The 55,743-nt window shown below is 73.0% G+C and carries 53 protein-coding genes and 4 tRNA genes (2 of these 57 cut by a window edge); 36 read left to right on the top strand and 21 right to left on the bottom strand.

Translation table 11 applies throughout. From position 1 onward, the window contains the following. On the top strand, positions 1–485 hold the 3' end of the coding sequence (locus ATL31_RS08435) for a fatty acyl-CoA synthetase (protein WP_101395373.1). Its footprint begins 1,039 nt before the window's first position; only the last 485 of its 1,524 coding nucleotides appear in the window; the start codon falls outside the window, past its left edge; the stop codon is at positions 483–485. Between the two features lie 21 nt (positions 486–506). Here ATL31_RS08435 and ATL31_RS08430 read toward each other — a convergent pair whose 3' ends face one another. Then, on the bottom strand, positions 507–2,378 hold the full coding sequence (locus ATL31_RS08430; RefSeq protein ID WP_101395372.1) for an acyl-CoA dehydrogenase: 1,872 nt from the start codon (positions 2,376–2,378) through the stop codon (positions 507–509). Between the two features lie 237 nt (positions 2,379–2,615). Between ATL31_RS08430 and ATL31_RS08425 the strand changes: the two genes are divergently transcribed. Beyond that, positions 2,616–3,164 (top strand): hypothetical protein, encoded by a 549-nt coding sequence (locus ATL31_RS08425; RefSeq protein WP_101395371.1) that lies wholly within the window; start codon positions 2,616–2,618, stop codon positions 3,162–3,164. A gap of 42 nt (positions 3,165–3,206) precedes the next feature. On the opposite strand, the gene ATL31_RS08420 is transcribed toward ATL31_RS08425, so the two are convergent. Together ATL31_RS08420 and ATL31_RS08415 are read right to left on the bottom strand one after the other, a co-directional pair. Then, complete coding sequence (locus tag ATL31_RS08420; protein ID WP_158239816.1) at positions 3,207–4,496, bottom strand: D-alanyl-D-alanine carboxypeptidase; 1,290 nt, start codon at positions 4,494–4,496, stop codon at positions 3,207–3,209. A 606-nt stretch (positions 4,497–5,102) separates the two neighbouring features. Next, a tRNA-Gly gene (locus ATL31_RS08415) sits at positions 5,103–5,173 on the bottom strand. A 117-nt stretch (positions 5,174–5,290) separates the two neighbouring features. Here ATL31_RS08415 and dcd point away from each other — a divergent pair. Next, positions 5,291–5,866, top strand: a complete 576-nt coding sequence (gene dcd / locus ATL31_RS08410) for a dCTP deaminase (RefSeq protein ID WP_101395369.1) — start codon at positions 5,291–5,293, stop codon at positions 5,864–5,866. A 185-nt stretch (positions 5,867–6,051) separates the two neighbouring features. Beyond that, positions 6,052–6,804: an alpha/beta hydrolase gene (locus tag ATL31_RS08405; RefSeq protein WP_101395368.1), complete on the top strand. Its 753-nt coding sequence runs from the start codon at positions 6,052–6,054 to the stop codon at positions 6,802–6,804. Here the strand turns inward: ATL31_RS08405 and ATL31_RS08400 are convergent. Further along, the gene (locus ATL31_RS08400) at positions 6,767–8,224 is read right to left on the bottom strand and encodes an MFS transporter (RefSeq protein ID WP_101395367.1); all 1,458 of its coding nucleotides are present in this window, start codon (positions 8,222–8,224) and stop codon (positions 6,767–6,769) included. The genes ATL31_RS08405 and ATL31_RS08400 overlap by 38 nt on opposite strands. A 15-nt stretch (positions 8,225–8,239) precedes the next feature. Further along, the gene (locus ATL31_RS08395) at positions 8,240–9,577 is read right to left on the bottom strand and encodes an MFS transporter (RefSeq protein WP_158239815.1); all 1,338 of its coding nucleotides are present in this window, start codon (positions 9,575–9,577) and stop codon (positions 8,240–8,242) included. A 148-nt stretch (positions 9,578–9,725) separates the two neighbouring features. On the opposite strand from ATL31_RS08395, the gene ATL31_RS08390 reads away from it, so the two are divergent. The 4 genes from ATL31_RS08390 to ATL31_RS08375 are packed head-to-tail and all read left to right on the top strand — an operon-like array spanning position 9,726 to position 13,249. After that, positions 9,726–10,871: an ABC transporter ATP-binding protein gene (locus ATL31_RS08390; protein WP_101395365.1), complete on the top strand. Its 1,146-nt coding sequence runs from the start codon at positions 9,726–9,728 to the stop codon at positions 10,869–10,871. Between the two features lies 1 nt (position 10,872). Further along, positions 10,873–11,520, top strand: coding sequence for an ABC transporter permease (locus ATL31_RS08385; RefSeq protein ID WP_101395364.1), 648 nt, complete (start codon positions 10,873–10,875; stop codon positions 11,518–11,520). Next, on the top strand, positions 11,517–12,287 hold the full coding sequence (locus ATL31_RS08380) for an ABC transporter permease (RefSeq protein WP_101395363.1): 771 nt from the start codon (positions 11,517–11,519) through the stop codon (positions 12,285–12,287). Before ATL31_RS08385 ends, ATL31_RS08380 begins: the two co-directional genes overlap by 4 nt. Positions 12,288–12,325: 38 nt before the next feature. Next, positions 12,326–13,249 (top strand): ABC transporter substrate-binding protein, encoded by a 924-nt coding sequence (locus tag ATL31_RS08375; RefSeq protein WP_101395362.1) that lies wholly within the window; start codon positions 12,326–12,328, stop codon positions 13,247–13,249. A gap of 96 nt (positions 13,250–13,345) precedes the next feature. Here the strand turns inward: ATL31_RS08375 and ATL31_RS08370 are convergent, their stop codons facing one another. Further along, the gene (locus tag ATL31_RS08370) at positions 13,346–16,660 is read right to left on the bottom strand and encodes a (Fe-S)-binding protein (RefSeq protein WP_101395361.1); all 3,315 of its coding nucleotides are present in this window, start codon (positions 16,658–16,660) and stop codon (positions 13,346–13,348) included. A gap of 192 nt (positions 16,661–16,852) precedes the next feature. Here ATL31_RS08370 and cysK point away from each other — a divergent pair, with 192 nt between their 5' ends. Both cysK and cysE read left to right on the top strand, forming a co-directional pair. Continuing rightward, positions 16,853–17,782, top strand: a complete 930-nt coding sequence (gene cysK / locus ATL31_RS08365) for a cysteine synthase A (RefSeq protein WP_101395360.1) — start codon at positions 16,853–16,855, stop codon at positions 17,780–17,782. A 2-nt stretch (positions 17,783–17,784) separates the two neighbouring features. Beyond that, complete coding sequence (gene cysE / locus ATL31_RS08360) at positions 17,785–18,381, top strand: serine O-acetyltransferase (RefSeq protein WP_101395359.1); 597 nt, start codon at positions 17,785–17,787, stop codon at positions 18,379–18,381. On the opposite strand, the gene ATL31_RS08355 is transcribed toward cysE, so the two are convergent. The 5 genes from ATL31_RS08355 to ATL31_RS08335 form a co-directional block, all read right to left on the bottom strand. Next, the gene (locus ATL31_RS08355) at positions 18,374–20,866 is read right to left on the bottom strand and encodes a CHAT domain-containing protein (protein ID WP_101395358.1); all 2,493 of its coding nucleotides are present in this window, start codon (positions 20,864–20,866) and stop codon (positions 18,374–18,376) included. The two genes, cysE and ATL31_RS08355, sit on opposite strands and share 8 nt — an antisense overlap. A gap of 73 nt (positions 20,867–20,939) precedes the next feature. Next, entirely contained in the window at positions 20,940–21,437 is a 498-nt protein-coding gene (locus ATL31_RS08350; RefSeq protein WP_101395357.1) for a hypothetical protein, read from the bottom strand. Next, entirely contained in the window at positions 21,434–22,030 is a 597-nt protein-coding gene (locus ATL31_RS08345; protein ID WP_101397405.1) for an RNA polymerase sigma factor, read from the bottom strand. Before ATL31_RS08345 ends, ATL31_RS08350 begins: the two co-directional genes overlap by 4 nt. Next, positions 22,030–23,610: a S8/S53 family peptidase gene (locus tag ATL31_RS08340; RefSeq protein ID WP_101395356.1), complete on the bottom strand. Its 1,581-nt coding sequence runs from the start codon at positions 23,608–23,610 to the stop codon at positions 22,030–22,032. The genes ATL31_RS08345 and ATL31_RS08340 overlap by 1 nt, the downstream gene beginning before the upstream one ends. A gap of 522 nt (positions 23,611–24,132) precedes the next feature. After that, on the bottom strand, positions 24,133–24,498 hold the full coding sequence (locus ATL31_RS08335) for a protoporphyrinogen oxidase (RefSeq protein WP_211283991.1): 366 nt from the start codon (positions 24,496–24,498) through the stop codon (positions 24,133–24,135). Positions 24,499–24,691: 193 nt separating this feature from the next. On the opposite strand from ATL31_RS08335, the gene ATL31_RS08330 reads away from it, so the two are divergent. Further along, positions 24,692–24,778, top strand: a tRNA-Ser gene (locus ATL31_RS08330). Positions 24,779–24,933: 155 nt separating this feature from the next. Here the strand turns inward: ATL31_RS08330 and ATL31_RS08325 are convergent. Genes ATL31_RS08325 through trxA form a run of 3 tightly spaced genes read right to left on the bottom strand, consistent with a single transcriptional unit; the run spans position 24,934 to position 26,054 of the window. Then, on the bottom strand, positions 24,934–25,200 hold the full coding sequence (locus ATL31_RS08325; RefSeq protein WP_170062494.1) for a metal-sensitive transcriptional regulator: 267 nt from the start codon (positions 25,198–25,200) through the stop codon (positions 24,934–24,936). 35 nt (positions 25,201–25,235) lie between these two features. After that, positions 25,236–25,628 (bottom strand): DUF302 domain-containing protein, encoded by a 393-nt coding sequence (locus ATL31_RS08320; protein ID WP_101395355.1) that lies wholly within the window; start codon positions 25,626–25,628, stop codon positions 25,236–25,238. A 48-nt stretch (positions 25,629–25,676) separates the two neighbouring features. After that, positions 25,677–26,054, bottom strand: coding sequence for a thioredoxin (trxA, locus tag ATL31_RS08315; protein WP_101395354.1), 378 nt, complete (start codon positions 26,052–26,054; stop codon positions 25,677–25,679). A 207-nt stretch (positions 26,055–26,261) separates the two neighbouring features. Between trxA and ATL31_RS08310 the strand changes: the two genes are divergently transcribed. The 5 genes from ATL31_RS08310 to ATL31_RS08290 all read left to right on the top strand — a co-directional run bounded on the left by ATL31_RS08310 (position 26,262) and on the right by ATL31_RS08290 (position 30,366). Beyond that, positions 26,262–27,659 (top strand): rhodanese-like domain-containing protein, encoded by a 1,398-nt coding sequence (locus ATL31_RS08310; RefSeq protein ID WP_101395353.1) that lies wholly within the window; start codon positions 26,262–26,264, stop codon positions 27,657–27,659. A 69-nt stretch (positions 27,660–27,728) separates the two neighbouring features. Continuing rightward, the gene (locus ATL31_RS08305) at positions 27,729–27,908 is read left to right on the top strand and encodes a hypothetical protein (protein ID WP_101395352.1); all 180 of its coding nucleotides are present in this window, start codon (positions 27,729–27,731) and stop codon (positions 27,906–27,908) included. Positions 27,909–28,062: 154 nt separating this feature from the next. Then, positions 28,063–28,878 (top strand): sulfite exporter TauE/SafE family protein, encoded by an 816-nt coding sequence (locus ATL31_RS08300; RefSeq protein WP_101395351.1) that lies wholly within the window; start codon positions 28,063–28,065, stop codon positions 28,876–28,878. A gap of 31 nt (positions 28,879–28,909) precedes the next feature. Continuing rightward, a complete protein-coding gene (locus ATL31_RS08295) occupies positions 28,910–29,323 on the top strand; it encodes a cupin domain-containing protein (protein ID WP_101395350.1) in 414 nt (137 codons plus the stop codon). A gap of 74 nt (positions 29,324–29,397) precedes the next feature. Continuing rightward, on the top strand, positions 29,398–30,366 hold the full coding sequence (locus ATL31_RS08290; protein ID WP_101395349.1) for a DUF1206 domain-containing protein: 969 nt from the start codon (positions 29,398–29,400) through the stop codon (positions 30,364–30,366). 16 nt (positions 30,367–30,382) lie between these two features. Here the strand turns inward: ATL31_RS08290 and ATL31_RS08285 are convergent, their stop codons facing one another. After that, positions 30,383–31,381 (bottom strand): LacI family DNA-binding transcriptional regulator, encoded by a 999-nt coding sequence (locus ATL31_RS08285; protein ID WP_245862131.1) that lies wholly within the window; start codon positions 31,379–31,381, stop codon positions 30,383–30,385. Positions 31,382–31,550: 169 nt separating this feature from the next. Here ATL31_RS08285 and ATL31_RS08280 point away from each other — a divergent pair, with 169 nt between their 5' ends. The 7 genes from ATL31_RS08280 to ATL31_RS08250 all read left to right on the top strand — a co-directional run bounded on the left by ATL31_RS08280 (position 31,551) and on the right by ATL31_RS08250 (position 38,729). Beyond that, positions 31,551–32,654, top strand: coding sequence for a substrate-binding domain-containing protein (locus ATL31_RS08280; protein ID WP_101395347.1), 1,104 nt, complete (start codon positions 31,551–31,553; stop codon positions 32,652–32,654). Between the two features lie 2 nt (positions 32,655–32,656). Continuing rightward, complete coding sequence (locus ATL31_RS08275) at positions 32,657–33,682, top strand: ABC transporter permease (RefSeq protein ID WP_101395346.1); 1,026 nt, start codon at positions 32,657–32,659, stop codon at positions 33,680–33,682. 58 nt (positions 33,683–33,740) lie between these two features. Then, positions 33,741–34,577: an ATP-binding cassette domain-containing protein gene (locus tag ATL31_RS08270; RefSeq protein ID WP_101395345.1), complete on the top strand. Its 837-nt coding sequence runs from the start codon at positions 33,741–33,743 to the stop codon at positions 34,575–34,577. Positions 34,578–34,666: 89 nt separating this feature from the next. After that, positions 34,667–35,056 carry a universal stress protein gene (locus ATL31_RS08265; protein WP_101395344.1) on the top strand — a complete coding sequence of 130 codons (390 nt, stop codon included), beginning with the start codon at positions 34,667–34,669 and terminating at the stop codon, positions 35,054–35,056. A gap of 186 nt (positions 35,057–35,242) precedes the next feature. Then, complete coding sequence (locus ATL31_RS08260; protein ID WP_101395343.1) at positions 35,243–35,446, top strand: cold-shock protein; 204 nt, start codon at positions 35,243–35,245, stop codon at positions 35,444–35,446. A 295-nt stretch (positions 35,447–35,741) separates the two neighbouring features. Continuing rightward, entirely contained in the window at positions 35,742–37,118 is a 1,377-nt protein-coding gene (locus tag ATL31_RS08255; RefSeq protein WP_245862129.1) for an LCP family protein, read from the top strand. Between the two features lie 141 nt (positions 37,119–37,259). After that, on the top strand, positions 37,260–38,729 hold the full coding sequence (locus tag ATL31_RS08250; RefSeq protein WP_211283990.1) for a mannitol dehydrogenase family protein: 1,470 nt from the start codon (positions 37,260–37,262) through the stop codon (positions 38,727–38,729). A 10-nt stretch (positions 38,730–38,739) separates the two neighbouring features. Here the strand turns inward: ATL31_RS08250 and ATL31_RS08245 are convergent, their stop codons facing one another. Continuing rightward, positions 38,740–39,768 carry a helix-turn-helix domain-containing protein gene (locus tag ATL31_RS08245; RefSeq protein WP_245862125.1) on the bottom strand — a complete coding sequence of 343 codons (1,029 nt, stop codon included), beginning with the start codon at positions 39,766–39,768 and terminating at the stop codon, positions 38,740–38,742. A 258-nt stretch (positions 39,769–40,026) separates the two neighbouring features. Here ATL31_RS08245 and ATL31_RS08240 point away from each other — a divergent pair, with 258 nt between their 5' ends. From ATL31_RS08240 to ATL31_RS08225, 4 genes are all read left to right on the top strand, one after another. After that, entirely contained in the window at positions 40,027–41,388 is a 1,362-nt protein-coding gene (locus tag ATL31_RS08240; RefSeq protein ID WP_101395341.1) for an ABC transporter substrate-binding protein, read from the top strand. A gap of 119 nt (positions 41,389–41,507) precedes the next feature. After that, positions 41,508–42,440: a carbohydrate ABC transporter permease gene (locus ATL31_RS08235; protein ID WP_101395340.1), complete on the top strand. Its 933-nt coding sequence runs from the start codon at positions 41,508–41,510 to the stop codon at positions 42,438–42,440. Then, positions 42,437–43,252: a carbohydrate ABC transporter permease gene (locus tag ATL31_RS08230; protein WP_101395339.1), complete on the top strand. Its 816-nt coding sequence runs from the start codon at positions 42,437–42,439 to the stop codon at positions 43,250–43,252. Before ATL31_RS08235 ends, ATL31_RS08230 begins: the two co-directional genes overlap by 4 nt. Before the next feature lie 49 nt (positions 43,253–43,301). Next, positions 43,302–44,045, top strand: a complete 744-nt coding sequence (locus tag ATL31_RS08225) for an SDR family oxidoreductase (RefSeq protein WP_101395338.1) — start codon at positions 43,302–43,304, stop codon at positions 44,043–44,045. Positions 44,046–44,242: 197 nt separating this feature from the next. Here ATL31_RS08225 and ATL31_RS08220 read toward each other — a convergent pair. Then, positions 44,243–44,332, bottom strand: a tRNA-Ser gene (locus ATL31_RS08220). Positions 44,333–44,478: 146 nt separating this feature from the next. On the opposite strand from ATL31_RS08220, the gene ATL31_RS16310 reads away from it, so the two are divergent. Further along, complete coding sequence (locus ATL31_RS16310) at positions 44,479–45,051, top strand: hypothetical protein (protein ID WP_143598358.1); 573 nt, start codon at positions 44,479–44,481, stop codon at positions 45,049–45,051. Here ATL31_RS16310 and ATL31_RS08210 read toward each other — a convergent pair. Both ATL31_RS08210 and ATL31_RS08205 read right to left on the bottom strand, forming a co-directional pair. Further along, a complete protein-coding gene (locus ATL31_RS08210) occupies positions 44,985–45,524 on the bottom strand; it encodes a GtrA family protein (RefSeq protein ID WP_245862122.1) in 540 nt (179 codons plus the stop codon). The two genes, ATL31_RS16310 and ATL31_RS08210, sit on opposite strands and share 67 nt — an antisense overlap. Further along, complete coding sequence (locus ATL31_RS08205) at positions 45,521–47,488, bottom strand: ArnT family glycosyltransferase (RefSeq protein WP_101395337.1); 1,968 nt, start codon at positions 47,486–47,488, stop codon at positions 45,521–45,523. Before ATL31_RS08205 ends, ATL31_RS08210 begins: the two co-directional genes overlap by 4 nt. An 86-nt stretch (positions 47,489–47,574) precedes the next feature. Between ATL31_RS08205 and ATL31_RS08200 the strand changes: the two genes are divergently transcribed. Beyond that, on the top strand, positions 47,575–48,069 hold the full coding sequence (locus ATL31_RS08200; protein WP_101395336.1) for a GNAT family N-acetyltransferase: 495 nt from the start codon (positions 47,575–47,577) through the stop codon (positions 48,067–48,069). Positions 48,070–48,090: 21 nt separating this feature from the next. On the opposite strand, the gene ATL31_RS08195 is transcribed toward ATL31_RS08200, so the two are convergent. Together ATL31_RS08195 and ATL31_RS08190 are read right to left on the bottom strand one after the other, a co-directional pair. Further along, positions 48,091–49,605: a sensor histidine kinase gene (locus ATL31_RS08195; RefSeq protein ID WP_245862119.1), complete on the bottom strand. Its 1,515-nt coding sequence runs from the start codon at positions 49,603–49,605 to the stop codon at positions 48,091–48,093. A gap of 4 nt (positions 49,606–49,609) precedes the next feature. Continuing rightward, on the bottom strand, positions 49,610–50,347 hold the full coding sequence (locus ATL31_RS08190; protein ID WP_101395335.1) for a response regulator transcription factor: 738 nt from the start codon (positions 50,345–50,347) through the stop codon (positions 49,610–49,612). A 168-nt stretch (positions 50,348–50,515) separates the two neighbouring features. Here ATL31_RS08190 and ATL31_RS08185 point away from each other — a divergent pair, with 168 nt between their 5' ends. The 7 genes from ATL31_RS08185 to ATL31_RS08155 form a co-directional block, all read left to right on the top strand. Then, positions 50,516–51,154 carry a hypothetical protein gene (locus ATL31_RS08185; protein ID WP_101395334.1) on the top strand — a complete coding sequence of 213 codons (639 nt, stop codon included), beginning with the start codon at positions 50,516–50,518 and terminating at the stop codon, positions 51,152–51,154. 100 nt (positions 51,155–51,254) lie between these two features. Continuing rightward, positions 51,255–51,327: transfer RNA gene (locus tag ATL31_RS08180), tRNA-Arg, on the top strand. A 232-nt stretch (positions 51,328–51,559) separates the two neighbouring features. Further along, positions 51,560–51,817 carry a Txe/YoeB family addiction module toxin gene (locus ATL31_RS08175; protein WP_101395333.1) on the top strand — a complete coding sequence of 86 codons (258 nt, stop codon included), beginning with the start codon at positions 51,560–51,562 and terminating at the stop codon, positions 51,815–51,817. A gap of 465 nt (positions 51,818–52,282) precedes the next feature. Beyond that, positions 52,283–53,818, top strand: coding sequence for an APC family permease (locus ATL31_RS08170; RefSeq protein ID WP_158239814.1), 1,536 nt, complete (start codon positions 52,283–52,285; stop codon positions 53,816–53,818). Beyond that, complete coding sequence (locus tag ATL31_RS08165; protein WP_101395331.1) at positions 53,815–54,495, top strand: cysteine hydrolase family protein; 681 nt, start codon at positions 53,815–53,817, stop codon at positions 54,493–54,495. Before ATL31_RS08170 ends, ATL31_RS08165 begins: the two co-directional genes overlap by 4 nt. Then, positions 54,492–55,250 carry an SDR family NAD(P)-dependent oxidoreductase gene (locus ATL31_RS08160; RefSeq protein WP_101395330.1) on the top strand — a complete coding sequence of 253 codons (759 nt, stop codon included), beginning with the start codon at positions 54,492–54,494 and terminating at the stop codon, positions 55,248–55,250. The genes ATL31_RS08165 and ATL31_RS08160 overlap by 4 nt, the downstream gene beginning before the upstream one ends. 28 nt (positions 55,251–55,278) lie before the next feature. Further along, a protein-coding gene (locus ATL31_RS08155) for a glutamine synthetase family protein (RefSeq protein WP_101395329.1) crosses the window boundary here: on the top strand, positions 55,279–55,743 show its start. Its footprint extends 891 nt past the window's final position; 465 of the gene's 1,356 nt are visible here — the first part of the coding sequence; the start codon lies at positions 55,279–55,281; its stop codon lies off the right edge, out of view.

The raw sequence follows: 55,743 nt of genomic DNA, 5'->3' as shown, positions 1-55,743 counted from the left end.
GCTCCGAGGTCCCCGCGGGTGAGCGCGGCGAGCTGCTCTACCGCTCGCCGCAGCTGTGCACCGGCTACTGGAACAAGCCCGACGAGACCGAGGCTGCCTTCCGCGACGGCTGGTTCCACTCCGGCGACATGGTGGTGCGCGACGAGGCGGGCTACATCACGGTCGTCGACCGCATCAAGGACGTCATCAACACCGGCGGCGTGCTGGTCGCCTCCCGCGAGGTCGAGGACGCCGTCTACACCCACCCGGCCGTCGCCGAGGTCGCCGTCGTGGCCACCCCGGACGAGCGGTGGATCGAGGCGGTCACGGCCGTCGTGGTCCGCCGCCCCGGCGAGGACGTCGACGAGGCGGCGATCATCGCCCACGCGCGCACCCGCCTGGCGTCCTACAAGGTCCCCAAGAAGGTGGTGTTCGTCGACGAGCTGCCGCGCAACCAGAGCGGCAAGCTCCTCAAGCGGGTGCTGCGCGACCGCCTCGACGCCTGAGCCGCTCCGGCCGCGGCCCGGTCAGAACGCGGACTCGGGCACGTCCATGAGGTCGTTGTCGCTGGCCTCCGCCATGGCCCGCTCGGCGGCGAGGCGCGGCAGCACCTGCCGGGCGTAGAACTGCGCCGCGGCGACCTTGCCCTCGTAGAAGTCCTTGTCCCTGCCCTCGGCGCCCGCCGCGAGTGCATCGAGCGCCACCGCCGCCTGGCGCAGCAGCAGCCAGCCGACCACCAGGTCGCCGGCGCCGAGCAGCAGCCGGGAGGTGTTCTGCCCGACCTTGTAGAGGTTCGAGGCGTCGCCGCCCTGGCGCGGGTCGGCCTTCATCAGCTCGCCGACCATGTAGCCGAGGATGCCCTGCACGTCGTCGACGCCCTGCCCGAGCAGCTCGCGCTCGCGGTCGATGCGCCCGCCGTGCTGCCCGAGGTCCTTGGCGAACTCCTGCATCTGGGTCGAGAGGTGGGTCAGCGCCTGGCCCTTGTCGCGCACGATCTTGCGGAAGAAGAAGTCCATGCCCTGGATGGCCGTGGTGCCCTCGTAGAGGGTGTCGATCTTGGCGTCGCGCACGTACTGCTCGACCGGGTAGTCCTGGAGGAAGCCGGAGCCGCCGAAGGTCTGCAGCGACTCGGTGCCCAGCAGCACCCACGCCCGCTCGGAGCCCAGCCCCTTGACGATCGGCAGCAGCAGGTCGTTGACCCGGTTGGCGATGTCGGCGGCCGAGCCGGGCTCGGGCACGGCGTCGCCGGTGGTGAGCCGGTGCTGGTCGACGACGTCCTGCTGGCTCGCGGTGTAGAGCACCAGCGCGCGCAGCCCCTCGGCGTAGGCCTTCTGGAGCATCAGCGAACGGCGCACGTCGGGGTGGTGGGTGATGGTGACGCGCGGCGCCGCCTTGTCGCTCATCTGGGTGAGGTCGGCGCCCTGCACACGCTGCTTGGCGTACTCGAGCGCGTTGAGGTACCCGGTCGACAGGGTGGCGATCGCCTTGGTGCCCACCATCATCCGCGCGTTCTCGATGACGTGGAACATCTGCGCGATGCCGTCGTGGACCTCGCCGAGCAGGGTGCCGGTGGCCGGCACGTCACCGCCGAAGGTGAGCTCGCAGGTGGGGGAGACCTTCAGGCCCATCTTCTTCTCGACGTTCGTGACGTAGACGCCGTTGCGCTCGCCCAGCTCACCCGTCTCGAGGTCGACGGCGTACTTGGGCAGGATGAAGAGCGAGAGGCCCTTGGTGCCGGGGCCGGCCCCCTCGGGACGCGCGAGGACGAAGTGCACGACGTTGTCGACCAGGTCGGACTCGGCGCTGGTGATGAAGCGCTTGACGCCGCTGAGGGTCCAGGTGCCGTCGGCGTTCTGCACCGCCTTGGTGCGGCCGGCGCCGACGTCGGAGCCGGCGTCGGGCTCGGTGAGCACCATCGTGCAGTGCCAGCCCTTCTCGACGATCCAACGGGCCAGCCGCTGCTGTTCGGGGGTGCCGAGCTCGTGCAGGAGCTTGGCGAAGGAGTAGGAGGCAGCGAACATCGCCAGCGCGGGGTTGGCGCCGAGCAGCATCTCGTTGACGGCCCAGCGCAGGCTCGGGGGCGCGACGGTGCCGTCGAGCTCGGCGGGCAGGTCGATGGCCCAGAAGCCACTGTCGCGGTACGCGGCGAAGGACTTCGCGAACGAGGCGGGCATCGTCACGGCCTGGGTCTGCGGGTCGTAGACCGGCGGGTGGCGGTCGGCGTCGGCGAAGGACTCGGCGATCTCGTGCTCGGCCAGGCGCGAGACCTCCTTGAGCATCTCGCGGGCGGTGTCGGCGTCGAGGTCCTCGTACGGGCCGGAGCCCAGGACGTCCCCGCGCCCGAGCACCTCGAAGAGGGTGAACTCGATGTCGCGCAGGTTGCTCTTGTAGTGACCCACGGGTCGTCCTCTCGTCGCATGAGTGAGCGCTTGCTCAGCAGTATGCTACCGACCGGTAACACGACGCAAGAGGTGGCTCGGCCGCGGTGGCACGCGCGGCGCCGCCCGTCGCGGGGGCCGCGAGCGGCATACTCGCGCCATGAGCATCGTCCCGGCGGCGCTGGTCGTACAGCGTGGGGTCTCGACGCGCCCGCCCTCCCGCGGCGTGTCCGGCCCCGTCGAGCAGGGGGTGGTGGCATGAGCGGCTCCGACGTCGTCGCCCGGGCGCGCGAGCTGATCGAGCAGGGCCGGGCCTGGCAGGCGCGCGACCTGCTGGCCGAGCACCTCGAGACCGTGCGCGACGCGCCGGCCCTGACGCTGCTGGGCCACGTCCACCACGGGATGGGGGACCTGCCGCGGGCCGGCGCGGCGTGGTTCACCACCGGGGTCCGGGGCCCCGAGGCCGACGAGGCCGTGGCCGCCTGGCGCGAGCAGTCGGCCGACGACTTCGCCGTGATGTGGCGTTCCATCCCGGCGCCGTTCCGCGACGAGCCGCGCCCGCCCCGCATCGAGGCGCTGCGCGCCCGGGCCCTCACCAGCGACCCCGACCTGGACAAGCCGGCCTCGCCGCTGCTGCCCGACGGGGCCGGGCCGGATGCCGTCGTGGGTCAGGCGCCTCCGGACGACGAGGAGCCGTCGGGGCTCGACGGCGCCCAGGTGATCGGCTGGATCGTGGCCGCGGTCTTCGTCGTCTGCGCGGTCATCGGAGCCGTGACCGTCCTCAACTGGGTCGTCCCGCACGCCTGACGTGCCGTGCGCGACCGGCGCCCCTCGCCGGCCGCCATGACGTCAGTAGCAGCCCACCACCGTGGCGCCCAGCACGTCGACCGCCTGCTTCACGGCCAGCGTCGACGGCACGCCGTTGACCAGGAACGCGAACACCTTGCGGCGTCCGTCGGCGCCGGTGGTGAACCCGGCCAGGCCCACGACGTCGTTCAGGCTGCCGGTCTTGGCCCAGAGGCGGCCGGCGGCGCAGCTGCTGGCCGCCGTGCTGAAGCGGCCGTAGCTGGCCGACAGGGTGCCGGTGCGCCCCGCGGTGGGCATGCCCTGCGACGAGCGCAGGGGCCAGAGCTCCGGGCGGGTGGTGTCCTGGGCGCGGTCGAGGATGCGGACCAGCTCGAGCGGGCTGACCCGGTCCGAGCGTGAGAGGCCGGAGCCGTCGTAGTCGGCGGTGACGGCGAGGCCCTGCTTCGCCAGGGCGTCCGACTGCGCGACGCGGGCCCCCGACCACGTGGCGCCGTCGCCGAGCGCGTTGCCGACCATCTTGTGCAGGCCCTCGGCGACCTCGTTGTCGCTGATCAGGAGCATGTGGTTGAGCGTGACGGCGAGCGTGGCGCCCTGGGAGGCACCGTAGACGGTGGCGTCCGCCGGTGCGGCGGTGCGGCCCGAGTAGGTGGCCGGCACGCCGTACGCCGCCATCCGGGAGGCGAGGTACTTGCCCGCGTCGGCGCTGCTGTCGGGGACGTTGCTCTGGTCGCGCACGAGGGCGCGCACCGGGGCGACGTCGGTCGGGACGTAGCTGGAGAGCCAGCCGGTGGCCAGCGACGGGGTCGGGAAGGCGGAGTCGTCGACGTAGACGCGAGCGGTGGCCTGGTACGCGCCGAGGAGGCGGGCGGCGGCCGCCTTGGCCAGCCGGTCGAGCTGCACGCTGGAGAGCGCGGGGTCGCCGGAGCCGACGAGCACGACGGCGTCCGCGGTGGCGCCCGCGACGACCGACGTCACGAACTTGTGGTCGGGGCCGAAGGTGGAGAGGGCGTTGGTGGAGGTCACGAGCTTGTTCGTGGACGCCGGCATGTACCCGACGGAGCCGTTCTGCGACCAGATCACGTGGTTGCTCTGCACATCCATGACGGCCCCGGCGAGCCGGCCCTGGAAGACCGTGGCCTTCGAGCGGCTGGCGAGGAGCGACGCCATCCGCGCGTCGCCGGTCGAGGGCGGCTCGACCCAGACCCGGGCCTTCGCGGGCGCGCCGGGGTTCGGCAGGGCGGTGGCCGAGGTGGCGCCGACCGTGAGGAGGGCGGCGCCGGCGGTGAGGCAGGCGAGGAGCCGGCGGCGGCGGGAGGACGGAGTCGTACGCATCATGAGCCTCGTGGAGATCGACCGGTGGGGCCGCGGGCCCCTGCCGCCGACGGTTGCCAGGAGGGTAACCCGTGGGACGGGTGGGATCCGGCCGTTCGGGGCATGTGTCGAGTCGTGGATGCCAGGGGGGCCTCAGCCGCGTGTGAGGGCCCCGTCGAAGGAGGTCGTCGCGGGGGACTGGTGACCGAGCCGGGTTGGTGTGCGTGAGCCTGCTGCAGCGGGCTCACCCTCCTCGAGCGGGCTTGCGCGCGCCCTCCGGGTTCGTCCGTCGCCGCTGCTGGCCCGCATCCGGGTCGATGACGGGACCGCTGTCCGGAGCCGATGACGGGACCCGTCGCGTCGAGCGCTTCGCGCGAAGGGCGACGGGACCCGTCGCGTCGAGCGCTTCGCGCGAAGGGCGTCTCCCGATTCCCGGCCTCCCCACCAGTGACACGAGAGGGACCCAGGACGAAACGCGTGTCCTGGGTCCCTCTCGTGTCAGAGCCGATGACGGGACCCGTCGCGTCGAGCGCTTCGCGCGATGGGCGTCTCCCGATTCCCGCCGTGCTTGCGTGTCTGAACGAGGAATCCCCCGACGAAAAGCGTGTCGGGGGATTCCTCGTTCAGAGCCGATGACGGGAATCGAACCCGCGTGTCCAGCTTGGGAAGCTGGCGCTCTACCATTGAGCTACATCGGCGCGCCAGGTCGAGATCGTCCAAGCGACCTCCCCGGCGCCGACACTCTAGCCCAACCGCCCGGCCCGTCTCGACGCGCCCAGTGGGCGGCGCCCGCCGCCACGGGTAGCCTGACGCCCGTGCTCCTCTCCGACCGCGACATCCGCGCAGAGGTCGAGGCCGGGCGGGTCAGCCTCGACCCGTGGGACCCCGACATGATCCAGCCGAGCAGTGTCGACGTCCGCCTCGACAAGTACTTCCGGCTGTTCGACAACCACAAGTACCCGGTCATCGACCCCGCCCAGGACCAGGCCGACCTCACCCGCCTCGTCGAGGTCGACCCGGCCGAGGGCTTCGTCCTGCACCCCGGCGAGTTCGTGCTCGGCTCCACCCTCGAGACGGTGAGCCTCCCCGACGACCTCGCGGCCCGTGTCGAGGGCAAGTCGAGCCTCGGCCGCCTCGGGCTGCTGACCCACGCCACCGCCGGCTTCGTCGACCCCGGGTTCATCGGCCACGTCACCCTCGAGCTGAGCAACGTCGCGACCCTGCCCATCATGTTGTGGCCCGGGATGAAGATCGGCCAGCTGGCGTTCTTCAGGCTCAGCTCACCCGCGGAGAACCCCTACGGCTCGGCCGCGTACGGCTCGCACTACCAGGGCCAGCGCGGCCCCACCGCCAGCCGGAGCTTCCAGAACTTCCACCGCGCCGACGTCTGACTCCTCCACCCCGTCATCACGAGGCCCGCGGCACCCATCCGTCGTCGCGCCCGCGACGAACCCCCTCGACACGCCGACGAAACCGTCCATCCCCGGCCCGTCGACCCGCGCCCGGTACGTATCGGGGTGCGGGCCGCCGTCCAGCAGGGGACAGGGCGGACCGCAACAGCTGACGAGGGAGTGCCATGACGCCACGGCACAGCACCGCCCGGCACGCGCCGGGCATCCACGAGACCACGCGCCCGGAGGGTCCCGACGACCAGCCTCCGACGGCGGCTGCCCTCGCGGCGGCCCTGCTCTCCACCGACGGCGGCGGCGGCGCCGAGCTGCGCGGCCACGTGCCGGCGCACCCCGACGGCGTGGTCCTCGTGCTCCACGGCGGCGCCAGCCGCAGCCGTGTCCCCGTCACCTGGTGGCGCCTGCCGGTGGTGCGGATGCTGCCCTTCGCCACCGCCGTCGAGCACACCGGCGGCGACCGGCTGGCCGTGCTGCGTCTGAAGTACCGCGTCCGCGGCTGGAACGGCAGCCGCCAGGACCCGGTGCAGGACGCCCGCTGGGCCCTCGACCGCATCCGCCGGGTGCTGCCGGGCGTACCGGTCGCGCTCGTCGGTCACTCGATGGGTGGCCGCGTGGCGCTCCAGCTGGCGGCCGAGGCCGACGTCGCCGCCGTGGCCGCGCTCGCCCCGTGGGTCGAGGGCGACACCCGCCGGCCCAAGGGCGACCCGCCGGTCCTGCTCATGCACGGCACCCGCGACCGCATCACCGACCCGCGGCGCACCGCCATCCTGGCCGAGCGCTGGGCCGCCACCGGTGCCGACGTCCGCCACGTCCCCGTCCCCGACGAGAAGCACGCGATGCTGCGCCACGCCGCGCTCTGGCACCGCACGGTCGCCGAGTTCGTCAGCGACGCGCTCCTGCACCCAGCCCGACCCAGCTGACGGCCCCACCGGCCACCAGCAGCGCGGCGCACCACACCATCGCGGCGCGGAAGCCGGCGGTCATCGCCACCGGGTCGAGGTAGTCCTCGCCCACCAGCCCCACCACGGCGGGCAGGGCCGCGACGGCGAGCAGAGAACCGGCGCGGGCCACCGCGTTGTTGACCCCGCTCGCCACCCCCGAGTGGCCCTCGGGCGCAGCCGCCAGCACGGCGGCCGTCAGCGGCGACACCAGGGTGGCCAGCCCCAGCGCGAACACCACCATCCCGGGGAGCACGTCGAGCCAGCCCGGGTCACGCCCGATGCGCAGGAGCAGCAGCACCCCGGCCGCGCAGACCAGCGGCCCGACCGTCATCGGCAGCCGCGGCCCGGTGCGCGCCGCCAGGCTCGCGGCGCGCGACGACAGCAGCATCATGGCCACCGTGACCGGCAGCGCCGTGGTGCCGGCCCACAGCGCGCTCCACCCGGCGGCCTGCAGCTGGAGGACGACGAAGACGGTGACCGCGCCCAGTGCGCCGTAGACCAGCAGCGTCATCGCGTTGGCCGCCGAGAACACCCGCGACGAGAACATCGTGAGCGGCACCAGTGGATGGGCGCTGCGCCGCTCGACCAGGACGAACCCCGCGGCGGCGACCACCGGGAGGGCGAGGCCACCGACCAGCACCCCGATCCCCGCGGTGGTGGCCACCGTGAGGACGGCGGTCAGCGACCCCAGCGCCAGCGCGCCCAGGAGGGTGCCGGCGACGTCGAACGGCCGCCCCGCCTGGCCGGGGTCGCGGCTCTCGGGGACGGTGCGGGCGGTCAGCGCCAGCACCACCAGGCACAGCGGGATGTTGATGCCGAACACCCAGCGCCAGCTCGCGTGGTCGACCAGCCAGCCGCCGACCAGCGGGCCGAGGGCGGCGGCCACCCCGGAGAACCCGGCCCAGGTGCCGATGGCCGCGGCCCGGTCGGCGGGGCGGAACGAGGACTGGATGAGTGAGAGCGCGCCCGGGGTCAGCAGCGCGGCGCCGACCCCCTGCAGCACCCGTAGCGCGATGAGCTGGCCCGGGGTCTGGGCCGCGGCGCACAGCGCCGAGGCGGCGGCGAACCACACCACGCCGGTGAGGTACATCCGGCGCCGGCCCCGGCGGTCGCCCAGCGCGCCGCCGACCAGGACCAGCGAGGCCAGCGCCAGCAGGTAGCCGTTGACGACCCACTGCAGCTGCGCGAGCGAGGCGCCGAGGTCGGCCCCGAGGGTGCGCAGCGCGACGTTGACGACGCTGCCGTCGAGGATGGCGACACCGCTACCGAGGGTCAGCCCGGCGAGGACGGCGCGCCCGCGGTGGGACCCGCGCTCCAGGAGCTCGGCGGCGGGGGCGGTCCCCGCGGGGGACGCGGCGACCGGAGGGTCGGTGCCGGAGGGCACGGCCGCGGGCTCCATCGACGCGCCCCCGGCTCAGGCCGGCTCGGGGGCGGTGCGGCCGGGTGACCGGCGGCCGCGCAGCTCCGGCGCCAGCACGACGAGCCCCAGCAGCGGCAGGGCCGCCAGCACGGCCAGGCTCCCGGGCACGCCCAACAGGTCGCCCAGCCCGGCCACCGCGGCCGACCCCACACTGCCGCCGACGAGGAAGAGCAGCGTGGCCACCCCGAGGGCCACTCCACGCACGTCGGGGTGCACGGCATCGCTGACGGCCGCGCTCAGCGTCGGCTGGCCCAGCCCGAAGGCGAGGGTCACCGTGACCAGCGCGCCGACCAGCAGCGGCACCGAGACCAGCGCGGCCCCGGCGGTGGCGAGCGCCAGCGACACCGCGGCGAGCACCCCGGCGACGCCCAGGGTGCGCGCGGCGCCGAGGCGCTCGAGCAGCCCGCCGCTGATCCGCGGGATGAGCGGCGAGAGCAGGATGCTCGGCACCAGCAGCAGGCCGACCTGCCACGACGCCCAGCCCTCGCGCAGCAGCACGAGCGGCACGGCGATGAGCTGGCCGAACCACGCGGCGGGCACGGCCGCGGCGGCCACCGCCCCACGCACCACCGTGGGGTTGCGGATGACCGAGCGGGGCAGGAAGCCGTGGGGGCGGCGGCGCACCCAGGCGGCGACGGCGGGGGCGCCCAGGACCAGCAGCAGCCCGCCGGTGACGGCGATGACCAGCCCGGTGGTCGGCGACTGCACCAGCAGCACCAACCCGGCCGCCGTCGCCGCCACGAGCCCGGCGCCGAGGACGTCGAGCCGGTCGCCGGTGCCCTCGCGGGTCAGGGACGGCCAGAGCGCCGGCAGCAGGAGGAGGCCCAGGATCGGCAGCGCCATCACGGCCCGCCATCCGAGCCACTGGTCGACCAGGCCGCCGACCAGCGGCCCGGCGCAGACGATGGCCGTGGCGGTGGCCGCGAGCCGGCCCAGCGCGTAGCCGCGCTCGGCGCCGGAGTAGCGCTGGTTGAGGATCGTGACGCCCAGGGTCGGCACGGCAGCCGCGCCCGCCCCCTGCGCCATCCGGGCCACCAGCTCGACCCCGAAGGTCGGCGCCAGGGCGGAGACGAGCGACCCCGAGCCCATCAGGACCAGGCCGACCAGCAGGGGGGTGCGCACGCCGACGAGGTCGGCCACCCGCCCGTAGACGGCGGTGGTGACGGCGAGCATCAGCACGTAGAGGCTGATCGCCCAGGCCGCGACCCCCACGCCCACCCCCAGGTCGGAGGCCAGGTCGCGCAGCACGATCGAGGCCGACGACGACCCCATCCCGGCCAGCCCGAACAGCGCGCCGAGGTGGAACGGGACGCGTCGGGCCTGGGGGGTCACGCCGAGGTGAACCCACGGGCCCCCGTCGCGCATTCCTGCGACCGGGCCCGGGACGGCTCGGCGGCCCGGGTCTCGATCCGGTCTCGGTTGCCGTCGAACCCCCTCGCCGAGCCTCACCACCTGCGCGGATTCCGGTTAGGGTCGAGCGATGATCCGCTTCGACGGCGTGACCAAGCAGTTCCCCGACGGCACGATCGCGGTGGACGACCTCTCCCTCACCGCCCCCACGGGCAGGATCACCGTCCTCGTCGGGCCCTCGGGCTGCGGCAAGACGACGAGCCTGCGGATGGTCAACCGGATGATCGAGCCGACCCGTGGCTCCATCTTCCTCGACGGCCAGGACACCGGCCGGATGGACCAGGCCGAGCTGCGCCGCGGCATCGGCTACGTCATCCAGCACGCCGGCCTCTTCCCGCACCGCACGGTCATCGACAACATCGGCACCGTGCCCCGGCTGCTGGGCTGGGACAAGAAGAGGATCCGCGACCGCTCCCACGAGCTGCTCGAGCGCGTGGGCCTCGCGCCCGAGCTGGGCGAGCGCTACCCCGCGCAGCTCTCGGGCGGCCAGCAGCAGCGCGTGGGGGTGGCCCGTGCGCTGGCCGCCGACCCGCCGGTGATGCTGATGGACGAGCCGTTCTCGGCCGTCGACCCCATCGTGCGCGACCAGCTGCAGGACGAGTTCCTGCGCCTGCAGGATGAGCTGGGCAAGACCATCGTCTTCGTGACCCACGACATCGACGAGGCGATCAAGCTCGGCGACCAGGTGGCCGTGCTGCGCGTCGGCGGCACCCTCGCCCAGATCGCCGAGCCCGCCTACCTGCTGGCCCACCCCGCCGACGACTTCGTGGCCGACTTCGTGGGCCGCGACCGGGGCTACCGGGCCCTGCAGTTCCAGGACACCCCACGGCTGCCGCTGCGCTCCGAGCGCAGCATCGTGCTCGGTGAGATCCCGGATGCCCCCGCCGGCGCCGGGTGGCTGCTGGTGGTCGACGACGAGCGGCATCCCCTCGGCTGGGTCGAGCCGGCGCGTATCGGGCGCCGGGCGGTGACGGATGCCGACCTGCACCGCGGCGGCACGGTCGCCCGCGCCGGCGGCTCGCTGCGCGGCGCGCTGGATGCGGCGCTGTCCTCGCCGTCGCGCCGCGGGGTGATCGTCGACGACAGCGGCGAGCTCGTGGGCACCGTGCGGGCGCACGAGGTCCTCAACGCCATCGAGGAGACCGACCGGCCCGAGCGTGACGAGGCCGACCCCGTCCACGGCGGGGCCGTGGGCGTGGCGGGCGACGGGTCCTGACGTGGACTGGCTGAGCACCAACTGGCGCACCGTCCTCGACCTGGCCGTCTCCCACCTGTACCTCGCGGGGCTGCCCCTGGGCGTGGGGCTCGTCGTGGCGCTGCCCCTGGGCTGGGCCGCGAAGAGCTGGTCGCGCACCTACCCGGCGATCATCACCACGACGGGCCTGCTGTACACCATCCCCTCGCTGGCACTGTTCGTCGTCATGCCGATCGTGCTCGGCACGAAGATCCTCGACCCCGTCAACGTCGTCGTCGCCATGACGATCTACACCGTGGCCCTGCTCGTCCGCACCGTCGCCGACGGGCTGCGGGCGGTCCCCGACCACGTCGAGCAGGCGGCGACGGCCATGGGATACCGGGGGCTGCGGAGGCTGCTCGGCGTCGAGCTGCCGCTCGCAGTGCCGGTCATCGCCTCGGGCCTGCGGGTCGCGGCGGTGTCGAACGTCAGCATCGTCTCCATCGCGTCGCTGATCGGGGTCAGCCAGCTCGGTGACCTGCTCGTCGACGGCTACAACCGGGTGATCTGGGGGGAGCTCGTCACCGGCATCGCCGCGTGCGTCGTGCTCGCGCTCGCCCTGGACCTGCTCCTCGTCGCCGGGACCCGGATGCTCACGCCGTGGTTGCGGGCACAGGCGGGCCGGGCATGATCTCCTCGCTGCTGTCCTGGTTCACCGACCCCGCCAGCTGGTCGGGGGGCGACGGCATCCCCTCACGGCTGCTCGAGCACGTCGGCTACACCGTCGTCGTCATCGTGCTGGCCGCGGCCATCGCCGTGCCGATCGGGCTGGGGGTCGGGCACACGGGGCGGGCGCGCTGGCTCGTGACCGTGGCCAACTCGCTCCGGGCCGTGCCCACCCTGGGTCTGCTGTTCGCCGTCGCGCTGTGGCTGGGACCGACGATCAGGGGCGCCCTGGCCTTCACGATCCCGAGCATCTGCGTGCTCGTGCTGCTCGCGATCCCGCCGCTGCTCGCCGGTACGTACGCCGGGATCGAGTCCGTCGACCCCGCCGCGCGCGACGCGGCCGAGGGCGTCGGCATGAGCTCGTTGCAGGTTCTGCGCCAGGTCGAGCTGCCCAATGCCCTGCCGCTGCTGCTCTCCGGGCTGCGGTCGGCGGTGCTGCAGGTGGTCGCCACGGCGACCATCGCGGCCTACATCGGCCTCGGCGGCCTGGGGCGCTACCTCGTCGACGGCATCGCGCTCGGCGACTACCCCACGACGGCCGGCGGCGCGATCCTCGTCGCCGTGCTCGCGGTGCTCCTCGACGGGGCCATCGCCCTCGTCCAGCGCCGGGTCGTCTCCCCCGGCCTGAGGGCGGGGAGCCGGGCTGTCGGCGGCCGGGGGAAGGATTCCGGCAACGCCCCGGTTGAGGCCACCGACACCTCGCTCCTCGACGACCCGCGCGTCCGCGCCTGACCACCAGCTGTGCACCCGTTCACGAAGGGAACCTCCCCATGAAGCGCACGACCACCGCTCTGGCCATCGCGGCCGCCTCGATCATCGGGCTGACCGCCTGCGGCGGCGGCAGCGACCCGCTCGCGTCCGACGCCCCGTCGGCCACCACGTCCGCCGGCAGCGGGTCCGGCCAGCCGATCGTGGTCGGCGGTGCCAACTTCTCGGAGTCGACGCTGCTGGCCGAGATCTACGCCGGCGCGCTGAACGCCAAGGGCATCAACGCCTCGACCCGGCTCAACATCGGTTCCCGCGAGATCTACCTGCGCGCCCTCGAGGACAACTCGGTGCAGGTGTTCCCCGAGTACACCGGCGCCCTCGCGTTCAACTACGACAAGGGGTACACCGGCACCGACCCCGACGAGGTCTACGCCCACGTCAAGGAGATCCTGCCGGACACCTTGACCCTGCTCGACAAGTCGTCGGCCGAGGACAACGACTCCATGGTGGTCACGAAGGAGACCGCGGCCTCGAAGAACCTCAAGACCATCGAGGACCTCAAGGCCGTCGCCGGTGAATTCACCGTCGCCGCCCCGCCGGAGTTCAAGGAGCGCCCGCAAGGTGCGAAGGGCCTGGAGAAGAACTACGGCGTCGTCTTCAAGTCGTTCCGTCCGCTCACCGGCCAGGGCATCGTCCAGGCGCTCAAGAACGGACAGGTCGACGTCGCCGACATCTTCTCGACCGACCCGGCCATCGCCGCCAACGACTTCGTCGCTCTCGAGGACACCAAGAAGAACTTCGGCTCGCAGAACATCGTCCCGTTGGTGCGGAGCGACCGTGCCGACGAGGTCAAGGACGCCCTCAACGCCGTGTCCGCGAAGCTCACCACTGCCTCGATCTCCCAGATGCTGAAGAAGACCGACATCGACAAGCAGGACCCCAAGGCCGTCGCCGCGGAGTTCCTCAAGGCCAACGGTCTCGCCTGACCCTCGTCCCCGAGGGCTCTCCCAGCGACCGCCGAACGCCCCGTCCCCTCGAGGGGCGGGGCGTTCGGCGTGTCCCGGTGGGCGTTCGGTTCCGGGTCAGTCCCAGGGGTCGGGCTCGTCGACCAGCGACGCGTCGCCGCTGAAGGACGCCGCGCCCGGGGTCCGCTTCGGCTGCTCGGGCTCGGTGGGCTCGGGCTCGGTGGGCTCGGATACCGGTTCGGTCGACTCGGGCTCCGGCGCGGCCTCCGGCTGGTCGTCGACCGGCGCGGCGGAGGCCGTTCCGACGCGGGCGTCGGCCGGTTCGTCCCAGGGGTCGACGTCGTCGTCGGCGAGGGCCGCGGCCGGGGTGGTCTCCACCGGCGTGTCGCCGGCGACAGGGGCGGCCTCCGGCTCCGGCTCCGCGGTCTTCGCCTCGGGCTCGGTGGATGCGGGGGCCGGGGCGGCGTCGGCCGGCTCGTCCCAGGGGTCGACGTCGTCGGTGGACGCGGCGGCGTCTGCCGTGGCCTTCGCCTCCGACGGCTCGCCCTCGGAGCGGCCCGCGGCGGGGTCGTCGACCGCGGCCGGGTCGTCGGCGGGGTCGGGGACGGCGGCGTCACCAGGAGCGGCGTCCTCCTCGGGGACCTGCGAGGTGTCGTCCTCGGGGGCCGCCGCGCTGTCCGACGGGGTGTCCCACGGGTCGGCGTCGTCGGTGTCGTCCGCGACCGGGGTCGCGGCGGTGGGGGCCGGCATGGCGGGCGCGTCCCACGGGTCGTCGTCGGTGTCGTCCGTCGCCGCCGGGTCGGGGGACTCGGTCTCGACTGCGGGGGCGTCCCACGGGTCGTCCTCGTCGGTCGCCACGGGGGCGGCCGAGGCCACCTCGACCGGCTCCTCGTCCTCGCGGGCCGGAGCCTCGGGTGCCGCCACGGCTGCCGTCGCCGCACCGACCGCCGCCGTGCCGCCGGCGACCTCGCCGGCCTCGCCGGCCTCGCCGGCGTCCGCGGAACCGTCCGACGCAGCGGCCGTCGTGTCGGCATCCACCACCGCGGGGTCCTGCCCGCGGCGGACCGCGGCCAGCAGCATCTGGGCGACGTCGACGACCTCGACCTCCTCGGCCACGCCCTCGGCCTGCTTGGCGGTGAGGCCGTCCGAGATCATCACGCGGCAGAACGGGCAGCCGATGGCGATGCGCTCGGCGCCCGTCGCGATGGCCTCCTCGGTGCGGTTGGTGTTGATCCGAGTGCCGAGCTTCTCCTCCATCCACATGCGCGCGCCGCCGGCGCCGCAGCAGAACGAGGTCTCGCCCGAGCGCGGCATCTCGCGCAGCTCGACCCCGGGCAGGGCGCCGATCAGCTCGCGCGGCGGGGCGTAGACCCCGTTGTGCCGGCCCAGGTAGCAGGGGTCGTGGTACGTGACCGACGGGGCGGTGGACGCGACGTTCTTTGCCGACGACATCCCCGGGGCCTCGTCGGGGCGCGCCACCGGCGTCAGCTTCTTCTCGCGCACCAGCCGGTTGAGCAGCTGGGTGTGGTGCAGCACCTCGTAGTTGCCGCCGAGCTGCGGGTACTCGTTCTTGATGGTGTTGAAGCAGTGCGCACAGGTGACGACGACCTTGGTGACGCCGAACTCGCCGAAGGTCCCGACGTTCTGCGCGGCCAGGGTCTGGAACAGCAGCTCGTTTCCGGCGCGGCGGGCCGAGTCGCCGGTGCAGGTCTCGCCGTCGCCGAGGACCGCGAACGAGACGCCGGCGGTGTCGAGCAGCTCGGCCACGGCCCGGGTCGTCTTCTTCGCGCGGTCCTCGTAGGCACCGGCGCAGCCGACCCAGAACAGCCACTCGACGTCGGAGGCCTTCTCGACGTCCTGGCCCAGGATCCTGACCTCGAACGGCAGGTCCTTGGCCCAGTCCAGGCGCGCCCGGGCGCCCATCCCCCAGGGGTTGCCCTTGCTCTCGAGGTTCTTGAACAGGCCGCCGAGCTCGGCGGGGAAGGCCGACTCGATGAGGGTGGAGTACCGGCGCATGTCGATGATGTGGTCGACGTGCTCGATGTCGACGGGGCACTGCTCGACGCACGCGCCGCACGTGGTGCACGACCACAGGACGTCCTGGTCGATGACGGCGTCGGGGCCGTGCGGGTTGTACGCCGACAGCGGCGCCGCGGGGTCGTAGCCGCTGTCGCCCACCAGCGCCATCTGCGACCAGTCGACGACGTCGACGGTGCCGGCAGGCTCGATGCCGTCGGTGGGCACCGTCTGCGCGGCGCTGGTGACGGTGGCCAGCGCCTTCTCGGCGTCGCCGCCGTGGTGGGCGAGAGCCTGCAGGTACGGCGCCTTGGCGTCGGCGTGGTCGCGCAGCGTCATCATCAGCAGCTTGGGCGACAGCGGCTTCTCGGTGTTCCACGCGGGGCACTGGCTCTGGCAGCGGCCGCACTCGGTGCAGGTCGAGAAGTCGAGCAGGCCCTTCCAGGTGAAGTCCTCCACGGCCCCGACCCCCAGCGCGTCACCCTCCTCCATGTCCTCCATGGCCTCGAGGTCGAACGGCTTGCCCCCGACCGTCATCGGCTTGGCCGCCCCGAGCGCGGTGCGGCCCGACGACTCACGCTTGAACCAGATGTTGGGGAACGCCAGGAAGCGGTGCCAGGCGACGCCCATGGTCGGCTGCAGCGAGATGGTGATCATCCACGCGAAGCTGATGAGGATCTTCAGGGTCGCGACGACGTACACCCAGGACGCCAGAGTCGGCAGCGAGGCGCCGCCCCACCAGCCGGACATCCACCCGGTCAGCGGGTAGTGCAGGGCCATCGAGGTACCCGGCTCGAGGGTGCGGCTCATGGCCGCCTCGAGGCCGCGCAGCAGGAGGATGCAGACGGTGACGCCGAGGATCGTGAGCTCGACGTAGTACGCCTGCCAGAACGTCGAGCCGAAGAATCGCGAGTAGCGCCCGTGCTGGCCGCCCGCGCGCCGCGGGTGCTCCTTCTGGCGTACGGCCATCAGCACCAGGATGCCGATGAGCCCGCCCCACGCGAAGAGCTCGACGACCCACTCGAACGGCGGGAAGTGCCCGATGACCGGCAGCTGCGCCGCGGGGTCGAACAGCTGCAGGAACGCGTTGACCAGCGTGGAGAACAGCACGATGAACGAGAGCGCCGTGACCCAGTGCGCCGCCGCGACGACCGGCAGCCGGCTCATCCGGGTGTGGCCGAGGAACTCCTTGGCGAGGGTCCAGGTGCGGGCTGCGGGGGCGTCGGTCCGGCTGCCGTCGGGGCGCCCCCGGCGGTAGAGCGCGACGAACCGCCCGACCTGGCGGAAGAGCAGGGCCCACCCGACGGTCGCGACGACGATCGAGACGACGGCGGCCACGACCTGGACGGCGGTGACGCCACCGAAGCTCTCGTGGGTGACATCGCTGGCCAGGGCGGTTGCGAGCGCGGCGGGCATGGCGTGCAGCCTACTGCCAGGTAAGCGGGCGCTCACCTGGCTGTGACAGGGGTCAAGGCCCGGGGCGTTGTGGCGAGGGATAACCCTCTGTTGGAATACGCATAAGCGTCGGGTGGTTGGCCCGGAGAGCAGCAGCGACACCGCGCGTCCTCGCCCGTCCGGGCGTGCGCGCCTTGACCGAAAGGCGAGCCGATGCCCATCCTCGACGACGTGACCCAGGCGGTCGGCAACACCCCGCTCGTCCGGCTCAACCGGATCATCGAGGGCGATGCGACCGTCGCCGCGAAGCTGGAGTTCTACAACCCGGCCTCCTCCGTCAAGGACCGCATCGGCGTCGCCATCATCGACGCGGCCGAGGCCTCGGGCGAGCTCAAGCCCGGCGGCACCATCGTCGAGGCCACCTCGGGCAACACCGGCATCGCGCTCGCGATGGTCGGGGCCGCCCGCGGCTACCAGGTGGTCCTCGCGATGCCCGAGTCGATGAGCAAGGAGCGGCGTGCCCTGCTGCGCGCGTACGGCGCCGAGCTGATCCTCACCGACCCCTCCCTCGGGATCAAGGGCGCCGTCGCCCAGGCCGAGGCGATCGCCGCCGAGCGCGACGGCGCGGTCCTGGCCCGCCAGTTCACCAACGCCGCGAACCCCGAGATCCACCGCCGGACCACCGCCGAGGAGATCTGGAACGACACCGACGGGCAGGTCGACATCCTCGTGGCCGGCATCGGCACGGGGGGCACCATCACCGGCGTCGGTGAGGTCCTCAAGGCCCGCAAGCCCGGGGTGCAGGTCATCGCGGTCGAGCCCGCGGAGTCGGCCATCCTCAACGGCGGCCAGCCCGGCCCGCACAAGATCCAGGGCCTCGGCGCCAACTTCGTGCCCGAGATCCTCAACACCGAGATCTACGACGAGGTCATCGACGTCGACGCCGCCACCTCGGTCGAGTGGGCCCGCAAGGCCGCGACCCAGGAGGGCCTGCTCGTCGGCATCTCCTCGGGCTCGGCCCTGGCCGCCGCCAACCAGGTCGCGAAGCGCCCCGAGAACGCCGGCAGGACGATCGTCGTGATCATCCCCAGCTTCGGCGAGCGCTACCTGTCCACCATCCTGTTCGAGGGCCTCGTCGACTGACCATGCCGTTCCTCCGACAGGCGCGGGCGAGGGTCCGTGAGGATCTCGAAGCCGCGATGCGCCGTGACCCCGCGGCCCATTCGCGTACCGACGTCGCGCTGAACTCCCCGGGGCTGCACGCGATCTGGTCCTACCGGCTCGCGCACCGCCTGTGGGACCAGGGGCCGCGATGGCAGCCCGCGGCGCGCGTGCTCTCGACCATGACCCGCGCCGCCACCGGCGTGGAGATCCACCCCGGTGCGCAGATCGGGCAGCGCTTCTTCATCGACCACGGGATGGGCGTCGTCATCGGCGCCACCGCCGTGGTCGGAGACGACGTGATGCTCTACCACGGGGTCACCCTGGGGGGCCGGTCGCTGCAGCGCGGCGTCAAGCGCCACCCGACCGTCGGTGACCGGGTCACCATCGGCACGGGCGCACGCGTCCTGGGCGACATCGAGATCGGCGACGACGTGCAGATCGGCGCCAACTCGGTGGTGGTCAAGGACGTCCCGGCCGGCGCCGTGGCCACCGGGGTGCCGGCCCGGGTGCGCTTCCCCCACCTCCCCGACGAGGACCCCTACGACGCGCTGTTCAACGAGCCCGCGATCTTCATCTGACGCCCGCCGCGGCACCCTCCCTCGCGGGATGCGGTGCCGCCCAGTCCGACCCGTACAGGCAGAACACGCCCGCGTCCGGCTGGTGCTCGACCACGCCCGCCCAGGCCTGCGCCGCGTCCGTCCCCCGCGCCAGGGTGCGGTGGTAGGCCACCATCGCGTCGTGGGCGGCGTCGTCGGCCACCGGGGCGACGGCCGCGAGCACCGCGCAGGCCCCGAGCGAGAGCAGGGCGATCGACAGCCCCAGCGGCTCGTCGCCGGCACGGGTCGAGAACTGCCCGACGTCACACGCCGCCAGCGTGACGTGCTCGGAGGCCACCGGGCGCGGCAGCTCGTGCGCGAACACCGGGCCGTCGGCCATCCGGACCGACGAGAACAGCGGGCTCTGCACCTCGTGGGTGCCGTGCGCGGCCAGGTGCACCACGCGGGCGCCACCGAGGGCGTCGACCACGTCGCGGCTGGACGCCGGCCCGGCGTCGTACCGGTCGCCCGGGTCACCGCCGTGCCAGGCGGCCAGGACCGCACGCACCTCGGGGCCGGTACGCACGAGCCCCGGGCCGTAGAGGGCGCGGACCGTCTGGGCGGCAGGGGATGCGCGATGCGCGGGGCCGCGCACCCATCGGGTCAGGCTGGGCGCCACCGTGACCGGCCGGCCGCGCAGCGACGGCAGCAGGCTCCACGGCACGGTCGCCAGTGAGCCCGACGGCACCACGACCACCCGCTCGTCGCCGGGCCAGAGACCGTCGAACGCGGAGTCCAGGGCCGCCACGGACGAGGCGGTGGCGCGCGCGAGCACGGCCGCCATCGGCGAGCCCGGGGCGAGCACGGCCCGGGCCCGCAGGTCGCGGCGCAGCCTGAGCACCAGCGCGACGAGGTCGGGGACGGGCCCCAGGGGGTGCACGGCCAGCGAGCGGTCCGTGACGACGGCGGCATGGACGGTCCCTCGGGACTCGAACAGCCCGACCAGCCGCGCACCGGCCGCCGCCGCGGCGGCCTGCAGCTCGTCGGCGCCGAGCGGGGTGGAGGTCTCGGCCGCCGCCCCCTCGGCCGCCAGGCTCCACTCGCGGTCGGCGATCTGCGGCTCGAGCGCGGCGACCTGGGCCGCCAGGGCCGTGGCGGCCGCCCCCTCGCTGTCGCCCAGCAGCCGGCGCAGCCGCCGCAGCTCGCGGGTCAGGTCCGTGAGCTCGGGGTCCGTGGGCGCGGACACGGGGTTGATGCGGTGCGACACCGCCCGCCAGCGCTCGACGGTGCGGACGACGTCGGCGGCGTCACCCCCGGCCAGGGCCCGCTCGACGTCGGACGACGAGAGGCGCCGCCCGTGCAGCGCCATCGCCGCCCGGACGTCGAGGCTGGAGGACAGGAACTGATGCGCGGCCAGGATGCGGTTGCCCTCGACGAAGTGCCGCTCGGCGTCGTCGGGCCGGTGGCGGGCCAGGGCGATCCGCGCGCGGACCAGGCTCTCGTGCAGGGTCGCTGCCAGGGAGTCCCGCCCCCTGCCCAGGACGGCGAGGCGGGCCTCGGCCGCGTCGGGGTCGCCGAGGGCCAGCCGGGCCTCGGCCTCGAGCCGTACGGCCGCCCGGTCGGCGGGGGAGTCGCCGGTCGCGCCGGCGTTGCGCCGCGCCAGGTCGGCGACCACCGACTCGACGCGGGTGCCCTCGACGACGTCGATGGTCATCCGCACCATCGCCGCCTCCCGCACCAGCCCCTCGGCCTGCCGGCTCCGCAGCACGGCCTGGGCGGTGCGGGCGTGCGACCGGGCCCTGTCGAGGTCACCGGCCAGGAGGTCGCACCGCGCCAGGCGCAGGCTGATCTCGCCGACCTCGAGCCGGTGTCGGTCGGCCTGGGCGTGCGCCAGCGCGTCGGTCAGGGCACTGCGGGCGTCGTCGACGAGGCCGGCCTCGAGCAGGACCTCGGCGTGGTCGAGCCGGGCCCGGTCGCGCGAGACCGCTGCCTCCATCCGGTCTGCCTCGCGCATCCGGCCGAGGGCCTTGGGCAGGTCGCCGTCGACGAAGGCCAGGCACGCCAGGTTGTGGCGCGCCTTGAACTCCTGGTCGACCAGGCCGTGCGCGGCGGCGATGTCACGGGCGGTCTCGAGCGCGGCGGTCGCCTCGGGGATGTCGGCCCGCCCCACGTGCGCCAAGCCCCGGTTGATGTACTGGGCGCAGCGCTGCGACGGGTCCAGGGGGGCGTCGTCGGGCACCGCGTCGAGAGCGGCCAGGGCCGCACCCCAGTCGCCGACCCGGACGTGCACCACCCCCTCCTGGACGTGGGTGAGCGCCTCCAGGAACGGGCTGCGGGCGCGCCGGGCCTCACGCCGGGCGCGGCGCAGGATGCGCAGGGCCCGGCCGAGGCCGTGCACCTCGAGCTCGGTCCACGCCCGGGTGATGTCGACGCGTACCCGCAGCTGGTGCGCCTCGTCGTCGTCGAGCCCGTCGAGCGCGCGGACCGCCTCCTCGGCCGCCGCCGCGGCGGCGTCGAAACGCCCCACTTCGTTGGCGTGCCGCGCCTGCGCGAGGAGCCGTTGCGCCGCGCGGAGGGGCTGGGCCTCGATGGGGACCTCCTCAGAGCTCGATCGCCGGGGTGATGACGGGGGGTGCCTCGGGGTCGGTGCGCCGCAGGACGAAGCTGACCAGCCCCCGCTCGACGCCGATGAAGGTGAAGCGCCCCTCGTCGTCGGCCGTCGTGGTGCGGGTGCGGCCGCGCTCGCGAAGCTCGACCTCGATCAGCCCCTCGCTCGACCATCCCAGCACGTCGGCGCGCCCGGCGCCGGAGGGCTCGGTGCTCACCATCACGCTGAGGCCGTCGCTGGCGAAGGTCACGGTCTCGACCCGGTCGTACTCGGTGCCGCGCACGGTGGCCAGCGACGCGCTCGAGACGATCTCGGCCACCTCGGCCTCGAGCGAGGCGATGCTCATCGAGAACTTGATGCGGTCGAGCAGGTCGCCGGGCATCGGGTCGTGGTGTGCGTACAGGTCCCGCAGCTCGGCCAGGACGAGGTCGTCGACCTCGTCGAGCGGGGCCGCGGCGAGGAGGAACTCGTGCTCTGGAGTCGGGGTCATGACGACATCTCCCATCGGGGGTCGGCCACCAGGGCGGCGCGGAGCTTGGCGAGGCAGCGGCCCCGGGTCGGGCCGATCGAGCCGACGGGCATCCCGAGGGCCTCGGCGATCTGTGCGTAGTCGGGGCGTTCGGCGAAGGCGATGGTGCGCAGCAGCGTGCGGCAGCGCTCGGGGAGCTCGGCCACGTGGGCCCACACCACCGAGCCGTCCTCGGCGGCCAGGACGGCTGCCTCGGGGGAGGGTGCGCGCTCGTCGGTCTCGAGCTCGCGGACGTCGTCGTGCGAGCCGGGCTCCTCGCGGTGCGAACGCGACCCGACGGCCCACGCGTCGCGCTTGGTCGTGACGATGAGCCACTTGAGCACCGACTGCGGGTCGGCGATCGACGGCGCATGCTCGACGAGCTTGAGCCAGGTGTTCTGCACGACGTCCTCGGCCGCCAGCCGGCCCGCGCCCTGCTGGCGCGCCACCGACCACAGCAGCGGCGTGACGACGTCGACCAGGGTCGACATCCCCGAGGGGTCGCCGTCGCGGAAGGCCCGGAAGGCGTCGGCCGCCTGCATCGCGAGGCTGTCGGGGCCGGCGCCGGTGTGCATCACGGCTTCTCCTTCAGGGCGGAGGCGACGGCGTCGCGCACGAGGTCGCCGCGACGGCCGACGTCCAGGGTGCTCTCGCCGGTCGACAGCAGGTGGGCGACGTGCCCGGCACAGGCCGGCGCCGAGAACGACGAGCCGTTCCACACCCCGAACCCGCAGGTGAAGTCCTCGGGGTCGGGGGTCCCACGTTCGGGCACCGCCCCCGCCGGGACCTCGACCGAGCCGCGCAGCGAGCCGTCGAAGGTGGTCGGCATGGTGCTGACGACGGCCACGCCGCAGCGGTAGGTGCTGACCCAGTCGCCGGTGTTCGAGAACAGCGCCACGGTGCGCTCGGTGGGGTTCCAGGCGCCGACGCTGGTGAGGGGCACCGAGCCCTTCGGGGTGGAGCGAGCGAGCGCGGCGGGCCAGAACTCCATCGTCGTCGCGCCGTTGCCGGCGGCGGCCGTGACCGAGACGCCCCACTCCTGGAGGGCGCGGATGGCGGCGAACATCCCCGCCTCGTCGTCGACGGCCCCGGGGGTCTCGTGGTAGTAGCCGAGCGAGAGGCTGACGACGTCGAGGGGGTCGCCCTCGTCGCGGCCGTCGAGCCGGCGCCAGTGCCAGAGCAGCAGGTGCTGCAGGGCGTCGATGAGGTCGCCCTCGTCGGCGGCGCCGTCGCCGTACATCACCGGGACGACGACGATGCGGGCGTCGGCGCAGTGCTGGCGGACGACACCCGTGATGAAGGTGCCGTGGCCGGCCAGCGGGTCGAGGAAGCCGTTGAGCCGGTCGAGGGTGACGCCGCTGAGCTCGGGGTCGTCGTCGGGGTCGAAGCGCAGCCCGACGGGCACGCCGCCCACGCGGGGGTCGCGGTCGACGAGCGGGTCGCCGTCCGGGAACCAGGGGTGGCGGCCGAGACCGGTGTCGAGGATCGCGACCACGGGGCTGCGCGTGCCGGCGGGCCGTGGCGGCGAGCCCGCGAACATCACCGGGGTGCGGCTGTCGGCGCTGCCCGGGATGCCGACGCCGGAGCCGTAGCCGACGCCGGATCCGTAGCCGACGCCGGATCCGTAGCCCACGCCGGAGCCGTAGCCCACCCCGGAGCCGTAGCCGACCCCGGACCCGTACCCCGTCCCCATCAGCACGTGGCTCAGGCTCCAGCGGTGCACCTCGACCGACTTCGCCGCCCGCGCCTGCTGCAGCACCCCCCAGGCGTCGACCGGCGGCCCGGGGCGCCGGCGGTCGGGCACGATCCGCACCACCTGACGCGCCGAGCGGGAGAGCCGGTCCGCGTACCCGAGCTCACGCGCCAGGTCCCCGAAGCTCTGGTTGACCACCTCGACCCGGAACCCCAGCTCGCGGCCGAGGGCCTCCAGTGAGCCGATCGGGGTGTCCCCGTCCTGCTGGTCGCCCCTCGTGGCCGGCACGCCCGGGAGGACGAGACGGTCGGCGCGGTACACGGTCGGATGCGGCGGCGCCTCGCCCTCGAGGAGGGCCGCCCGGTCGGGGTCGAGGACGACCGCGCCGAAACGCCGGACCGCCGTCGCGGGCACCGCGAAGACGGGGAAGTTCGGGGGACGGGTGGGGCCGGAAGCGTCCATGGGCTGCTCCTGTGCGCCGGGCCGCGGGACCGAGGACCGTGGCGACCCAGACTAGTGATGATCAACGACGCTGAACAGGAGCGGCGGGACGCCCCGCTGATACGTCCCGGCGCCCCTCGGCTCCGGGACCCCACGGCCGGCGGACGCCGCGGAAACTTTCTCGGCGGCGGATGTATCAGGGCGGCCCGGGGCCCGTCCTTGTCGGTGTGGCCCCACGGAGGACCACGAACGGACAGCGTCGCGCAGGGGCGGCAACCTCCGGGAGTGGCCCTCCGTGGCGTTCCGGCCTCGTGCTCCGCCCGAGGCCGGATCCCCCGGATCCCCGAGACGGGGAGCCGGCCACGCCGGTCGTGACGTTGTCAGAGGGCGTCTCGCTGGATGCGCAGGGGCATCCGCGGTGTGGTGGGCGGGACCCGGGGGAGGGGCGGGTCCCGGTGCTCCGGGGCCCGCCCCACCGCGGACCCACGACACGACGCCCGGCTCCAGGGGCTGGAGCCGGGCGTCGTGGTGCGTGCTGAGGGACTAGCGCGCGGGGGGGCCGTCGGAGACGCCGGGCGACGTGGCGGCGGCCCAGGGGTCGCCGGCCGGGCCCGGAGTGGCCGGGGGCGGGGTGCGCGAGCCGTCGTGCCCGATGGCCTCGGACGCGATGGTGCGGCCCTGGCGCAACTTCTCGCCGGTGGCCCGGGCGGCGTCGGCCACGAGGTCGGCGACGACCGGGGCGGCCTTGGTGCGGGCGGTCTCCTTCGCGGTCGCCACCTGCTTCTGCACCGGGTCGGAGCGCCAGATCCGCCCGGACGTCCGCCGGATCTGCTCGTAGCGCTGGGTCCCCGCCTTCGCCCCGAGGACGTAGCCGGCAGCCATGCCGGCCAGGAAGCCAAGCTTGCCCATGAGGGCTCCTTTCGTCGGTTCTCGACCATACCCACCCGCGGGGCCTGCGCTTTTCGGGGTGACCCCGAAATGTGAGGGTCACCCCGGAACGGAACCGGGGTGTGGCCGACGAACCGGGGTCTCGAGCCCGCCTCCGACCGCCCTGGTGCCGCCCGCCACTAGCCTTGAGCCCGCGCCCGGCACGCCCGGGCCAGGAGGGCTCGCATAGTGGCCTAGTGCGGCGGTCTTGAAAACCGCTATGGCGGCAACGTCATCGTGGGTTCGAATCCCACGCCCTCCGCCGCCTCCCAGCGGGAGCCTGCGACCGCTGGAGGCGGCGGAGGACGGGGGATGACGGGGAGGCGCCTCGCCGAGGGACGAGGCGAGCGCCGGAGTCCCACGCCCTCCGCCGCACCTCGGCGGGAGCCTGCGACCGCCGGGTTCGGCGACGGTGCCTCAGGCCAGGGTGAGGAAGAGCTTCTCCATGGTGGCCTGGTCCTCGGCGTCGATGCCGCCAGGGGAGGTCAGGCACTCGCGCATCCCGGAGGACACGATGGCGAAGCCGGCCCGGTCGAGGGCCCGGTTGACGGCCGCGAGCTGGGTGACGACGTCACGGCAGTCGCGGCCTTCGTCGATGAGGCGGATGACGCCGCCCAGCTGGCCCTGGGCGCGGCGCAGGCGGTTGAGGACGGGGACCATGTCGTCGCTGTTGAGGGTGACCATCGGGAGGCTCCTGGGGGTGCGGGGGGTGAGCGGCGTCAGGCCGTGAGCGAGTCGAGCGCAGCGGTGAGGCGCTCACGGGCGTCGCCGGCGACGGCGGCCAGGGCGTCGTTCGAGGTCATGGTGACCATGACCATGGGGTCCATGGCCTCGACCAGCGTGTGGTCGGCGTCGGCGGCCCGGACGACCACGTTGCACGGCAGGAGGAGACCGATCGAGGGCTCGGCCTGGAGCGCCGCGTGGGCCAGCGGGGGTTGGCAGGCGCCGAGGATGACCTGGGCCGGGATGTCGACGTCGAGCTTGGTCTTCAGGGTGGCGGCGAGGTCGATCTCGGTGAGCACGCCGAAGCCCTGGTCGGCGAGCGCCGCCCGGGTCGCCTCGAGCGTGGCCGCGAACGGCCGGTCGACGGTGGTGCTGAGGGCGTAGCCCATGGGGTGTCTCCTGCGGATGGGTCGGGTGGCTCGGGTGGGTGCGGCGGGTCAGGTCGTCTGCGGGGCGCGCTGCTGCTGCGCCAGCTCGGCGCGGACGGCGTCCATGTCGAGGGCCCGGACGCCGGCGATGACCTCCTCGAGGGCCGCGGCGGGCAGCGCCCCGGGCTGGGAGAACACGAGGACGCCGTCGCGGAACGCCATCAGGGTCGGGATGGAGGTGATCCGCGCGGCGCCGGCGAGGGCCTGCTCGGCCTCGGTGTCGACCTTGCCGAACACGATGTCCGGGTGCTGGGTCGACGCGGCGTCGAAGACGGGGGCGAACTGTCGACACGGGCCGCACCACGCGGCCCAGAAGTCGACCAGGACGATGCCGCCGGCTGTGACGGTGGCCTCGAAGTTCTGGCCGGTGAGGATGGTCGTACTCATGCGATCTCTCCTTGGGGTGGTGCATCCATCGTATACCTACGGGGGTATGCAACGCACCCCTGCCCGGCGGTGTTCCCGCCCCGGTGACCGCCCTCGACGTCGCGGCCGCGTGCGGGCGCGGCGGATTTGACAAGCATGCCCCAGGGGGTATTACGGTAGCGCCGTACAGATACCCCGCTGGGTATCCGAACCGCAGAAGGAGCACCCGTGAGAACCCCGGTCATCGTCCCCATCGAGACCCCCACCCTGGGGGACCGCTCCTACCTCGCGCACGACGGGGCCGTCGCGGTCGTCGTCGACCCGCAGCGCGACATCGACCGGGTCCTCGCGCTGGCGGCCGAGCACGGGGTGCGGATCACGGACGTGTTCGAGACCCACATCCACAACGACTACCTGACCGGCGGCCTCGCCCTCGCCCGGGCCGCGGGTGCGAAGTACCACGTCAACGGCGCCGACGAGGTGGCCTTCGACCGCTCGCCGATCGCCGACGGGGACGTCGTCGAGGTGTCGCCCACGATGCGCGTGCGAGCGATCGCGACCCCGGGCCACACGTTCACCCACCTGTCCTACGCGCTCGAGGCCGCAGCCCCGGCGGCCTCCGTGGCCGCCGGGTTCGAGCCGGTCGGCGTCTTCACCGGGGGGTCGCTGCTCTTCGGCGCCACCGGGCGCCCCGACCTGCTCGGCCACGAGCACACCCACGACCTGGTGCACCACCAGTACGCCTCCGCGCGCCGGCTGGCCGACGAGCTCCCGGACGCCGCGCACGTGCTGCCCACCCACGGCTTCGGCTCGTTCTGCTCGGCCGGGTCGACCGGTGGCGCCACCGCGTCCACCATCGGGGCGGAGAAGCGCCAGAACCCGGCCCTGACCCAGGACGAGGAGCGCTGGGTGGCCGACACGCTCGCCGGCCTCGACGCGTACCCGGCGTACTACGTGCACATGTCGCCCGGCAACAGCGACGGACCGGCCGCGCCCGACCTGACGCCGCCGGTGGAGGCGGACAAGGACACCCTCGCGGCCCGCATCGCCGCCGGCGAGTGGGTCGTCGACCTGCGCACGCGCACGGCCTTCGCCGCCGGCCACGTCACCGGCACCCTGAACGTCGGCATCGACGGCCAGTTCGCCACCTACCTCGGCTGGCTGATCCCCTGGGGCACCCCGCTGACCCTGCTGGGCGACACCCCCGAGCAGGTGGCCGAGGCCCAGCGCGAGCTGGTGCGCATCGGCATCGACCACCTGGCGGGTGCCGCGACCGGCACCCCCGAGCAGTGGACCCGTGACGCCCTGGGCCGCCTCGAGCGGGCGGTCTTCGCCGACCTGGCCCAGGTCCGTCACCACCGCCCGGTCGTCGTCCTGGACGTGCGCCGCTCCTCGGAGTTCGACGCCGCCCACATCGAGGGCGCGGTCAACATCCCGCTGCACGAGCTGCTCGGCCGGGTCGAGGAGGTTCCGGCCGGCGAGGTCTGGGTGCACTGCGCCGGGGGCTACCGCGCCTCCATCGCGGCCTCCGTCCTGGCCGCCCGCGGCACCCCCGTGGTGGCCGTCGACGACAGTTTCGACGAGCACGCGACGGCCTCCGGCCTGCCTGTCACCACCGCCGCCTGACCCGACCGGACCGAACCCTCCGCACCACCCCCCCGAGCACCATCCACACCCCCACGAAGGAGAACCATCATGTGCCGTCCCGCCACCTGCAAGGTCTGCGGCAAGACGACCTGGGCCGGCTGCGGCCAGCACGTCGACCAGGTCATGGCCGGCGTACCTCGTACGGACCGCTGCCCCGGCCACAGCTCCGACGAGCTCTCCGCCGCCGGTAACGGCTCGTTCCTCGGTCGCCTCTTCGGCCGCGGCTGACAGCCCCCCTCCGCGGGCGTGGCCACCCGCCCCTCCAGGCCGCGCCCGTCGGCCGGGACACACCCCCTGCCCCGGTGTCCCGGCCGACCCGCCGGAGGCCGACCTCCGCGTCGGCCTCCGGTGGGACCCTTCACCTCCAGGAGAGAACCCCGCCGTGTCCCCACTGGTACTGCCCCTCGGACTGCTCATCGGCCTCTCGCTCGGTGCGCTCGGCGGCGGCGGCTCGATCCTCACCGTCCCCGCGCTGGTGTACCTGCTCGGCGAGGACCCGCGCCAAGCCACGACCAGCTCGCTGCTGATCGTCGGGGTGACCCCCCTCATCGCCCTGGTCCCGCACGCGCGCGCCGGCCGCGTCCGCGCCGGGCAGGGCCTGATGTTCGGGGCGCTCGGCACCGCCGGGTCGTTCGCGGGGTCGGCGCTCGCGGCGCGGGTGGACCCCCAGGTCCTGCTCACCGCGTTCGCCGGCCTGATGCTGGTCGTCGCCACGCTGATGATCCGCCGCTCCCTGCGCCGGGGCGCGTCGGGGGACGGGCAGGAGGACCCGAGCGTCGAGCCCGTCCTCACCGTCCGCCCCTTCACCTGTGCCTGCCCCCGCCTGGCCAAGGTCGTCGTCACCGCGAGCGCCGTCGGCCTCCTCACCGGGTTCTTCGGCGTGGGGGGCGGCTTCGTCCTGGTCCCCGCCCTCGTGCTGGCCCTGTCCTTCCCGATGCCGGTCGCCGTCGGCACCTCCCTGCTGGTCATCGCCGTCAACAGCGCCACCGCCCTGACCGCCCGCGTCACGACCACCGGTACCCACCTCGACGGCCCGCTCGTCGTGGGCTTCACCCTGGCGGCCGTCGCCGGGAGCCTCGTCGGAGGCCGCCTCGCCGCCCGCATCCCGCCGGCGGTGCTGACCCGCGCCTTCGCCGTCCTGCTCGTCCTCGTGGCCGGGTACACCGCAGCGCGCAGCATCCCGGCCCTGGTCGGATGACCACCGGACCCCTCGGGTCTACCGTGGTGGGATGAGCGAGCGCGACCCCGCGGACGGCGCCGTCCGCCACGAGCCGGTCCGCGTCGTCACCGACGACGAGCTCGTCGTCGGTGACCCGACGCCGGGGATGCTGCGCCGCCGCGCCTTCGAGGTGCCGGGGCTGTGGGCCGGGCAGGTCGTCACCGACCCGGGCGCGGTCTCCGGGTGGCACCACCACGACTCCAACGTCAGTGTGCTGTACGTCGTCCGGGGCGTCCTGCGGCTGGAGTGCGAGGGTGTCGAGGGATGGGTGGACGCCGTGGCCGGCAGCTACGTGCAGGTGCCGGCCTTCACGGTCCACCGGGAGTCCAACCCCGGTCGGGAGCCGTCGCTGGCCGTCATCGCGCGCTCCGGGGTGGGCCTGCCCACGGTCAACGTCGGCGTCGCGCCGCCCCCGCACCGCTGAGCGCGGCCGGGCCCGCGCCACCCGGGCCGTCCGGCCGATGCATGGCCGGCCCGGCGGCCGGATACCGTCCACGGGTGAGCGCCGAACCCCGGCCCGCGGTGGCGGCCCCCGACGACGGCCCGGTCGCGGCTGCCGTGCACGGGTTGGCCGAGGCCGGTGGCGAGATCGTGGGTGACGTGGTCGACGCCACCCGCGAGGCCGCCGAGGCCGTCAAGCGCCAGGGTGAGACGGTCGCCGAGGCCGCCCAGCAGGCGATGGAGGTGACCGCCCAGGCGGCCGAGGTCGCCGAGACGCACACGGCGGTGAGCACCGGCGCGCGGGTCGGCTTCTTCCTCGACGGCCTCCTGCACGCGCTGATGGGTTGGGCCGGCCTCCAGCTGGTGTGGCTGGGGCGCAGCTCGAGCACCGCCGACGAGTCGGGCGCGCTCATCGGCATCGCCCACTCCCTCGGTGGACGGGCCGTGCTCTGGGTCGCCTTCGCCGGCTTCGTGGTGGTGGCGGTCTGGAACCTCGCGCGCGGCATCACCGGGCGGCACTGCCGCACCCGCATGAAGCGCTTCGAGCACGCCGCCGACGGCATCGCCTACGCCACGGTGGCCTGGTCGGCGGCCGCCTTCGCCGTCGGCGCCGGCCAGACCTCGCGACAGTCCACGGTCGGGATGACCCGCACGATGCTGGCGCTGCCCGGCGGGGTCCTGCTCGTCGTCGGCACCGGCCTGGCGGTGGTCGGGGTGGGGGCCTTCAGCATCTGGTCGGGGGTCTCGCGTGACTTCCTCGTGGACCTCGCGACCCGGCCCGGGCGGGTGGTCGTGGCCGTGGGCATCCTCGGGTTCGTCGCCCGCGGCATCGTGTACGGGGTGGTGGGGGCGCTCTTCGTGGCGGCGGCCTGGACCCACGACGTCCACCAGGCGACCGGCATCGACGGAGCCCTGCACGTGATGCAGGGCGTGCCGGGTGGTGAGGCGATGCTCACCGTGCTGTCGGTGGGCCTCATCGCCTTCGGGATCTACCTGATGACGCGGGCGCGCCACCTGCTGGCGTGAGGCGCCGCAGCGGGGCTCAGGGGGGAGGCGGGATCTCGCCCGAGCCGCGCACGACCAGCGTCGGCTCGATCACCACGTGCCGCGGTGGGGACGTGTCGCCGTCGATGCGCTGGAAGATCATCTCGCCCACGGTGCGCCCGATCCGCGCGACGTCCTGGCGCACCACCGTCAGCGGCGGGTCGAGCAGGTCGGCGAGCGGGAAGTCGTCGAAGCTGACCAGGGCCACGGAGCGCCGCAGCCCGTGCTCGGCCAGCGAGCGGACCGCCCCCGAAGCGAGGATGTTGCGCCCGGCGAAGATCGCGGTGGGCGGTTCGTTGAGCGCCAGCAGCTGGTCGACCACGTGCGCCGCCTCGTCGGTGGAGGAGATGTCGGTGACGACGAGGCGGGGGTCGGGACGCAGCCCCCGCGCCTCGTGCGCCGCGCGGAAGCCGTCCAGGCGCTGCTGCGCCGTGACGATCTGGGTGAGATGGAACAGGCCCGCGATGCGCCGGTGACCCTGGGCCAGGAGGTGTTCGGTGCCCATGCGGCCCCCGGTGACGTTGTCGACGACCACCGAGTCGGCGTCGACCCCGCGGGGCGGGCGGTCGACGAAGACCGCCGGGGTTCCGGTGCGCAGCTCGGCGACGAGGTAGTCCTGACGGGCACTGGCCGGCATGATCACCAGGCCGTCGACGCGGCGGGTGACCAGGTCGTGCACCATCTCGCGCTCCCGGTCGACCCCCTCGTCCAGGCTGGCGGCCAGGACCCCGGTGCGGCGCGCGCGGGCGGTGTCCTCGAGGGCGCGCAGCAACCCGGCCGAGAAGGAGTTCGACAGGTCCTGGACGAGGGCGCCGATCAGGCCGGTGCGGGCGCTGGTGCGGCGGAGGTTGCTGGCGGCCAGGTTGGGCCGGTAGTCGAGGTGACGGACGGCCGACGTCACCCGCTCGCGCACGTCGGCCGAGACGCCCGCCTCCTCGTTGACGACCCGCGAGACGGTCTTCAGGCTGACCCCGGCCAGGGCGGCGACCTCCCGCATGGTCGCGCGGGACCGACCCGCCTCTGACAACGATGTCACATTCACATCTCGGTGTTTAGCCGACTCTTGACCACGGCGCAAGAGGCCACTAGACATGTTCCGCGACAACGTTGTCTCATCTCGGGCAGCGTCGTTGGCCCAGCCAAGCACTCAAAGGAGAGTCCCGGATATGCACATCCGTCAGATCATCGCCGCCCCGGCCACCCGCCGGATCGTGGCCTCGGCCGGCATCGTCGGCCTGGCCCTGACCGCGTCGGCCTGCAACCGGGCGAGCAGCTCGGACTCCGGCGGGGGCGGCGGCGGCGAGGCCGCGGTGGGCGTCACGCTCATCACGAAGGACTCGACCAACCCGTTCTTCGTCGCGATGCAGAAGGGCGCGAAGGCCGACGCCGGCAAGAACAACGTCAAGCTCACCATCGCCTCCGGCAAGCAGGAGGGTGACGACCAGGGCCAGATCACGGCCATCGAGGACGCCATCGCCCGCGGCGACAAGGGCATCCTCATCACGCCGATGAGCACCGGCGTCAACGCGGCGATCAAGAAGGCGCGCGACGCCGGCCTCTACGTCATCGCCCTCGACACCCCGCCCGACCCGGCCGACACCGTCGACATCACCTTCGCCACCGACAACCGCGCGGCCGGCAAGCTCGACGGGCAGTGGGCCGCCAAGACCATGGCCGGCAAGCCCGCCGTCATCGCGATGCTCGACCTCTTCGACGACAAGATCGTCTCGGTCGACTACAACCGCGACCAGGGCTTCCTCGAGGGGATGGGCATCGACGTCGCCGACCCCAAGAAGAACGGCGACGAGGCCAAGACCGGCACGTATTCCGGCGGCGACTACACCATCGTCTGCAACGAGGCCGGTAACGGCGCCGAGGACGGTGGCCGCAGCGCGATGGAGAAGTGCCTCGCGAAGAACCCCGGCATCAACCTGGTCTACACGATCAACGAGCCGACCGCCGTGGGCGCCAACGCCGCGCTCGAGGCGGCAGGCAAGAAGGCGACCATCGTCTCGGTCGACGGCGGCTGCGCCGGCGTCGCGTCGGTCAAGTCGGGCGTCATCGGCGCCACCGCCCAGCAGTACCCGCTGAAGATGGCGACCCTCGGTATGGAGGCCATCGCCAAGATCGCCCGCGGTGGTGAGAAGCCGAAGCCCACCGAGGGTCTCGACTTCTTCGACACCGGTGTCGCGCTCGTCACCGACAAGCCGGTCGACGGCGTCGAGAGCATCGACTCCACCAAGGGTGCCGACCTCTGCTGGGGCAACTGAGCATGAGCGCCTCCAGCGCACCGTCTGCCGCCGCCGAGTTCTCTCGGCGGCGGCAGACGCCCCTCCAGCAGGTCCAGCACCAGCTCCACGGACGCCCGTGGCTGAGCCCGCTGTTCCTGCTTCTGGTGGCGTTCCTCGCGTTCTTCATCTCGACACCGACGTTCCTGACCCCGAGCTCGATGGGGATCCTCCTGCAGCAGACGGCGGTCGTCGCCGCGCTCGGGGTGGGGCAGACGCTCATCATCCTCACGGCGGGCATCGACCTGTCGGTCGGGGCGGTCATGGTCCTGTCGATGATGGTCATGGCCTCGCTCGCGCAGGACGGGGGGATGCCGGGCGTGCTCGCACTGGTCATCGGCGTCATCTTCGCGACGGTCGCCGGTCTGCTGAACGGCCTCCTCGTGACGCGGATCAACCTCCCGCCGTTCATCGTGACGCTCGGCACGCTGAGCATCTTCACGGCCATCGCCCTCCTCTACTCCGGGGGCGCGAGCATCCAGGCCAGCCACCTGCCACGGCTCCTGAACGTGCTCGGCGAGGGCTTCGGCATCGGCGAGTTCCGGCTCACCTGGGGCATCGTCGTCGTCGTCATCATCTACGCGGTGATGGCCTTCGTGCTGTCCCAGACCGCGTGGGGCCGCTACGTCTACGCGGTCGGTGACGACGCCGAGTCGGCGCGCCTGTCTGGCGTGCCCAGCCGCCGGATCCTCCTCGGCGTGTACACGGTGGCCGGTCTCATCTACGGCATCGCCGCCTGGATCCTCATCGGGCGGGCCGGTGCGGCGACGCCCAACGCCATCCCGGACGCCAACCTCGCCTCCATCACGGCGGTCGTCATCGGCGGCACCAGCCTCTTCGGCGGCCGGGGCCGGCTGATCGGGACCCTCATCGGCGCGCTCATCGTCCAGACCTTCGCCTTCGGGCTTTCCCAGCTCGGGGTCGACCAGCAGTGGCGCGTCCTCGCGACCGGCGTCCTCGTCATCATCGCCGTCGCCATCGACCAGTGGATCCGGAAGGTCAAGGCATGAGCATCACCCCAGAAAGTTCTGCGCTCCTCCGTCGCTCCGATACTTCCCGGGGACCCCGATGAGCACCATCGAGCGGCTGCCGCTGACGCACGACGCCATCCCCGATGATCGTCGCCACATCTACGACGCCGACCCGGTGCTGACCGCCCGCGACATCGGCATCTCCTTCGGGCGGGTCATCGGCCTCGACGGCGTGAGCCTGGACCTCTACAAGGGCGAGGTGCTGGCCGTCATCGGTGACAACGGGGCGGGCAAGTCCACCCTGATCAAGTGCATCACCGGCGCCTACCTCCCGGACTCGGGCGAGATCCACCTGGAGGGCGAGCGGGTCCACTTCCGCCGGCCCCAGGACGCCCGGGACGCCGGGATCGAGACGGTCTACCAGCAGCTGGCCGTCATCCCGGCGCTCGACATCGCGAGCAACCTCTACCTCGGTCGTGAGGAGCGCCGCAGCGGCATCCTCGGGTCGGTGTTCCGGATGCTCGACAAGGGCGGCATGGAGAAGCGGGCCGGGCAGTCGGTCCAGGAGCTCGGCATCCAGACCATCCAGAACATGAGCCAGGCGGTCGAGACCCTGTCCGGTGGCCAGCGCCAGGCGGTGGCCGTCGCCCGGGCCGCGGCGTTCGGCTCCAAGGTGGTCGTCCTCGACGAGCCCACCGCGGCGCTCGGCGTCAAGGAGTCGGGCATGGTCCTGGAGATGGTCAAGCAGCTGCGCGACAACGGCCTGGCCGTCATCCTCATCAGCCACAACATGCCGCACGTGTGGGAGGTCGCCGACCGCATCCACATCCAGCGGCTCGGTGGCTGTGCCGGGGTCATCACCCCGTCGTCGCACGACATGGGCGAGGGCGTCGCCATCATGACCGGCGCCACGCGGGTCGAGCCCGCCTCCTGACCGACAGGGAGCGCCGCACCCGACGGACGACCGGGTGCGGCGCTCCGTACGGTCCGCGGTACGTCCCGGAGGCACGACGGAGTGCACGCATGACGATCGTCGTCGGGTACGTCCCGCGGCGCGAGGGTCTCGCCGCCCTCGACGCCGCACTGGCGGAGGCCGAGCGGGCCCGAGAGCGGCTCGTGGTGGTCAACGCCGTGATGGCGGGCGAGCGCCGCGACCTGGCCGACCCCCGCGACGTCGCCTCCCTGTGCCGTCGCCTCGCCGAGATCGGGGTCCCGTACGAGCTGGTGCAGCCCAGCCGGGGCCGGTCGGCGGCCGAGGAGCTGCTGGCCGCTGTGGCCGAGCACCGGGCGCGCCTGGTGGTCGTCGGGCTGCGCGCCTCGCAGCCCCTCGGCTCGCACCCGCGCTCGACCGTCCGGCAGGTGCTCACCGAGGTCGGCTGCGACGTCCTGGCGGTCCGCCCGGCGGTCTCCTGACCGGCCGTCGGCACCGCGCGGCGCCCCCGCGCGAGGCGCGTTCCTCTCTGCTAAGTTCCATCGCGGTTGCAGCGTTCAGCGGTACCTCGAAGGTCGAAACCCACGTCACGCGGGGCTGGAGTCGCATCCACGGGCGGCACGAGGTGTGTCGCCCGAGTGCTACAGAAGCAAAGGAAATCTCCCCACATGGCACAGGGCACCGTGAAGTGGTTCAACGCCGAGAAGGGCTTCGGATTCATCGCTCAGGACAGCGGTGGTCCGGACGTGTTCGTTCACTACTCGGCGATCGACACCCAGGGCTACCGCAGCCTGGACGAGGCGCAGCGCGTCGAGTTCGAGGTCACCCAGGGTCCGAAGGGTCCGCAGGCCGACCAGGTCCGCCCCATCTGACCCGGGTCCTCCCGAGTCCTCACCACGACCCCCGCCCGGCCACGCCGAGCGGGGGTCGTGGCCGTCCGGTGGTCGAACCCCGGCGGAACTTCAGGCTCCTCCCAGCCGCTGTCCCTACACTCGGTCGGTGGTGCTCGATCACAGGCCACGCCCGTGGCGACGGTCGGCGGGTCGAGAAGGAGTCCGGTAGATGGCGGAGGAGCCCCGCCCTGACCGCGCGGACGGGAACCTCCCCCGGGCCGCGCCGGCAGGCGTCAGCACACGGCGGCATCCCCGACGTCGCCGCATCGTGGCCGTGGGGGCGGTTCTGGCGGTGGTCGCGGCCTCGGCCGTCGGCGTCGTCTGGTGGCGCCTGAACGGCAACATCACGCGCGTCGACGTGAGCGGCGCGCTGGCCAGCGACCGCCCGACCAAGGTGGCAGAGGGCCCCCTCAACATCCTGCTGATCGGCTCCGACACCCGGGTCGGGGAGGGGACCTCCGACGCCGCCAGCGTCTCGGGGGCCCGCTCCGACACCACCCTGGTCGCGCACCTGTCGGCCGACCGCCGTCACGTCACGGTGGTCTCGATCCCGCGGGACTCGATGGTGCGGATGCCGCCCCACTGCGACGCCAAGGTCCCGAAGGCCCAGTGGACGGTGCAGCAGTTCAACGCCGCCTTCAGCATGGGTGGGCCGGCCTGCACCATCAACACCATCGAGGGCGACACCGGGGTGTTCATCGACCACTTCGCGGTCGTCGACTTCAACGGCTTCAAAGGGATGGTCGACGCGCTCGGCGGGGTGCCGGTGTGCACGCCCAAACCCATCAACGACCCCAAGGCCCATTTGCGGCTCCCGGCGGGGCGGCACGTCCTCGACGGCGAGCAGGCGCTGGGCTACGTCCGGGTCCGCTACACCGAGGGCGACGGCTCCGACCTCGGGCGGATCAAGCGCCAGCAGGCGTTCCTCTCGTCGGTCGTCCAGGAGGCCACCCGCACCTCGCTGCTGCTGCGCCCCGACAAGCTCTACGGGTTCCTGGATGCCGCCACCCGCTCGCTGACCACCGACGAGAGCCTGGGGCTCGGCGAGATGCGCGACATCGCGACGTCGGTGCAGGACACCGGGGTCGGGAACATCGCGTTCGTCACGGTGCCCACCGAGACCTACCCCCAGGACCCCAACCGCGTGCAGTGGACCGGCGCGGCCGCGACGCTGTGGACCGCCCTGCGCCAGGACCGGCCGGTCGCCAGGCCGAGCGCGTCCGCGTCGCCGAGTGCGACGCCCACCCAGGCCGCGCTCACGGTCAGCCCCGCCGACATCCGCGTGCTCGTCGTCAACGCCACCGGCGTGAGCGGCCTGGCCGCCGACATCGCGGCGGCGCTGCGGGTGCAGGGTTTCGCCGGCGTCACGACCGGCTCCGTGGCCGACCGCCCCGACGGTGTCGTCGTGGCGTACGGCACCGGGCAGGAGGAGGCCGCCCGCACCGTCGCGGCTGCCTTCCCCGGCTCGACCTCGAAGGAGGACGCCACGCTCGGGCAGACCGTGCGCGTCACCGTCGGGGCGGGGGCCAAGGCCGTGGTCGAGGTGCCGAACCGGCTCGGCAGCCAGCCCCTCCCCACCCCGACCGCACCCGTCCCGGCCCCGACCGGCAGCATCGTGGCCCGCACCGCGGACCAGGACATCTGCTCCTGACCCCCGGGGGCCCGCGTCGATGGCATCTGGTGTCCTGTCGATGGTTTCTTCCGTGCCCGGCCGTGAGGGTTGGCAGCCGGGCCCGTGGGTTGGTTACATGCGGGCGAGGCTGTCCGCGTTCCCGTGAAAGGAGCAGCACCAGTGACCGCTCGGATCAGCGCTGACCTGTCGGGAGTCGGGGTGCCCACCCCGTCCTACGACCGGGACGCGGCGCACGTGGGGATCGTCCACTTCGGCTTCGGCAACTTCCACCGCTCGCACCAGGCGATGTACCTCGACCGGCTCATGGAGTCGGGCCAGGGCCTCGACTGGGGGATCTGCGGGGTCGGGGTGCTGCCGCAGGACGCGGCGATGCGTGACGCCATGCGCGCCCAGGACTGCCTCTACACCCTCGTGGTGCGCCACCCCGACGGCTCGCTGGACCCGCGTGTGGTCGGCAGCGTCCTCGAGTACCTCTTCGCGCCGGAGGAGGCCGAGGCCGTGTACGACCGCCTCGTCGACCCGGCGGTGCGCGTCGTGTCGCTCACCGTCACCGAGGGCGGGTACCTCAAGGACGCCGGGACCGGACGGTTCGACGACGCCGACGAGGCCGTGGTCCACGACGTCGACCACCTCGACACCCCACGAACCGCCTTCGGGTTCATCGTCGAGGGCCTGCGGCGCCGGCGCGCGGCGGGCGTCGCCCCCTTCACCGTCCTGTCGTGCGACAACCTCCAGGGCAACGGCGGCGTGTGCCGGCAGACCGTCGTGGGGTTCGCCCGCCTGGTCGACGCCGAGCTGGCCGACTGGATCGAGGCCGAGGTCGCGTTCCCCAACTGCATGGTCGACCGGATCACCCCCGCGACCACCGACGCCGACCGCGAGGCCCTCGCGCGGGACTTCGGCGTCGAGGACCGCTGGCCGGTGCCGGCGGAGCCCTTCACCCAGTGGATCGTCGAGGACGAGTTCCCGCTCGGGCGACCACCGCTGGAGGCCGCCGACGTGCAGTTCGTCGACGACGTCACGCCCTACGAGCTGATGAAGCTGCGGCTGCTCAACGCCAGCCACCAGGCACTCGCCTACCTCGGCGCCCCGGTGGGCTACGTGCTGGTCGACGAGACCATGCGCGACGACCGCATCCGGCGCTACCTCGAGCGCTACATGGCCGACGAAGCGGCGCCGACCCTGGGCGAGCTGCCCGGCATCGACCTGCCCGGCTACATGGCCACCCTGCTCGAGCGCTTCTCGAACCCCGGCATCCGCGACACCCTCGTGCGCCTGGCCACGGACGGCGGGAACCGGATGGCGACCTTCACCGTCCCGACGGCGCGCGACAACCTGGCCGCCGGCCGCCCGGTGGCGCTGGGTGCCCTGATGGTCGCCGCGTGGGCCGAGTACTGGGCCCTGGTGGCCCGTGGGGGCCTGCCCGCCGCCGAGGTCCCGCCCGACGTGCACGCCGAGGCGATGAGCCGCGCAGCAGCAGACCCCGACCCGGCGGCCTTCCTGGGGCTCACCCGGATCCTGGGGGACCTCGGGCAGGACGAGCGCTTCCGGGCCGAGTTCCTGCGCCAGCGCGCGGTCCTGGCCGAGCACGGGGTGCACGGAGCGATCGACCGAGCACTCGGGGAGTGAGCCGCGGCGGTCACTCGGCGGTGGCGCGCCGGCCGAGGCTGAGGACCTCGGAGGGCGGCTTCTGCGAGGACTCCAGCCGCCGGTAGGCCGTGGGCGTCGTGCCGACCTCGGTGAGGAACTGACGGTTGAAGTTGGCCATGTTGTGGTAGCCGCTCAGGGCCGCCACCTGGGCCACGGGTTCGTCGGTGGTGTCGAGCAGCCGGCGCGCGTGGGCGATGCGCAGGCGCTTGACCATGCTGCTGAACGTCATCCCGGTCGCCGACTTGAAGTACTTCGAGAACGTCGGCTCGGACATGTAGGCGAGCCGCGCGGCCGTGGCCAGCCGGATGTCGCCGGTGAGGTTCTCGAAGATGTACGCCAGGCCGGCCTCGACGGCGTTGAGCGAGTTGGCGTCGGTGGGGCGGCCCAGCCACTCGCTGGCCACCACCTCGCGCTCCTCCTGGGGTGAGCGGGCGAAGGTCGCGAGCAGCGAGAACAGGTGCCCGATCTGCTCGGTGCCGCTGCTGCGCACGACCTGCAGGATGGTCTCGGCCGCCCGCCAGGCGGTGGCGCCGGAGAAGACCAGGCCCCGCGTCGACTGACGGAGGACCTCGTCGACCTCGGACAGCTCGGGGATGAGCTGCATGCACTGGCGCACCCAGTCGTCGGTGAACTGGATCACGGCGTCGCGGTCGACCGCCACCTGGCCGGGCGGGAGGTCGCTGACCCAGTCGTGCGGCAGGTTCGGGCCCATGATGCTGACGTGACCGGGCGCGAAGGTGCCGACGTGGTCGCCGGCGATGAAGCTGCCCGAGGTCTTGGTGATCAGGTGGATCTCGTACTCGGGGTGGGCGCCCCAGCCGCAGATCTCGCTGGGGAAGTCGTGGGTCAGGGTGCGCACCGCGTGGTCGGGGTGCGGCGGGATGATCTCGCGCCGGGGCGCGGCCGGGTAGGGGCTGCGGACCAACGGCTCCTCGTGCGACGCCCCTTCGACCGTGGTCGAGGGGAAACCGGCCAGACGCGCGCGGGGGGTGCCCGTGGACTGATACGAAATCTTCACCACTCCTCGTTGACAGGGCGGGTCCGGGGTGGGCGCGGCGACCTCTGGTGCGCCTTCGCTCACCCGAGAGCAGCATCGCACGGGTGAGCGACGAAAAATAGTATCGAAACAGCGCAGGGTGTGGACCTTGCCGGGCCTGCGCCCCGTTCCTACATTTCAGGTGTTCGCGGCGGCTTGCGCGCCAGAGAACGATCCCCCGGGCGATCCCAGGGGCCCGGCCGGCATCCGGCCGCGGAGCACCTACCAAAGGAGTTAGGAATGCTTGCGAGAAAGCGCACGCTGACCTTCGGGGCCGGCGCTCTGGCGTCCGCCCTGACGTTGGCCGCCTGCTCGTCGGGGGCTGTCTCGTCCGACAGCGGATCCGCCGGCGGCGGCACCCCCGTCACCCTCAACCTGGCCACCGTGAACAACGGCCAGATGAAGGACATGGAGAAGCTGAAGGGCGAGTACGAGAAGTCCCACCCCGGTGTCACCGTGAACTTCCAGGTGATGGAGGAGGGCGACCTGCGGGCCGCCGTCACCGCCGACGTCGCCAGCGGCGCCGGGCAGTACGACATCGTGACGATCGGCGCCTACGAGACCCCGCAGTGGGGCGCGAACGGCTGGCTCGTCGACCTCACCGAGCCGCTGAAGTCCGACGCGTCCTACGACGTGAACGACATCCTCCCGCCGGTGCGGGTGGCCATCTCGAACGACGGCAAGCAGTACGCGGTGCCGTTCTACGGCGAGTCCTCGATCCTCATGTACAACAAGGAGATCCTCGACAAGGCCGGCGTCACCCTCTCGGCCGACCCCACCTGGCAGGAGGTGGCCGACGCGGCGAAGAAGGTCAAGACCGCCGACACCGCCGGCATCTGCATGCGCGGCAAGCCCGGTTGGGGCGACCTGTTCGCGCCGCTCACGACCGTCGTGCAGACCTTCGGGGGCAACTGGTACGACCAGCAGTGGAACGCCACGGTGAACACCCCGGAGTGGAAGCAGGCCGTCACCTTCTACAAGACGATGCTCGACCAGTCCGGCGAGAAGGACCCGGTGTCGTACAGCTTCAACGAGTGCCTCACCGCGCTGAAGGAGAACAAGGCCGCGATGTGGGCCGACGCGTCCGTCGCCGCCTCGCTGCTCGAGGCCGACGACTCGCCGGTCAAGGGCAAGATGGGCTACGCCCACATGCCGGTCGTCAAGACCAAGGAGTCGGGCTGGCTGTGGAGCTGGAACCTCGCGGTGCCGGCGACCACGAAGAAGAAGGACGCCGCGATCGACTTCGTGAAGTGGGCGACCAGCAAGGACTACATCAAGCTGGTCGGGCAGAAGATCGGCTGGAGCAACGTCCCGCCGGGCTCGCGGACCTCGACGTACGAGATCCCGGAGTACAAGAAGGCCGCGGCCGCCTACGCCCCCATCACCCTCGACGTCATGAGCTCGGTCAAGCCCGAGCAGCCCGGGGTCAGCCCGCAGCCGTGGGTGGGCATCCAGTACGTCTCCATCCCCGAGTTCCAGGACGTCGGCAACCAGTGCGCCCAGCTCATCGCGGACTACATCGCCAACCGCTCCACGGTGGACGATGCTCTCTCGAAGTGCCAGGCCATCGCCCAGAAGGCCGGGGACGCGCACAAGAAGTGACGCCGCACCCCGGGTGAGCACCCAACACCCGGGGCGCAGCAGCCGCGGTGTCGGGGCCGGCACGGTTCCCGCCGGCTCCGACACCGCATCCGCACCAGGACGCACAAGGGAGTGCCCAGATGTCCGTAACCGATGTCGACACGGTGGAGGCCAAGACCGCCACCGACGTCCGGAGGGTGAAGAAGGGCGAGTTCCGCTCGGCGCGAGGGCTGCTGGCCCCTGCCGTCATCTTCCTCATCCTGCTCACCCAGATCCCGTTCCTCGTGACCATCGGCTTCTCGATGATCAAGTGGAACCTGCTCTACCCGAAGGACCGCGGCTTCACCGGGGTCGACAACTACGTCACCGCCCTCAGTTCGGGCGCACTGTGGCCGTCCATCGTCGCGACCGTGCTCATCACGGCGTTCTCGGTGATCATGTCGCTGCTCTTCGGGCTGCTGTTCGCCCTGCTGCTGGACCGGCAGTTCCCGGGCCGGGCGGTGGCCCGCACGCTGATGATCACGCCCTTCCTCGTGATGCCGGCCGCGGCCGCGCTCATCTGGAAGTACTCGATGTTCGACACCAACATCGGCATCCTCAACTGGGTCTCGCGCAGCCTGCACCTGCCGGTGGTGTCGTGGTCGACCGAGCACCCGCTGCTGGCGGTCGTGATCGTGCTGACCTGGCAGTTCACCCCGTTCATGATGCTGATCCTGCTGGCCGGGCTCCAGGGCCAGGACAAGGGCATCCTCGAGGCCGCGCAGGTCGACGGGGCCGGGACCTGGCGCACCTTCACCTGGATCACGCTGCCGCACCTGCGGATGTACGTCGAGATCGGTGTGCTGCTCGGGGCCGTCATCATCATCCAGGTCTTCGACCCGGTGGCCATCCTCACCAAGGGCACCGGCGGCACCAAGACCCTCGCGTACCTGCTCTACGAGCGGGCCTTCATCGGGCTCGACGTCGGGGAGGCCGCGGCGTACGGCGTCGTGACCGTCGTCCTCACGATCATCGTGGCGACGGTGGCCCTGCGCACCCTCTTCAAGGTCTTCATGGCAGGAGGTTCGCGATGACCAGCAGGACCAAGGGCAACCTCGTCACGGTGCTCACCTGGGTGCTCGTGCTCGTCTTCTTCTTCCCGGTGTTCTGGATGTTCCTCAACGGCTTCAAGCCGGAGTCCGACGCGTCGTCGGTCACCCCGAAGCTGTTCTTCTCGCCCACCCTCGACGGGTTCCGGGCCGCCTTCGACCGGGGGATGCAGGGCTACCTCATCAACTCGCTGACCGCCTCCATCACGGCCACTGTGATCGCCGTGCTGCTCGCCATCCCCGCCGCCTACGCGCTCTCGATCCGCCGGGTGAAGAACGTCGAGGGGGCGCTGTCGTTCTTCATCTCCACGCGGTTCATGCCGCTGGCCGCCGTGGTGCTGCCGTTGTTCATGATCCTCAAGACGCTCGGGCTGCTCGACAACATCAACGTGCTGGCGGTCATCTACGCGGGCGTCAACCTGCCGGTGACGGTCTGGATGATGCGCTCGTTCTTCCTCGAGGTGCCGTTCGAGATCGTCGAGGCCTGCCGGGTCGACGGAGCGGGGCTGTTCCGCGAGATCGTGCGGATCGTACTGCCGCTGGTGCTGCCCGGGGTCGCCGCCGCCGCGCTGATCTGCTTCATCTTCAGCTGGAACGAGTACTTCCTGGCGACCCTGCTGACCTCGTCGGCGGCCCGCACCACCCCGCCGTTCCTCGGCTCCTTCGTCGACGGGCGCGGGCAGTTCCTCGCCGTGCTGTCGGCCGCGTCGACCATCGCCGCGCTGCCGGTGATCGTCGCCGGGTGGGTCGCGCAGAAGCAGCTCGTGCGCGGCCTGTCGATGGGAGCGATCAAGTGACCGGCGCCCTGGCGGGTACGGCCCGCTCGCCCTTCGGTGGGGTGGCCTGATGCCGGCGCCCACGCGTGACCTGACGGGCACGGTGGTCGTGGTCACCGGCGCCGGCGGCGGCATCGGCGGTGCCACCGTGCGGCTGGCGGTCGAGGCCGGGGCGCGCGTCGTCGCCGGCGACGTGCGGGCCGACGCCCTGACCCCGCTGGTCGACGAGCTCGGGCCCGAGCGGGTCGTCCCGGTCATCGGTGACGTGCGCGACGAGGCGACGGCGCAGACCCTCGTGGCGGCCGGGGTCGATGCGTTCGGTCGCGTCGACTCCGTGGTGGCCAACGCGGCCGTGGGGTTCTACGGCGGCGTCCTCGACATGAGCGCCGACCAGATCTCCCTCATGGTCGACGTCAACGTCAAGGGCACGGTGTGGCTGGCGCGCGCGGCGGTGCGCTGCTTCCGGGCCCAGGGCGACGGTGGCGACGTCGTCATCCTCGGCTCGGTGGCCGGCCTTCTGATCGGGGGCGGCCAGGAGGCGGTCTACGCGGCCACCAAGGGCGCCCAGATCAACCTCGGCTACGCCCTCGACCGCGAGCTGCGCGGCGAGGGCATCCGCACCACCGTCATCGCGCCGGCGGGCGTGAACACCGCCTTCGCGGCCGCCGACGGGCGCTTCGGTGACGGCGACCCGGCCTCCGGGCCGTTCATGGAGCCCGGTGACATCGCCGGCGCCGTGCTGCACACGTTGCAGCAGCCGCGCCGGATGCGCACCGAGCTCTGGACGATGTGGAGCCTGGCCGAGAAGCACTGACCACGTGGCCGGCCGTGCATGGCCGGCGCGGAGGAAGGGCCGGGAGCCCTCGGGGACACTGGGCCCCCCGAGGGCTCCCTCCGTCGTTCGGTGGCTACGCCGCCCGGCTGGGGTCGGCGGAGGGACGCCGCCCGGCATCCCTCTGCGTCCGCCCATGGAAAACCCCCCGGTCGCAAGCTCCCGGGGGGTTCCATGGGCGGAGGCGGAGGGATTTGAACCCTCGATGGGCTTGAGACCCAAACCGCATTAGCAGTGCGGCGCCATAGACCGGACTAGGCGACGCCTCCAACGCCTGCACAGGGTATCCGTCGGTCGGGTCGCCGGGCAAAACAGGTCACCGCGGGTCTCATCGGACCCCGGGTCGCCCGCCGGCCGTCCGGCGCGCCCCCGCGAACGCAGGACGCGGAGCCGGCCCGGGTGGCACACTCCCGCCGTGACGACCGCACCGCACGGGGGACCCCCGGCCGACACCCCACCGCCCGCCGACGCCTCCACGCCGTCGCCCGCACCCTTCCCGCAGCCGCCCTCCACGGCGTTCCCGGCGGCCCCGGCCGCACCCGTCGCGCCCGCCACGGCCTGGCCGATGGTGCCGCCGTCGGGAGTCGACCCCGCCGTGGTCGCGGCCCGTGAGAAGGCCGGGACGACGATGGGCTGGGGCATCGCGGGCGCGGTGGCCGGCGGGCTGGCGCTGCTGCTCTCGCTCGTGACCTTCGGGATGACGGTGCTGGGCGGCGGCGGGATGTCGGACGGCGGGTCCTACGAGACCATCCGCGGCACCATCCCCGGGATCAGCGACGGTGGCGGCCTGGGTGGTGACCGGCTGGCCCGGCTGCTCCAGGACCTCGAGGACGACTACGGCTACGCCGCCGACATCAGCTGCCCCGACACCGCGCTCATCGAGCCCTCGACGGTGGTGGTGTGCCACGGCACCCTCGACGGCTACGAGTGGACCGGGGCCGTGCTGTTCGAGGACGCCGACGGGTCGTTCGCGCTCGTCGAGCTCTGACCCCGGCCGTTTCGGCCCGACCCGGCGCGGCGCGGCGCGAACACCCACCACCGCATCGCCGCGTACTTCAGGGCGGTGGCGGCGACGGTGGTGCACGCCACGACGACGGTCTCGGCCCAGGTCGGCGCGCCCGGGGCCTCGGCGCCCAACAGCCACAGGCCGCTCGAGGTCATCCCCAGCGTCAGGGCGAAGACCAACAGGCCCTGGAGCTGATGGCGCGCCGCGCCGGCGCGCCCGCGGATGCCGAACGTCCAACGCCGGTTGGCCCCCGTGTTGGCGACCGCCGCGACCAGCAGTGCCACCGAGTTCGCGGCCTGCGGCTCGGTGACCTGTCGGAGGAGGACGAAGCCGCCCAGGTGCACCACGGTGCTGGCGACCCCGATGACCGCGAACGTCACGACCTCCGCGCCCACCCCGCGCCACCGGCGGGCGAGGGCTTGGCCGGTGGCGACGGTGCTGCGCGGCCAGGTCACGAGGTGGCCTCGGTCGGCTGGGTGAGGTCGTAGAACGTCTGCCCGCCGAGGGTCACGGCCGTGTAGTGCTGGCCGACCCAGGTGTCGATCTCGCTCGCCGCGTTCGACCCGCCCTGCTGGCCGCGGAAGCCGCCCCCCGCCACGAAGTAGTGGATGCGGCCCTGGGCCACGTACTCCTGGAACTGCGCCAGCGTCGGGGAGGGGTCGGAGCCGTTGAAGCCGCCGATCGCCATCACCGGCAGCCGGGTCGCGAGCTGGAGGCCGGCCGCGTTCTGCGACCCGACGGCCGCCGCCACCCAGGTGTAGTGCGCGGCTCCGGCCTTCAGGGCCGCGACGACGGCGGCGTCGGGGGTCGTGGCGTCGAGCAGGCCGCGCATCCCGCCCGCTCCCGTGGTGGTGCCGCCGGGAGGGCCGCCGAAACCGCCGCCGGGAGGGCCGCCGCCAGGGCGCGCACCGCCGCCGGGGCCGCCGGTGGATGGACCGGCGGTGACGATCGAGCCGCTGTTGGCGGTCGAGAGGGTGGTGGCGTCGTACGCGGCCGGCCCCGCCAGCCCGGCGACGACCGCAGCCGCGGCGACGGGCAGCACGGCCCGGCGGTGCAGCCGCCCCACGACCAGGAGCAACAGGGTGGCGGCGAGCCCGACAGCCAGCACCCCGACGCGCAGCCCGCTGCCGTAGGCCGTGGTCCGCGAGAGCAGCACGAAGGACCAGCCCGCCGTGACCCCGGTGGCGGACGCCAGGACCAGCGCACCCAGCAGGCTGCGGCGACGCTGCCAGGCCTCGCCCGCGCCCATCCCCACGAGGGCGGCGACCGGCGGCGCCAAGGCGACGGTGTAGTACTCGTGGAAGATCCCCTGCATGTACGAGAAGACGAGGGCGGTCGTGAGCATCCACAGGCCCGTGGCCAGGTAGGTGGCGCGGCGCAGGTCGGTGCGCGGGGTCCGGCCGCGCAGGGCGACACCACCCACGAGCATCACCAGGGCGGCCGGCAGGAGCCACGAGATCTGGCCGGCGGCCGAGGAGTCGAACATCCGGAACAGGCCGACGCCGCTCGAGAACGGCCCGCCACCACCGCCGACCTTGCCCACCTCGGAGCCGTCGAGCCGCCCCAGGCCGTTGTAGCCGAAGGTCAGCTCGAGGAAGGAGTTGGTCTGGCTGCCATCGATGTAGGGGCGCAGGGATGCGGGCATCAGCTCGACGACCGCCACCCACCACCCCGCCGACACCACGAAGGCCGCGGCCGACGCCAACCCGCCGAGGAGGCGGCGACGCACCGGGGCGTCGGCGCACACCGGCCACACCACGGCGACGGCCGGGACGACCAGCAGCACCTGCAGGCTCTTGGTCAGGAACCCGAGCCCGGTGAACACGCCGGCCAGCGCGATCCAGCGGACCGAACCGGCCTCGACCGCGCGCAGGCTCGCCCAGATCGCCAGCGCCATCAGAAGCGTGAGCAGCGCGTCGGGGTTGTTGAACCGGAACATCAGGACCGCGACCGGCGTGAGCGCCAGGGACAGCCCGGCGAGCAGAGCGGCGCCGGCCCCGAAGCGACGCCGCACGGTCGCGTGCACCACGCCCACGGTGCCGACCCCTATCAGCACCTGCGGCAGGAGCATCGCGAACGAGCTGAGCCCGAGCAGCCGCACCGACAGCGCCATCAGCCAGAGCGAGGCCGGGGGCTTGTCGACGGTGATGGCGTTGCCCGCGTCGAAGCTGCCGAAGAAGAACGCCTTCCACGACACGCTGCCGGCCTGCACCGCGGCCGCGTAGAAGCTGTTGGCCCAGCCGCCCGCGGTGAGGTTGTAGATGTAGACGGCACCGGTGAGCACGAGCAGCGCGATGAGGCCCGCGCGGGCCCACACGGGGTCGGTCACCGGGCCGCGCAGGGCACGGCGGACGCGGTCGGCCGAGCGGGGGGTCGAGCCGTGGTCGCGGGACGGGCTCGGGAGGGTCGCGGTGTCCATGGCCCCCACTGTGGGGCCGGCCTCTGTGGCCCACCTGTGCCCGCCCTTTCGGGTCGACGTGACGCGCGGGGCGGCAGGATGGGGGGATGCCGGTCACCGTCCGCGAGGCCCGCCCCGACGAGCTCGACGCCGTGGGGTCTCTGACCCTGGCGGCGTACGCGGCCGACGGCGAGATCACCCCCGGGCACCCCTACGCCGCAACCCTCCTCGACGCCGCGGCGCGGGCCCGCGCGGCGACGCTGCTGGTGGCGGTCGACGACGACGGCACGCTGCTCGGCACCGTGACCTACGTGCGGCCGGGCACGCCCTTCGCCGAGGTCGGCGGGCCGGGGGAGGCCGAGGTGCGGATGCTGGCGGTGTCGCCGGCGGCCCGCGGGGCAGGGGTCGGCCGCCGGCTCAGCGACGCGTGCGTCGAGCGGGCCCGGGCGGAGGGGCTGGCCGCAGTCGCGCTGTCGAGCGGGGAGGGGATGGCCGCCGCGCACCGCCTCTACGGTCGGATGGGGTTCGGCCGCACCCCCGAGCGCGACTGGTCGCCGCGTGACGGCATCCGGCTCCTGGCCTTTCGCCTCTCCCTGGCCTGAGCCCGACTGGGGAGCCTGGCCTCAGGCGGGTAGGAGCACCGAGAACGTGGTGTCGCCCGGGCGCGAGCTGACCTCGACCCGGCCGCCGTGCGCGTGCCCGACAGCGGCGACGATCGAGAGGCCGAGGCCGGTCGACCCCTGGGCCCGGCTGCGGGAGTCGTCACCGCGGGTGAAGCGTTCGAAGACCTTCTTCTGCAGGTCGGCGGGGATGCCGGGGCCGTTGTCGGACACCGAGATGCGCACGAGGGAGCCTTCGGGTCGCAGCCGGGTGACGACCCGGGTGCCCGCCGGGGTGTGGGTGCGGGCGTTGGCCAGCAGGTTGGCGAGGATCTGGTGCAGCCGCGCTCCGTCGCCGGTCACCTCGACCGGCTCGTCGGGCAGGTCGAGCTCCCAGGCGTGGTCGGGCGAGGCCGCATGCGCGTCGCTGACGGCGTTCATCGCGAGCAGTGAGAGGTCGACGGCCTCGCGCTCGAGGGGCCGCCCCGAGTCGAGCCGCGCCAGCAGCAGCAGGTCCTCGACCAGCTCCTGCATCCGCAGCGCCTCGGACTCGACCCGCGAGATGGCGTGCGTGACGGTCGGGGGCACGGGGGCGTGCTCGCGGCGGGTCAGCTCGGCGTAGCCGCGGATCGAGGCCAGCGGGGTGCGCAGCTCGTGCGAGGCGTCGGCGACGAACTGCCGCACCCGCATCTCGCTCTCCTGGCGGGCCTGGAGGGCCGACTCGACGTCGTCGAGCATGGTGTTGATGGCGCGGCCGACCTGGCCCACCTCGGTGCGACCGTCGGCGTCGCGTTCGGGCACCCGCACCGCGAGGGTCACGTCGCCCGAGTCCAGCTGCAGGTTCGAGACCTGGCGGGCCGTGGAGGCGACGCGGTCGAGCGGGGCCAGGCTGCGGCGGATGACCACTGCGCCGCCGGCCCCGACCAGGACCAGCCCGATGACGGTGCCGCCCACCACGAGCGCCAGCAGCTTCGCCAGCAGCTCGTCGACCGAGGAGGTCGAGACGCCGACGACGATGGTGCCGCCGCCCGAGACCGTGCGGGCGGTGATGAGGTACTCGCCCACCTGCGACCCGAGCGAGACGCGCTCGGTCTGCGGTCCCTCGAGGCTCGCGGCGACGGTTGCGATCTGGCCGGCGTCGAGGGTCCCGTAGTCGCCGTCGCGCAGGACCACGCTGTTCATCGGGGTGCCGCTGCCCGGGTCGGTCGCGACCTGCCCTTTGCCGGTGAGCCCGAGCAGCAGGATCTTGTCGCCGCCCGGGGCCCCGTTGCGCACACCGGGCGGCGGTACCCGCCCGTCGACGTCGGCGTCGAGGTCGGGGATGCCGCGGCGGTCCCCCACGCGGCCGAGGGCACCCTGGAGGTCCTGGGCCAGCTGGGCCTCGAGGTAGCGCCGGGTCTCGAAGACCGTCAGGGCGCTGGTCGCCAGCATCACGACGGTGAAGAGGGCCAGCACCGACGCGAGCAGCTTCGTGCGCAGCGTCCAGCGCGACGGATGCGCCGGGTGCACCGCAGCGCCCAGGTGGCGGCGTGGGGTCACGGTGTCACTCGGCCGGCTTCAGGACGTAGCCCACGCCGCGCATGGTGTGGATCATCGGGGCCCGGCCGACGTCGATCTTCTTGCGGAGGTAGGAGATGTAGAGCTCGACGACGTTGGCCTGGCCGCCGAAGTCGTAGTTCCACACCCGGTCGAGGATCTGGGCCTTGGACAGGACGCGCCTGGGGTTGCGCATCAGGTAGCGCAGGAGCTCGAACTCGGTGGCGGTCAGCTGGATCTCGGTGCCGCCGCGCGCGACCTCGTGGCTGTCCTCGTCCATGGTGAGGTCGCCGACGACCAGGAGGGAGTCGCTCTCGTCAGCCGTGACCGCGGTGCGGCGCATGAGGGCCCGCAGCCGGGCCACGACCTCCTCGAGGCTGAACGGCTTGGTCACGTAGTCGTCGCCACCGGCGGTCAGCCCGGCCACGCGGTCCTCGACGGCGTCCTTGGCCGTGAGGAACAGCACGGGCACGTTGGGGTCGTCGGCGCGCATCCGGCGCAGCACCTCCATCCCGTCGAAGTCGGGCAGCATCATGTCGAGCACGACGGCGTCGGGGCCGAACTCCTTGGCGGCGCGCACGGCCTGGATGCCGCTGGCCGCGGTGCGCACCTCCCACCCCTCGTAGCGCAGGGCCATGGAGAGCAGCTCGGTGAGGTTGGGCTCGTCGTCGACGACGAGGACGCGCACGAGGCCCCCGTCGGCCCGGGTCATGGCCGTGGCGGGGGCGGTCTGGCGGCTGGGCATGGCCCCAGTGTGTGGGCTTCCTCTGGGCCGAGTCCATGGGTCCGCTGTGTGGATCCTGTGTGCGCGCACGCCGGACTGCCAGTCGGCCGCTGGCTCGGCCACAGGGCCGCCACAGGTCGGCCCGGGACCGTGCGGGCTGCACACCTTCGACGAGAGAGTGACAGAACCATGACCGAGCACCCCGACGGGGCATCGAAGCCCGCGACGCCCGAGCCCACCCCCGACGCCGCGGCCGAGCAGCCGCACGTTGCGGACACCGAGGCGATGCCGCACGCCGCCGCTCCCGGCGCCGCCGCCGGGACGCCGGCGTGGACCCAGGCCGAGCCGGGGCCGCAGACCCAGGAGGCCGTGCCGCCCGTCGACGGGCCGGTCCTGCCGGCCGCCGGCACCGTGCCCGTCGTGACCGCCGCCGCCCCTGGCGCCGGCGGTGGGTGGCGCCGCTCCGTCGCCTCGTGGAGGTCGCCGGGGCAGTGGTCGGGTAGTCGCACCGGCGTCGCGGTCGTGGCCGCGCTCGTCATCGGTGCGCTCGGGGCCCTGGGGGCCTCGGCGGCGGTGGCACAGTCGGACGACGGCGGCCGCGGGGACTTCGGGCGCGGTGGCGCCCCCGGGCAGGGGCAGTTCCCTGGCGCACCCGGGCAGGGCGGGCCCGGCCAGGGGCAGCTGCCGGGCGGCCCCCGTGACCGCGACGGTGACCACGGGCCCGGCGACCGCGACGGCGACCGGAACGGCCCGGCCCAGGGCGGCCAGGGCGGCGCCGGCAGCAGCGACCCGTCGGACGCCAACGGCACGAACGGCTCGAGCACCTGAGCGTCGCATCCGGGTGTCGGAGCACGCTCCGGCACCCGGATTTCTCGGGCGGGCGGACGCTCCGGTAGTCTGCTCAGTCGTTGCGCTTCGCGCGTGACGGGCGCCCGTAGCTCAACGGATAGAGCATCTGACTACGGATCAGAAGGTTAGGGGTTCGAATCCCTTCGGGCGCGCTCTGTGTTGAGACAGACGACGGCCCCCGGCCAGCGGAGACGCTGTCGGGGGCGTACTCGTGCCCGGCCTCGTGGTACGAAGCGACCGGGGCGCGTGCAGCTTGTCGCTCTGACGTGCTGGACACCATCCGAAGAGGACTCGGCGACGGTGGTGGGCGCCGCCGTGCCCAGATGTGAGCATTGCGCCCGGTCGGGCGCGGCGAGCCACACGACATGATGGACGCCGACTGACGTGCTCCTCGTCTGGGACGAGAACGCCTGGCAGGACTACCTGTGGTGGCAAGCCCAGGACCGCAGAGTCGTCAAGCGGATCAACCTGCTGCTGAACGACATCCAGCGCAACGGCACCGACGGCATCGGGAAGCCGGAGGCGCTCAAGCACGACTCCGCCGGCTACTGGTCCCGGCGCATCACTGATGAGCACCGCCTCGTGTACAAGCTCGCGGACCACGAGATCCGGATCGCCGCCTGCCGGTACCACTACGGCTAGAACCGTCCGACGGCGCAACCGGCCACGTGCACCATCCGCGGCACCAGCGCAATGTTCGGCGACGGCTTGGCCGGGTGAGGGGGGTGCCACCGCGTCGCGCACGGCCACCCCCTGGTCGGGGCCGTCCCAGCGTGGGCCCCCGGACCTGGCCCCAGGATGCGGTGGAGACGGGCGACGGCTCCCGGCCGGCGGAGACGCTGACAGGGGCTTACTCGTACCCGGCCGCCGATGCCCCCGCTCCGGGCCGGGACTGCACCTCCGCGCAGTCACCCGCATGACGCGGAAGATGGCGCACGTCGTGGATGCATCCGCGACAGGGGGGAGGTCCCGCGCCGTCACCGTGACGACGCGACGTCCGCGCTCTTGGACGGGTCCGGCCGACCTCTTGCCGTCTGTGCATGCGACTGACATACTACCCGCATTCCTGAGGTCGTCAGGATGGACCACCGACCCTGTGAGGCACACATGAGTCAGGACAACGGAACGCCGAGGCGGCTCCAGAAGGGCGTGCTCAGCGTCCCCAACGGCATCGCACTGGCCGCGGCGGCGATGGCGCCGGTGCTCGCGGTCGTACTGAACGCCCCGGCCGCCGCCCCCGTGGCGGGCTCGGCCATCCCCCTGTCGTTCCTCATCGCGTTCATCGCCTGCGCCTTCGTGGGCAACACCGTCGTGCAGTTCGCGCGGCGGCTGCCCTCGGCGGGGTCCTTCTACACCTTCAACTCGCGGGGGCTCGGCCCGGCGGCCGGCTTCTTCACCGGGTGGCTGTTCTGGATCGGCTACGCGGTACTGGCGCCCGGGCTCTTCACGGCGTTCGGCGCGTTCGTGCACGACTACGTCGCCGGCACCTTCAACACCGACGTCCCGTGGTGGATCTTCTCGCTCATGGGGATGGTCCTGGTCTTCGGCCTCTCCGCGCGCAGCATCAAGGCCTCGGTGCGCGTCGACCTGCTGCTGCTCGGCATCGAGGTCGTGATCTTCCTGGTCCTGGGCCTGGTCGCGATCGCGAAGGCCGGCCCGGGCAACTCGGCGGTCTTCTTCTCGCCGTCGTCGTCGCCGACGGGTGTCTCGGGCGTGGGGCTGGGTGTCGTCTTCGGCATCCTGTCGTTCATCGGCTTCGACGCCGCTGCGACCCTGGGTGAGGAGACGCGCGACCCCCGCCGCAACGTGCCGCGTGCGGTGATGGGCGCGCTGGGCGCCGTCGGGGTCTTCTACGTCTTCGAGATGTACGCGCTGGCGGCGGGCTACGGTCTCAACAGCCCATCCAAGCTCGCGGCGTTCCTGCAGGACCCGAACCCGTTCGTGACCCTCAGCGACCGGGTGACGCCGTGGCTCAGCCAGCCGGTGCAGCTCGCCGCGATCGCGGGGCTCTTCAGCTGCTTCCTGGCCATCGTCAACACCACCGTGCGCGTGATGTTCTCCATGGGGCGTGACCAGGTGCTGCCCCGGTCCCTCGGGTCGGTGCACCCCACGTGGCACTCACCCCTGACGGCGATCGTCGTGCAGACGGTGTTCACCGTCGTCATCGGCCTCGGCGTGGGCGCGTGGCTCGGCCCGGGCCCGACGGGTGCGTACGGCTTCACCGGCGCGATCGGCACCGTGGCGATCGTCGTCGTCTACCTCGCCAGCAACATCGCGCTCATCCGGTACTTCTGGAAGGACGCCGAGCGCTCGGTGCTGAAGCACGTCGTGCTGCCGGCCCTCGGCGTCGTCGCCCTCGCCTACCCGCTGTACGCGGTGGCCCAGCCAGGTCAGTCCTACCCGTACAACCTCGTCCTCCCGATCGTCATCATCTGGGTCGTCCTCGGCCTGGCGTTGTTCCTCAGGTACCGCGCCGTGAGCCCCGACAAGATCGCCGCCCTCGGTTCCTTCCTGGCGGAGGACGACGTGCCGCTGGACGAGCAGCCGGAAGCGCTCCTCGGGGCCCGGGCCAGCTCCCTGCAGGAGCCCACGGTCGACGAGCTCGACCGGGTGCACCCGCACGACGACAGTGGTCGGGCGTGATCGAGGTCGGCGGCAAGACGGTCCTCACCGAGCTCCACGAGCTGGTGGACCCGGCCCGCGCTGCGGTGGTCGTGGTGGACATGCAGCGTGACTTCGTCGAGCCGGACGGCCTCTTCGGGTCGCTCGGCATCGACCTGGACATGTACGCGCAGATGCGGCCTCGGCTGGCGGCCCTGCTCGGGGCCGCCAGGAGGGCCGGGGTCCGCGTCCTGCACCTGCGCAACACCTCGCTGCCCGACGGTGGGAGCGACTCCCCGGCGCAGATCCGGTTCAACCTGCGGATGCACGAGTCGGCGCGCGACGGAGGCCCTCCTCTGCGCTACACCGTGCCCGGCACCCGAGGGTACGAGTTCGTGGAGGACGTCGGCCCCGAGCCGGGTGAGGTCGTGGTGCAGAAGTTCCGCTCCAGCGGGTTCTGGGGCACCAACCTCGACCTCCTCCTGCGCAGCAACGGCATCGAGACGGTGATCATGGGCGGCTGCACCACCGAGGGCTGTGTGGACTCGACGGCGCGCGACGCCATGTTCGCCAACTACTACGTGGTCATCCCGACGGACTGCGTCGCGAGTGACGACAAGGCGCAGCACGAGGCGGCGCTCCTGCTCATGCAGCACCGCTTCGACGTCGTCACCTCGGACCGGATCACCGCGCTGTGGGACGGAGGTGCCGCGGCATGAGCGGCCGCGGACGGCTCGCGGGCCGGGTCGCGGTGGTGACCGGGGCCGCCTCGGGTATCGGCGCCGGCATCGCCGTGGCCTTCGCGGAGGAGGGCGCCGACATCGTCGTCGCCGAGGCGTCCCCCGAGGCCGTCGCGGAGCCGGTGCTCGAGGCCGTGCGCCGCCACGGGCAGCGGGCGCTCTACGTGCAGACCGACGTCGCGGACGCCGGGGCCGTGCAGCGGATGGCCGACGCGGCCCTGTCGCGCTTCGGCCAGGTCGACATCCTCGTCAACAACGCGGGGATCTTCACCGAGTCGCGGGTCGAGCAGATGCCGGTCGAGGACTGGGACCGCGTGCTGGGCGTGAACCTGCGGGGCACGTTCCTGTGCACCCGCTTCCTGCTGCCGCAGATGCTCGAGCGCCGGTGGGGGCGGATCATCAACATCGCCTCCCAGCTCGGGCAGATCGGCGGCGCGGACGTGGCTCACTACAGCGCCAGCAAGGCCGGCGTCATCGGCTTCACCAAGGCCCTGGCCCGTGAGGTCTCGACCAGGGGCGTGCTCGTCAACGCGATCGCGCCCGGGCCCATCAAGACCCCCTTGCTCGACAGCGAGACGGAGGAGTGGCGCAGCGGCAAGCTGGCCGAGCTGCCCATCGGGCGCTTCGGTGAGGTGTCCGAGGTGACTCCGACCGCAGTGCTGCTGGCCTCCGACGACGGTTCGTACTACGTCGGACAGACCCTCGGCCCCAACGGCGGAGACGTGATGCTGTAGCCCTCAGGGCTCAGCCGGGAGGAGACCCATGGACCACCGCGAGATCATCGCCGCCGCGCATCAGGCCGGCGTGCGCCTCGTGCGCTTCGAGTACTGCGACGTCAGTGGGGTGGCTCGTACCAAGGCCATCCACGTCGACCAGCTCGAGCACAAGCTCGTCGAGGGCGTGAGCCTGACCCGCGCCCAGATGTCGATCAACATGCTCGAGCAGGTCATCGACATCGAGGGCATGGAGCCGGTGGGCGAGATCCGCCTCGTCCCCGACCCCACGACGTTCAGCGTGCTCCCCTGGGTGCCGGGGAGCGCCAGCATCCTGTGCGACCAGCTCGACCACGACCGCACCGACTGGGGCGCCTGCCCCCGCTCCTACCTCAAGGCGATGATCGAGCGGGCCGCCGGCCACGGCATCACCGTGATGGCCAGCTTCGAGAACGAGTACTACCTCGCCCGCGAGGCCGACGGCGCCTACGTCCCGTTCGACTTCACCGACCAC

This window comes from Phycicoccus duodecadis, assembly GCF_002846495.1.
Lineage (GTDB): Bacteria > Actinomycetota > Actinomycetes > Actinomycetales > Dermatophilaceae > Phycicoccus > Phycicoccus duodecadis.
The sequence above is the reverse complement of the archived record's forward strand: the minus strand, read 5'-3'. Positions and strand labels throughout refer to the sequence as shown.

Excerpts from the sequence above, each read along its gene's own strand:
- ATL31_RS08375 (WP_101395362.1), top strand. The coding sequence starts at position 12,326 with ATGAAGCGCACGACCACCGCTCTGGCCATCGCGGCCGCCTCGATCATC.
- cysK (WP_101395360.1), top strand. The coding sequence starts at position 16,853 with ATGCCCATCCTCGACGACGTGACCCAGGCGGTCGGCAACACCCCGCTC.
- ATL31_RS08380 (WP_101395363.1), top strand. The coding sequence starts at position 11,517 with ATGATCTCCTCGCTGCTGTCCTGGTTCACCGACCCCGCCAGCTGGTCG.
- ATL31_RS08170 (WP_158239814.1), top strand. The coding sequence starts at position 52,283 with ATGAGTCAGGACAACGGAACGCCGAGGCGGCTCCAGAAGGGCGTGCTC.
- ATL31_RS08280 (WP_101395347.1), top strand. The coding sequence starts at position 31,551 with ATGCACATCCGTCAGATCATCGCCGCCCCGGCCACCCGCCGGATCGTG.
- ATL31_RS08335 (WP_211283991.1), bottom strand. The coding sequence starts at position 24,498 with ATGGGCAAGCTTGGCTTCCTGGCCGGCATGGCTGCCGGCTACGTCCTC.
- trxA (WP_101395354.1), bottom strand. The coding sequence starts at position 26,054 with ATGAGTACGACCATCCTCACCGGCCAGAACTTCGAGGCCACCGTCACA.
- ATL31_RS08405 (WP_101395368.1), top strand. The coding sequence starts at position 6,052 with ATGACGCCACGGCACAGCACCGCCCGGCACGCGCCGGGCATCCACGAG.
- ATL31_RS08270 (WP_101395345.1), top strand. The coding sequence starts at position 33,741 with ATGAGCACCATCGAGCGGCTGCCGCTGACGCACGACGCCATCCCCGAT.
- ATL31_RS08350 (WP_101395357.1), bottom strand. The coding sequence starts at position 21,437 with ATGACCCCGACTCCAGAGCACGAGTTCCTCCTCGCCGCGGCCCCGCTC.
- ATL31_RS08160 (WP_101395330.1), top strand. The coding sequence starts at position 54,492 with ATGAGCGGCCGCGGACGGCTCGCGGGCCGGGTCGCGGTGGTGACCGGG.
- ATL31_RS08200 (WP_101395336.1), top strand. The coding sequence starts at position 47,575 with ATGCCGGTCACCGTCCGCGAGGCCCGCCCCGACGAGCTCGACGCCGTG.
- ATL31_RS08225 (WP_101395338.1), top strand. The coding sequence starts at position 43,302 with ATGCCGGCGCCCACGCGTGACCTGACGGGCACGGTGGTCGTGGTCACC.
- ATL31_RS08420 (WP_158239816.1), bottom strand. The coding sequence starts at position 4,496 with ATGCGTACGACTCCGTCCTCCCGCCGCCGCCGGCTCCTCGCCTGCCTC.
- ATL31_RS08320 (WP_101395355.1), bottom strand. The coding sequence starts at position 25,628 with ATGGGCTACGCCCTCAGCACCACCGTCGACCGGCCGTTCGCGGCCACG.
- ATL31_RS08230 (WP_101395339.1), top strand. The coding sequence starts at position 42,437 with ATGACCAGCAGGACCAAGGGCAACCTCGTCACGGTGCTCACCTGGGTG.
- ATL31_RS08370 (WP_101395361.1), bottom strand. The coding sequence starts at position 16,660 with ATGCCCGCCGCGCTCGCAACCGCCCTGGCCAGCGATGTCACCCACGAG.
- ATL31_RS08345 (WP_101397405.1), bottom strand. The coding sequence starts at position 22,030 with ATGCACACCGGCGCCGGCCCCGACAGCCTCGCGATGCAGGCGGCCGAC.
- ATL31_RS08185 (WP_101395334.1), top strand. The coding sequence starts at position 50,516 with ATGACCGAGCACCCCGACGGGGCATCGAAGCCCGCGACGCCCGAGCCC.
- ATL31_RS08190 (WP_101395335.1), bottom strand. The coding sequence starts at position 50,347 with ATGCCCAGCCGCCAGACCGCCCCCGCCACGGCCATGACCCGGGCCGAC.
- ATL31_RS08325 (WP_170062494.1), bottom strand. The coding sequence starts at position 25,200 with ATGGTCACCCTCAACAGCGACGACATGGTCCCCGTCCTCAACCGCCTG.
- ATL31_RS08235 (WP_101395340.1), top strand. The coding sequence starts at position 41,508 with ATGTCCGTAACCGATGTCGACACGGTGGAGGCCAAGACCGCCACCGAC.
- ATL31_RS08295 (WP_101395350.1), top strand. The coding sequence starts at position 28,910 with ATGAGCGAGCGCGACCCCGCGGACGGCGCCGTCCGCCACGAGCCGGTC.
- cysE (WP_101395359.1), top strand. The coding sequence starts at position 17,785 with ATGCCGTTCCTCCGACAGGCGCGGGCGAGGGTCCGTGAGGATCTCGAA.
- ATL31_RS08265 (WP_101395344.1), top strand. The coding sequence starts at position 34,667 with ATGACGATCGTCGTCGGGTACGTCCCGCGGCGCGAGGGTCTCGCCGCC.
- ATL31_RS08425 (WP_101395371.1), top strand. The coding sequence starts at position 2,616 with ATGAGCGGCTCCGACGTCGTCGCCCGGGCGCGCGAGCTGATCGAGCAG.
- ATL31_RS08275 (WP_101395346.1), top strand. The coding sequence starts at position 32,657 with ATGAGCGCCTCCAGCGCACCGTCTGCCGCCGCCGAGTTCTCTCGGCGG.
- ATL31_RS08260 (WP_101395343.1), top strand. The coding sequence starts at position 35,243 with ATGGCACAGGGCACCGTGAAGTGGTTCAACGCCGAGAAGGGCTTCGGA.
- ATL31_RS08305 (WP_101395352.1), top strand. The coding sequence starts at position 27,729 with ATGTGCCGTCCCGCCACCTGCAAGGTCTGCGGCAAGACGACCTGGGCC.
- ATL31_RS08240 (WP_101395341.1), top strand. The coding sequence starts at position 40,027 with ATGCTTGCGAGAAAGCGCACGCTGACCTTCGGGGCCGGCGCTCTGGCG.
- ATL31_RS08285 (WP_245862131.1), bottom strand. The coding sequence starts at position 31,381 with ATGCGGGAGGTCGCCGCCCTGGCCGGGGTCAGCCTGAAGACCGTCTCG.
- ATL31_RS08340 (WP_101395356.1), bottom strand. The coding sequence starts at position 23,610 with ATGGACGCTTCCGGCCCCACCCGTCCCCCGAACTTCCCCGTCTTCGCG.
- ATL31_RS08400 (WP_101395367.1), bottom strand. The coding sequence starts at position 8,224 with ATGGAGCCCGCGGCCGTGCCCTCCGGCACCGACCCTCCGGTCGCCGCG.
- ATL31_RS08390 (WP_101395365.1), top strand. The coding sequence starts at position 9,726 with ATGATCCGCTTCGACGGCGTGACCAAGCAGTTCCCCGACGGCACGATC.
- ATL31_RS08205 (WP_101395337.1), bottom strand. The coding sequence starts at position 47,488 with ATGGACACCGCGACCCTCCCGAGCCCGTCCCGCGACCACGGCTCGACC.